Source organism: Nocardioides insulae DSM 17944, assembly GCF_000422825.1.
Lineage (GTDB): Bacteria > Actinomycetota > Actinomycetes > Propionibacteriales > Nocardioidaceae > Nocardioides > Nocardioides insulae.
This window is the reverse complement of sequence record NZ_AUGU01000013.1, coordinates 684,698-740,013: the sequence shown is the minus strand read 5'-3', so window position 1 is coordinate 740,013 and position 55,316 is coordinate 684,698. Positions and strand designations below refer to the sequence as shown.

Annotated in this window: 58 protein-coding genes and 1 riboswitch (2 of these 59 running past the window's edge); of the genes, 36 read left to right on the top strand and 22 right to left on the bottom strand. The window is 71.9% G+C overall.

Going from position 1 to position 55,316, the window contains the following annotated elements; genetic code table 11:
- On the bottom strand, positions 1-327 hold the start of the coding sequence (locus G515_RS0104215) for a cation:proton antiporter (protein ID WP_028659145.1). 1,389 nt of this gene lie to the left of the window's left edge; only the first 327 of its 1,716 coding nucleotides appear in the window; it begins with the start codon at positions 325-327; its stop codon lies off the left edge, out of view.
- Positions 328-407: 80 nt separating this feature from the next.
- On the opposite strand from G515_RS0104215, the gene G515_RS0104210 reads away from it, so the two are divergent.
- Entirely contained in the window at positions 408-866 is a 459-nt protein-coding gene (locus G515_RS0104210) for an SRPBCC family protein (protein WP_211220928.1), read from the top strand.
- A 34-nt stretch (positions 867-900) separates the two neighbouring features.
- Here the strand turns inward: G515_RS0104210 and G515_RS0104205 are convergent, their stop codons facing one another.
- Positions 901-1,539, bottom strand: a complete 639-nt coding sequence (locus tag G515_RS0104205; protein WP_028659143.1) for a LysE family translocator — start codon at positions 1,537-1,539, stop codon at positions 901-903.
- A 135-nt stretch (positions 1,540-1,674) separates the two neighbouring features.
- Here G515_RS0104205 and G515_RS19440 point away from each other — a divergent pair, with 135 nt between their 5' ends.
- Positions 1,675-2,133 carry a methyltransferase family protein gene (locus G515_RS19440; protein WP_036553881.1) on the top strand — a complete coding sequence of 153 codons (459 nt, stop codon included), beginning with the start codon at positions 1,675-1,677 and terminating at the stop codon, positions 2,131-2,133.
- Between the two features lie 68 nt (positions 2,134-2,201).
- Here G515_RS19440 and G515_RS0104195 read toward each other — a convergent pair whose 3' ends face one another.
- From G515_RS0104195 to G515_RS23720, 3 genes are all read right to left on the bottom strand, one after another.
- On the bottom strand, positions 2,202-3,779 hold the full coding sequence (locus G515_RS0104195; protein ID WP_028659142.1) for a cation:proton antiporter family protein: 1,578 nt from the start codon (positions 3,777-3,779) through the stop codon (positions 2,202-2,204).
- 91 nt (positions 3,780-3,870) lie between these two features.
- Entirely contained in the window at positions 3,871-4,287 is a 417-nt protein-coding gene (locus tag G515_RS23725) for an ArsR/SmtB family transcription factor (RefSeq protein ID WP_036553877.1), read from the bottom strand.
- 1 nt (position 4,288) lies between these two features.
- On the bottom strand, positions 4,289-4,936 hold the full coding sequence (locus G515_RS23720) for an SRPBCC family protein (protein ID WP_028659141.1): 648 nt from the start codon (positions 4,934-4,936) through the stop codon (positions 4,289-4,291).
- Positions 4,937-5,156: 220 nt separating this feature from the next.
- Here G515_RS23720 and G515_RS0104180 point away from each other — a divergent pair, with 220 nt between their 5' ends.
- Complete coding sequence (locus G515_RS0104180) at positions 5,157-5,972, top strand: thioesterase family protein (RefSeq protein WP_028659140.1); 816 nt, start codon at positions 5,157-5,159, stop codon at positions 5,970-5,972.
- Positions 5,973-6,063: 91 nt separating this feature from the next.
- Here the strand turns inward: G515_RS0104180 and G515_RS0104175 are convergent, their stop codons facing one another.
- Genes G515_RS0104175 through G515_RS0104165 form a run of 3 tightly spaced genes read right to left on the bottom strand, consistent with a single transcriptional unit; the run spans position 6,064 to position 7,714 of the window.
- A complete protein-coding gene (locus G515_RS0104175; protein WP_028659139.1) occupies positions 6,064-6,390 on the bottom strand; it encodes a DMT family transporter in 327 nt (108 codons plus the stop codon).
- The gene (locus G515_RS0104170) at positions 6,387-6,680 is read right to left on the bottom strand and encodes a DMT family transporter (protein WP_245565193.1); all 294 of its coding nucleotides are present in this window, start codon (positions 6,678-6,680) and stop codon (positions 6,387-6,389) included. Before G515_RS0104170 ends, G515_RS0104175 begins: the two co-directional genes overlap by 4 nt.
- On the bottom strand, positions 6,677-7,714 hold the full coding sequence (locus G515_RS0104165) for a hypothetical protein (protein WP_028659137.1): 1,038 nt from the start codon (positions 7,712-7,714) through the stop codon (positions 6,677-6,679). The genes G515_RS0104170 and G515_RS0104165 overlap by 4 nt, the downstream gene beginning before the upstream one ends.
- 62 nt (positions 7,715-7,776) lie before the next feature.
- Here G515_RS0104165 and G515_RS22980 point away from each other — a divergent pair, with 62 nt between their 5' ends.
- From G515_RS22980 to G515_RS0104145, 4 genes are all read left to right on the top strand, one after another.
- On the top strand, positions 7,777-8,514 hold the full coding sequence (locus G515_RS22980) for a (deoxy)nucleoside triphosphate pyrophosphohydrolase (protein ID WP_084653037.1): 738 nt from the start codon (positions 7,777-7,779) through the stop codon (positions 8,512-8,514).
- 74 nt (positions 8,515-8,588) lie between these two features.
- Entirely contained in the window at positions 8,589-9,515 is a 927-nt protein-coding gene (mshB, locus tag G515_RS0104155) for an N-acetyl-1-D-myo-inositol-2-amino-2-deoxy-alpha-D-glucopyranoside deacetylase (protein WP_028659136.1), read from the top strand.
- Positions 9,516-9,890, top strand: a complete 375-nt coding sequence (locus tag G515_RS22470) for a DUF6113 family protein (protein ID WP_342662831.1) — start codon at positions 9,516-9,518, stop codon at positions 9,888-9,890. It begins immediately after the preceding gene.
- Between the two features lie 60 nt (positions 9,891-9,950).
- Positions 9,951-11,804 carry a VanW family protein gene (locus G515_RS0104145; protein WP_157570983.1) on the top strand — a complete coding sequence of 618 codons (1,854 nt, stop codon included), beginning with the start codon at positions 9,951-9,953 and terminating at the stop codon, positions 11,802-11,804.
- Positions 11,805-11,835: 31 nt separating this feature from the next.
- On the opposite strand, the gene G515_RS0104140 is transcribed toward G515_RS0104145, so the two are convergent.
- Positions 11,836-12,867 (bottom strand): GNAT family N-acetyltransferase, encoded by a 1,032-nt coding sequence (locus tag G515_RS0104140; RefSeq protein ID WP_028659134.1) that lies wholly within the window; start codon positions 12,865-12,867, stop codon positions 11,836-11,838.
- 54 nt (positions 12,868-12,921) lie between these two features.
- Here G515_RS0104140 and fdxA point away from each other — a divergent pair, with 54 nt between their 5' ends.
- Positions 12,922-13,245 carry a ferredoxin gene (gene fdxA, locus G515_RS0104135; RefSeq protein WP_028659133.1) on the top strand — a complete coding sequence of 108 codons (324 nt, stop codon included), beginning with the start codon at positions 12,922-12,924 and terminating at the stop codon, positions 13,243-13,245.
- Positions 13,246-13,253: 8 nt separating this feature from the next.
- Complete coding sequence (gene dapC / locus G515_RS0104130) at positions 13,254-14,360, top strand: succinyldiaminopimelate transaminase (RefSeq protein WP_028659132.1); 1,107 nt, start codon at positions 13,254-13,256, stop codon at positions 14,358-14,360.
- A 160-nt stretch (positions 14,361-14,520) separates the two neighbouring features.
- On the opposite strand, the gene G515_RS0104125 is transcribed toward dapC, so the two are convergent.
- The 4 genes from G515_RS0104125 to G515_RS19420 all read right to left on the bottom strand — a co-directional run bounded on the left by G515_RS0104125 (position 14,521) and on the right by G515_RS19420 (position 18,918).
- Positions 14,521-15,408, bottom strand: coding sequence for a VldE C-terminal domain-containing protein (locus tag G515_RS0104125; RefSeq protein WP_157570982.1), 888 nt, complete (start codon positions 15,406-15,408; stop codon positions 14,521-14,523).
- Positions 15,409-15,460: 52 nt separating this feature from the next.
- Entirely contained in the window at positions 15,461-16,306 is an 846-nt protein-coding gene (locus G515_RS0104120; RefSeq protein ID WP_036553871.1) for a hypothetical protein, read from the bottom strand.
- A gap of 57 nt (positions 16,307-16,363) precedes the next feature.
- Positions 16,364-17,296, bottom strand: a complete 933-nt coding sequence (dapD, locus tag G515_RS0104115) for a 2,3,4,5-tetrahydropyridine-2,6-dicarboxylate N-succinyltransferase (RefSeq protein WP_028659129.1) — start codon at positions 17,294-17,296, stop codon at positions 16,364-16,366.
- Between the two features lie 113 nt (positions 17,297-17,409).
- Positions 17,410-18,918 carry a CYTH and CHAD domain-containing protein gene (locus G515_RS19420; RefSeq protein ID WP_051217835.1) on the bottom strand — a complete coding sequence of 503 codons (1,509 nt, stop codon included), beginning with the start codon at positions 18,916-18,918 and terminating at the stop codon, positions 17,410-17,412.
- 125 nt (positions 18,919-19,043) lie between these two features.
- Between G515_RS19420 and G515_RS0104105 the strand changes: the two genes are divergently transcribed.
- The 6 genes from G515_RS0104105 to G515_RS0104080 all read left to right on the top strand — a co-directional run bounded on the left by G515_RS0104105 (position 19,044) and on the right by G515_RS0104080 (position 26,325).
- Positions 19,044-20,231, top strand: a complete 1,188-nt coding sequence (locus G515_RS0104105) for an ATP-binding protein (protein ID WP_028659128.1) — start codon at positions 19,044-19,046, stop codon at positions 20,229-20,231.
- A 29-nt stretch (positions 20,232-20,260) separates the two neighbouring features.
- The gene (locus G515_RS0104100) at positions 20,261-21,091 is read left to right on the top strand and encodes an oxidoreductase (protein ID WP_028659127.1); all 831 of its coding nucleotides are present in this window, start codon (positions 20,261-20,263) and stop codon (positions 21,089-21,091) included.
- A 251-nt stretch (positions 21,092-21,342) separates the two neighbouring features.
- The gene (ileS, locus tag G515_RS0104095) at positions 21,343-24,660 is read left to right on the top strand and encodes an isoleucine--tRNA ligase (protein WP_028659126.1); all 3,318 of its coding nucleotides are present in this window, start codon (positions 21,343-21,345) and stop codon (positions 24,658-24,660) included.
- Positions 24,661-24,707: 47 nt separating this feature from the next.
- Positions 24,708-25,277 (top strand): helix-turn-helix domain-containing protein, encoded by a 570-nt coding sequence (locus G515_RS0104090; protein WP_028659125.1) that lies wholly within the window; start codon positions 24,708-24,710, stop codon positions 25,275-25,277.
- Positions 25,278-25,282: 5 nt separating this feature from the next.
- Positions 25,283-26,014, top strand: coding sequence for an AzlC family ABC transporter permease (locus tag G515_RS19415; protein WP_169570424.1), 732 nt, complete (start codon positions 25,283-25,285; stop codon positions 26,012-26,014).
- Positions 26,011-26,325 carry an AzlD domain-containing protein gene (locus G515_RS0104080; RefSeq protein ID WP_036553866.1) on the top strand — a complete coding sequence of 105 codons (315 nt, stop codon included), beginning with the start codon at positions 26,011-26,013 and terminating at the stop codon, positions 26,323-26,325. Before G515_RS19415 ends, G515_RS0104080 begins: the two co-directional genes overlap by 4 nt.
- A gap of 63 nt (positions 26,326-26,388) precedes the next feature.
- Here G515_RS0104080 and G515_RS0104075 read toward each other — a convergent pair whose 3' ends face one another.
- Together G515_RS0104075 and G515_RS0104070 are read right to left on the bottom strand one after the other, a co-directional pair.
- On the bottom strand, positions 26,389-27,180 hold the full coding sequence (locus G515_RS0104075) for an ABC transporter permease (RefSeq protein ID WP_028659123.1): 792 nt from the start codon (positions 27,178-27,180) through the stop codon (positions 26,389-26,391).
- On the bottom strand, positions 27,177-28,118 hold the full coding sequence (locus G515_RS0104070; RefSeq protein WP_028659122.1) for a daunorubicin resistance protein DrrA family ABC transporter ATP-binding protein: 942 nt from the start codon (positions 28,116-28,118) through the stop codon (positions 27,177-27,179). The genes G515_RS0104075 and G515_RS0104070 overlap by 4 nt, the downstream gene beginning before the upstream one ends.
- A gap of 92 nt (positions 28,119-28,210) precedes the next feature.
- Here G515_RS0104070 and G515_RS0104065 point away from each other — a divergent pair, with 92 nt between their 5' ends.
- The 7 genes from G515_RS0104065 to G515_RS0104035 all read left to right on the top strand — a co-directional run bounded on the left by G515_RS0104065 (position 28,211) and on the right by G515_RS0104035 (position 33,381).
- Entirely contained in the window at positions 28,211-28,981 is a 771-nt protein-coding gene (locus G515_RS0104065) for a TetR/AcrR family transcriptional regulator (protein ID WP_028659121.1), read from the top strand.
- A 12-nt stretch (positions 28,982-28,993) separates the two neighbouring features.
- The gene (gene dapE, locus G515_RS19410; protein WP_051217833.1) at positions 28,994-30,106 is read left to right on the top strand and encodes a succinyl-diaminopimelate desuccinylase; all 1,113 of its coding nucleotides are present in this window, start codon (positions 28,994-28,996) and stop codon (positions 30,104-30,106) included.
- Positions 30,103-30,828: an LOG family protein gene (locus tag G515_RS0104055; protein ID WP_028659120.1), complete on the top strand. Its 726-nt coding sequence runs from the start codon at positions 30,103-30,105 to the stop codon at positions 30,826-30,828. The genes dapE and G515_RS0104055 overlap by 4 nt, the downstream gene beginning before the upstream one ends.
- Positions 30,829-30,835: 7 nt before the next feature.
- Positions 30,836-31,123 (top strand): DivIVA domain-containing protein, encoded by a 288-nt coding sequence (locus G515_RS19405; RefSeq protein WP_245565192.1) that lies wholly within the window; start codon positions 30,836-30,838, stop codon positions 31,121-31,123.
- A 28-nt stretch (positions 31,124-31,151) separates the two neighbouring features.
- Complete coding sequence (locus G515_RS0104045) at positions 31,152-31,565, top strand: hypothetical protein (RefSeq protein ID WP_245565191.1); 414 nt, start codon at positions 31,152-31,154, stop codon at positions 31,563-31,565.
- A gap of 126 nt (positions 31,566-31,691) precedes the next feature.
- Positions 31,692-31,859: a DUF3117 domain-containing protein gene (locus G515_RS22975; protein ID WP_084653033.1), complete on the top strand. Its 168-nt coding sequence runs from the start codon at positions 31,692-31,694 to the stop codon at positions 31,857-31,859.
- On the top strand, positions 31,846-33,381 hold the full coding sequence (locus tag G515_RS0104035) for a leucyl aminopeptidase family protein (protein WP_028659118.1): 1,536 nt from the start codon (positions 31,846-31,848) through the stop codon (positions 33,379-33,381). Before G515_RS22975 ends, G515_RS0104035 begins: the two co-directional genes overlap by 14 nt.
- Before the next feature lie 11 nt (positions 33,382-33,392).
- Here G515_RS0104035 and G515_RS0104030 read toward each other — a convergent pair whose 3' ends face one another.
- Positions 33,393-34,034 (bottom strand): O-methyltransferase, encoded by a 642-nt coding sequence (locus G515_RS0104030; protein WP_028659117.1) that lies wholly within the window; start codon positions 34,032-34,034, stop codon positions 33,393-33,395.
- A gap of 182 nt (positions 34,035-34,216) precedes the next feature.
- Here G515_RS0104030 and sigE point away from each other — a divergent pair, with 182 nt between their 5' ends.
- The 3 genes from sigE (at position 34,217) to G515_RS0104015 (ending at position 36,804) form a co-directional block, all read left to right on the top strand.
- Positions 34,217-34,813 (top strand): RNA polymerase sigma factor SigE, encoded by a 597-nt coding sequence (sigE, locus tag G515_RS19400; RefSeq protein ID WP_036553863.1) that lies wholly within the window; start codon positions 34,217-34,219, stop codon positions 34,811-34,813.
- The gene (locus G515_RS22465; RefSeq protein ID WP_028659116.1) at positions 34,810-35,280 is read left to right on the top strand and encodes an anti-sigma factor; all 471 of its coding nucleotides are present in this window, start codon (positions 34,810-34,812) and stop codon (positions 35,278-35,280) included. The genes sigE and G515_RS22465 overlap by 4 nt, the downstream gene beginning before the upstream one ends.
- Before the next feature lie 471 nt (positions 35,281-35,751).
- A complete protein-coding gene (locus tag G515_RS0104015; protein WP_028659115.1) occupies positions 35,752-36,804 on the top strand; it encodes a S1C family serine protease in 1,053 nt (350 codons plus the stop codon).
- Positions 36,805-36,964: 160 nt separating this feature from the next.
- Here G515_RS0104015 and G515_RS0104005 read toward each other — a convergent pair whose 3' ends face one another.
- The gene (locus G515_RS0104005) at positions 36,965-37,207 is read right to left on the bottom strand and encodes a helix-turn-helix domain-containing protein (RefSeq protein WP_028659114.1); all 243 of its coding nucleotides are present in this window, start codon (positions 37,205-37,207) and stop codon (positions 36,965-36,967) included.
- Between the two features lie 166 nt (positions 37,208-37,373).
- Here G515_RS0104005 and G515_RS19390 point away from each other — a divergent pair, with 166 nt between their 5' ends.
- Positions 37,374-38,078 (top strand): CpaB family protein, encoded by a 705-nt coding sequence (locus G515_RS19390; protein ID WP_051217831.1) that lies wholly within the window; start codon positions 37,374-37,376, stop codon positions 38,076-38,078.
- A 10-nt stretch (positions 38,079-38,088) separates the two neighbouring features.
- The gene (locus tag G515_RS0103995) at positions 38,089-39,369 is read left to right on the top strand and encodes a CpaE/TadZ family protein (protein ID WP_028659113.1); all 1,281 of its coding nucleotides are present in this window, start codon (positions 38,089-38,091) and stop codon (positions 39,367-39,369) included.
- A gap of 92 nt (positions 39,370-39,461) precedes the next feature.
- On the opposite strand, the gene G515_RS0103990 is transcribed toward G515_RS0103995, so the two are convergent.
- The 3 genes from G515_RS0103990 to G515_RS0103980 all read right to left on the bottom strand — a co-directional run bounded on the left by G515_RS0103990 (position 39,462) and on the right by G515_RS0103980 (position 41,510).
- Complete coding sequence (locus G515_RS0103990) at positions 39,462-39,635, bottom strand: hypothetical protein (protein ID WP_169570422.1); 174 nt, start codon at positions 39,633-39,635, stop codon at positions 39,462-39,464.
- Positions 39,636-39,735: 100 nt separating this feature from the next.
- On the bottom strand, positions 39,736-41,112 hold the full coding sequence (locus tag G515_RS0103985; RefSeq protein WP_245565190.1) for a hypothetical protein: 1,377 nt from the start codon (positions 41,110-41,112) through the stop codon (positions 39,736-39,738).
- 32 nt (positions 41,113-41,144) lie between these two features.
- On the bottom strand, positions 41,145-41,510 hold the full coding sequence (locus tag G515_RS0103980; protein WP_028659110.1) for a hypothetical protein: 366 nt from the start codon (positions 41,508-41,510) through the stop codon (positions 41,145-41,147).
- A 201-nt stretch (positions 41,511-41,711) separates the two neighbouring features.
- Between G515_RS0103980 and G515_RS0103975 the strand changes: the two genes are divergently transcribed.
- The gene (locus G515_RS0103975; protein ID WP_028659109.1) at positions 41,712-43,160 is read left to right on the top strand and encodes a WS/DGAT/MGAT family O-acyltransferase; all 1,449 of its coding nucleotides are present in this window, start codon (positions 41,712-41,714) and stop codon (positions 43,158-43,160) included.
- A gap of 40 nt (positions 43,161-43,200) precedes the next feature.
- Positions 43,201-43,548 (top strand): DUF6912 family protein, encoded by a 348-nt coding sequence (locus tag G515_RS0103970; RefSeq protein ID WP_028659108.1) that lies wholly within the window; start codon positions 43,201-43,203, stop codon positions 43,546-43,548.
- Between the two features lie 46 nt (positions 43,549-43,594).
- On the opposite strand, the gene G515_RS0103965 is transcribed toward G515_RS0103970, so the two are convergent.
- A complete protein-coding gene (locus tag G515_RS0103965; protein ID WP_169570420.1) occupies positions 43,595-44,086 on the bottom strand; it encodes a DUF2505 domain-containing protein in 492 nt (163 codons plus the stop codon).
- Positions 44,087-44,337: 251 nt separating this feature from the next.
- Between G515_RS0103965 and G515_RS0103960 the strand changes: the two genes are divergently transcribed.
- Positions 44,338-49,155 carry an NAD-glutamate dehydrogenase gene (locus G515_RS0103960; protein ID WP_245565189.1) on the top strand — a complete coding sequence of 1,606 codons (4,818 nt, stop codon included), beginning with the start codon at positions 44,338-44,340 and terminating at the stop codon, positions 49,153-49,155.
- A 73-nt stretch (positions 49,156-49,228) separates the two neighbouring features.
- Here G515_RS0103960 and ku read toward each other — a convergent pair whose 3' ends face one another.
- Positions 49,229-50,089, bottom strand: coding sequence for a non-homologous end joining protein Ku (gene ku / locus G515_RS0103955; protein ID WP_028659105.1), 861 nt, complete (start codon positions 50,087-50,089; stop codon positions 49,229-49,231).
- Between the two features lie 79 nt (positions 50,090-50,168).
- Between ku and G515_RS0103950 the strand changes: the two genes are divergently transcribed.
- The 6 genes from G515_RS0103950 to G515_RS0103925 form a co-directional block, all read left to right on the top strand.
- Positions 50,169-51,086, top strand: coding sequence for an ATP-dependent DNA ligase (locus tag G515_RS0103950; RefSeq protein WP_036553857.1), 918 nt, complete (start codon positions 50,169-50,171; stop codon positions 51,084-51,086).
- Positions 51,087-51,149: 63 nt separating this feature from the next.
- Entirely contained in the window at positions 51,150-52,052 is a 903-nt protein-coding gene (gene ligD, locus G515_RS0103945; RefSeq protein WP_028659103.1) for a non-homologous end-joining DNA ligase, read from the top strand.
- A gap of 135 nt (positions 52,053-52,187) precedes the next feature.
- A riboswitch (cyclic di-AMP (ydaO/yuaA leader) is annotated at positions 52,188-52,357 on the top strand.
- Positions 52,358-52,360: 3 nt separating this feature from the next.
- Positions 52,361-52,924, top strand: coding sequence for a C40 family peptidase (locus G515_RS22460; protein WP_051217827.1), 564 nt, complete (start codon positions 52,361-52,363; stop codon positions 52,922-52,924).
- A gap of 37 nt (positions 52,925-52,961) precedes the next feature.
- The gene (locus tag G515_RS0103935; RefSeq protein ID WP_028659102.1) at positions 52,962-53,744 is read left to right on the top strand and encodes an HAD-IIA family hydrolase; all 783 of its coding nucleotides are present in this window, start codon (positions 52,962-52,964) and stop codon (positions 53,742-53,744) included.
- A gap of 165 nt (positions 53,745-53,909) precedes the next feature.
- Positions 53,910-55,157: a TadA family conjugal transfer-associated ATPase gene (locus tag G515_RS0103930; RefSeq protein ID WP_051217826.1), complete on the top strand. Its 1,248-nt coding sequence runs from the start codon at positions 53,910-53,912 to the stop codon at positions 55,155-55,157.
- A gap of 7 nt (positions 55,158-55,164) precedes the next feature.
- Positions 55,165-55,316, top strand: partial view of a type II secretion system F family protein gene (locus G515_RS0103925; protein ID WP_028659100.1) — the 5' portion only. It continues 712 nt past the right edge of the window; only the first 152 of its 864 coding nucleotides appear in the window; its start codon is at positions 55,165-55,167; the stop codon falls past the right edge of the window.

Below are 55,316 nucleotides of genomic sequence, written 5' to 3'. Positions count from 1 at the left end.
CGGGAACACCCAGTGCACGGCCACCCCGATCACCAGCGCGGAGATGATCACCATCGCCACCGAGAGCCAGGCGATCAGGCCGAAGTTACGGCGCAGGTCGATGACCGGGAGTTCGACCGCCGAGGAGTAGAGGAGCGGCGGCAGGACGCCGGCCAGGATGAGCTCGGGGTCGACCTCGATCGTCGGCGCCCCGGGCACCAGGCTGGCCAGGATCCCGAGGGTGACCAGCAGCAGGGGGGCCGCCACGCCGGTACGCCGGGCGAAGACCGCCGCTGCGATCATGATGGCCAGGCCCGCGCCAGCGACCGTGACGAAGTGCGGCTCCATGCGGCCTCACTCTAGGGACCGAGGAGGGGTATGGCGACGCGATCGCGCGGCCGATCCTGGGACGGTGACACACTGTCGGCATGGAAGCCGGTATGGAAGCCGAGCAGCGGGTGGCGCGGGCCAGCAGGGTGATCGAGCGGCCGGCCGCTGACATCTTCGAGCAGATCGCCGACCCGGCGCTGCAGCCGGCCTGGGACGGCAACGACAACCTCTCCCGGGCCGAGCCGGGGCAGCGGGTCCGGGCGGTGGGCGATGTCTTCGTCATGACGACCACCAAGGCGCGGGAACGGCACAACCACGTGGTCGAGTTCGAGGAGGGGCGCCGGATCGCCTGGTGCCCGGCCGAGCCCGGCGGCGAGCCGTTGGGCCATCTGTGGCGCTGGGAGCTGCGCCCGCTGGATGACTCCCGCACCGAGGTGACCCACACCTACGACTGGACCGACCTCCAGGACGAGAGCCGCGTCCCCCGGGCCCGAGCCACGACCGCCGAGCGTCTCCGCGCCTCGCTCGACAGGCTCGCGCTCCACGTGGGTGGCTGAGTGGTTGAGGGTCTGACCCGGCGGGACGACTGAGTCAAGCCAGGACCGCGACCCCCGCCAGGGCGAGGTAGATCCCGCCGACGGCGGTCCCGAGGTGGCGCCCGGGCCCGCCTGCGGACCGCACGCGCGGGGAGAAGCGGCCGGCGAGGACGGCGTACGCACCGTCGACCAGCCCGGCCAGGGTGACGAAGACCAGGCCGAGGACGGCGAACTGGGTCGCCACGCCGCCGTGTGAGGGGACGACGAACTGGGGCAGGAACGCGAGGAAGAAGGTCGCCGTCTTGGGGTTGAGGACGTCGATCAGGATCCCGTCACGGACCAGGCGGAGTGGACGGGCCGGTCCGTGCGCCGCCGGCGTCCCTGAGCGAACCCGACCGGCGGCCGAGAACTCGCGCACCGCCAGCCACACCAGGTACGCCGCCCCGGCCCAGCGGACCGCGGTCAGCGCCGGGTCGGAGGCCGCGAGCACCCCGGCCAGGCCAATGGTCGCCGCGGCCACGTGCAGGGCGGCCCCGGTCTCGAGTCCGAGCGCCGACCACAGGCCGGCCCGCCGTCCCTGGGCGAGGCTGCGGGTGACCACGTAGACGACCGACGGGCCGGGCACGATCAGCACGAGGAGCGAGGCACCGCTGAAGGCGACGAGCACGGCGGTACTCGGGACTCCTGACTCCATCGGCACCCCCTCGGTCGACGCTCGCCGGCTCGGCGGCCCCCGGCTTCTCGGAGCCGCCGGCGCGGGCGCAGATACGACCGCGATCTCCTCTGCCACCGGTGGCGCCGAGGGGCAGCGTGCTGGCACCGTGGGTTCATGCACGTCCCACCTCCGGTCCTGGTGCTCGGCGCCCTCGCCGGACAGCGCGTGCTCGCGGGGGAGCGCAGAGGGGGCGCGGTGATGGCAGGGCTCGCCGCCGCCACCGCAGGCGCTGCGGTGGTCGTGGCGGCCGCCGGGTCACGCGAGTTCTACCGGCACGGGACCACCGTCGACCCGGTGCATCCCGATCGGGCCAGCACGCTGGTGACCTCCGGGCCGTTCCGGTTCACCCGCAACCCGATGTATCTCGGCATGACCGGGCTGCTGGTCGCCCATGCCGTGTGGCGCGGCCGGCCGGTCGCGGTCCTGCCGGCGGCCGCGTTCGTCGTCTACCTCGACCGGTTCCAGATCCCTCCCGAGGAGGAGGCGCTGACCGCCAACTTCGGCGAGGACTACGACGACTACCGCAGCTCGGTCCCGCGCTGGCTCGGGCCGCCCTCCCAGCGGCGCCGCTGAGGTCGGGGAGGCCGCACTCACGGCGCGAGGCCGCACCCGGCCCCGGCCGAGGTGGTCAGCGGAGGTGGTCAGCGGAGCGCGACCCGGGCTGCCTCGTCGGCGAGGGTGTGCCCGGCGCTGCCGTACAGGTTGAAGACCGCGGTGGCGCCGTGCTTCTTCAGTTCCTCGATCTCGTCGTCGCGCTGCGCGATCGCGGCGACGGCACCGGCGAACCCCATCTTGCGGAGGAGCTCGACGACCAGCACGTTCTCACCGTGGAAGGGCATTGCGAGCACGATCAGCTCGACGTCGGGGGCGCGATGCACCCGGTGCCAGAAGTCGATGTCGGTGGCGTCGGCCTCGACCACCCGGAAGCCCCGGTTACGCAGGTCCTCGGCACGCGGGGAGTCGTGCTCCACACCGATCGTCTTCATCCCGTAGGCGTCGCGCAACTGGGTGACCGTGGCCTGGCCGACACGTCCCATCCCCAGCACCAGGGCTCGGGCGTCGCCCAGGTCGATCGGCCGGTCCTCCGGCTTGAGCCTCGCGGGCTCCTGGTCGGGCAGGCGTCGGGTGACCCAGGCGGAGATCTGCGGGGCGAGGTTGTTGACCACGGCTGCGACGAGGAAGCTCAGGGCCAGGCTGACGGCGAGGATGACGAGCCACTCCTCGGACATGAATCCGGCGGAGGCGCCGACCGCGGTCACGATCAGCGCGAACTCGGAGAAGTTGGTGAGCGAGAGCGAGGCCAGCACCGCGGTGCGGTAGCGGAGCCGGAGGACCCACAGCATCGCGGCGTACCCCAGGCCCTGGAGCGGGAGCAGCACGAGCAGGAGCGAGGCGAGCGCGAGGCCCTCGGCCGAGGGGATGCCGTGCAGGCCGATGCCGACGAAGAACGCCACCAACAGCAGTTCCTTGGCGGTGAGCAGCATCCTGGAGAGGTCCGGCGCCCGCGAATGGGAGGCCAGCAGGGTCCCCATCACCAGTGCACCGAGGTCACCCTTGAGACCCACCTCCTCGAAGAGCCAGTAGCCGGGGACCAGCGCCATGGTGAGCCCGAAGAGGGCGGTGAGCTCGATCGAGTGCAGGTGGTCCCACAGTCGGCGGGCGAGCCGGGCGAAGGGCAGCAGCAGGACCAGCCCGAAGGCCCACACGGTGGGCGGATGGCCCTTGGTGAAGCTGAGGAAGATCACCGCGACGATGTCCTGCATGATCAGGATGCCGATCGCGATCCGGCCGTACAGGGTGAGATGGTCGCGGCGGTCGTCGAGCACCCTGACCACGAACACGGTGGAGGAGAAGGAGAGCGCCATCGCGAGCACGGCGAGCTCGGTCAGGTCGGCGTCGGTGAGGACGGCGAAGCCGAGCGGGGCGAGGCCGAGCAGCAGGGCCAGGCCGATCAGCACGCTGTAGCCGAGGTGGGCCAGCGTCGTGAACCAGACGTCGGGGCGAAGCAGCGAGCGCACGTCCAGCTTGAGCCCGATGCCGAAGAGCAGCAGCGTGACACCGAGCTCGGCCATCACCTCGAGCCCCGGCAGTTCCTCGACGTCCGCAGCGTGCAGCGCGAAGCCGGCGACGAGGAATCCCACCAGCGGTGGCAGCCGCACCGCCTTGGCCAGGACGCCGGCCGCACAGGCCGCCACCAGATAGATCGCGGCGGTCGTCATCGGCGTCCCTTCCCCCAGCACCCACGGCCCGGGGCGCTGGGGGAAGGCTAATCGAACGCACGGCCGTGTCCCCGACCCGTCCGGGGAGCGGTCAGGCGCCGGTCGTCGGCCGAGCCTGTCGCGGCCAGGTGTCGGGCGCGGGAGCCGTTCGGTGTGCCGTACGGCGGGCGGCGCGCCGACCGCGGGCGAGCTCGGTGGCGAGCGCGTCCAGCGGCTGCTCGACGCCGGCCAGCGGATCGAGCAGGGCGGCCAGCCAGGCGCCCGCGGCCCGGATGCCGGCCGGGTCCAGGGCGTAGATCCGCCGGGAACCGTCGGTGCGGACCGTCACGAGGCCGGACTCGCGCAACACCCGGAGATGCTGGGACACCGCCGGCTGGGAGATCGGCTGACGGGCCCGCACCTGCTCGACGAGGGAGCCCGCCGAAAGCTCGCCCTGGACGAGCAGGGTGAGGAGGTGGCGGCGTACCGGGTCGCCCAGTGCCGCGAACACCTCGCCGGGGGAGGACACCTCACTCCTCGGTGGGCGGCGTGGTGTAGAAGGCGAGGGTGCGCTCGGCGGCCTCGCGGGCGGCGGTGGTGTCGTCGCCGTCCGCGATCGCGGCCTCACCCCAACCGGTCGCCGCAGCCCGGGTGAAGGCGACGCCGTCGGGGGAGAGCGTCCAGGCCTCGACCTCGGCGGCGTCCAGGGCGGCGCCACTCTCCAGGTGGAGCCCGAGGCCGCGCAGTGCTCCGTCCCATCCCACCCCGACGGCTCCCGGGCCGAACTGCGCCCAGAAGTCGGGGTCGACGACGGCCTCGTGCACGAGTTCGAGCGTGGTGACATCCGGCCCGTCGGGGTGCAGTCGGATCTCGAGCCAGGACACCTGGCCGCCGAACTCCCAGGTGACCGCGAAGGAGTCCGGCTGCACGCACCGCTCCACGACGCCGCCCGCGTTGCCCTCGAACTGATAGCGGCCGCCGACCTCCAGGTCGCCGCTGACCGGCAGGAACCAACGCGGGATCCGCTCGGCCTCGGTGAGGGCGCTCCAGAGGTCGGCCTGGGCGGCCGGGTAGGTACGGCGTGCCACGAGCACGCGGGTGGTCTGGTCCTCGCGGCTTCCGGTGTGGATCTCGCGGGTCACGAGTCCGGCAGCGGCGACGGGGTCGGTGGTGGTCATGACGTCTCCTCTATAAGTAGATACTTATAACCTACGTCGGGCGCGACCCGTTCGCAACGCCACCTCGTCCCGTCGGCGGTCGGGAAATCGATGGCGCGTGACTCGGAGGGGCGGGTCGTGGCCGAGACCACCCGGTCGCACCGGGCGCGGTCGGCGACGCGAGGTGATCGGATTCCGGTCAGGTGGTCCCGGGTCACTGAACGAGCGCTAAGTTGCTGCCATGGCCGAGTACGACGCGCAGATCGCTTCGACCTCCAAGGGTGAGGGTCTCTATGCCGCCGACCTCTCTCCCGGGTGGAGCGTGGGCGGGGGGCTCAACGGGGGGTACCTCCTCGCCGTGATCGGCAATGCGATCCGGCAGGAGGTGCCGGACAAGCCGGACCCGATCTCGATCAGCGCCTACTACCTCGGCCCAGGCACGCCGGGGCCGGCGACCGTCTCGACGAACGTACGCCGTCGCGGCGGCTCGGTCGCGACGGTCGCCGCCGAACTGTGGCAGGGCGACGGCGAGGCGGCGGGGCCGCGGATCACCGCCCTGGCCAGCTACGGCGACCTGGACACCCTCGGGAGCGACGTCCGCACCACTGCCGAGGAGTTCTCCCTCCCGCCGGTGGAGGAGTGCGCCGCGCGGCGACTGGTCACCCCCGACCCCGATCAGCCGTCGATGTCCGACCGGTTCGAGCTGCGCTTCCCTCCCGAGCAGATGGGCTGGCTTCAGGGCGAGCCGACGGGGCGGGGCGAGTTCGCCGGCTGGTTCCGGCTCGCCGACGGCCGAGAGCCCGACGTGATCAGCCTGCTCAGCGTCGTGGACCTGCTGCCCCCGGTGACCTTCGACCTGGGCATGCCGGGCTGGGCGCCGACGATGGAACTGACCGTGCACGTGCGTGCCAAGCCTGCCCCCGGCTGGCTGAAGGTGCGCCACTCGACCCGCAACGTCGCCGGCGGGATGTTCGAGGAGGACGCCGAGGTCTGGGACTCCGCCGGCCGGCTGGTCGCGCAGAGCCGCCAGCTCGCCCGCCAGCCGCGGCCGCAGTAGCCCGCGCCGTACGCCGCGCCGCCCCGACCTCCGGGAAGGGGAGCGAGGCCGATCCGTCCTCGACGGGGAGGCGGGCGCGGGGCCGGCCCACTCAGGCGGCGGCAGCGCCGAACTCGATGAGGAGCACTCCACCGACGATCAGGGCGATGCCAGCAGCCATCACACCGGTCACCGGTTCACCGAACAGGGCCCGGCTCGCCAGGGTGGTCAGGGCGACGCCGGTGGCGGCCCAGACGCCGTACGCCACACCGAGCGGCATCCCCGCATGGAGGGTGAGGGCGAGGAGGGTGAAGGCCGTCAGGTAACCGACCACCACCACGGTGTACCACCGCGGCCGGCGCAGGGCGGCCATCCGCAGACCGAGGGTCGCGCCGACCTCGCTGAGGATGGCTCCGGCCAGGAGCAGGGCCGCGGTCACCGCCGCACCTGTCCCTTCTGGCGTCCGAACTCCACCAGGAGGACGCCGGCCATCACCAGCACGATGCCGGCCAGCATGGTGGCGGTGAGCGACTCTCCGAAGACCAGGGTCGCGCCCACGGCGGTGCAGGCGACCCCGAGGGCGCCCCAGATCCCGTAGGCGACGCCCAGGGGCATGCCCGCACGCAGCACCAGGGCCAGCAGCGCGAACGCACCCACGTAGCCGGCCGCGACCACGAGGTACCAGGACGGGTGGTCGAGGGCCGCCTTGAGGGCGAGCGAGGCGGTCACCTCCGAGACGATCGCGGCGCAGAGCAGGCCCCACAGGACCATCGGCGGCCGGGCGGGACGAGCCCGACGATCCAACGCAGGTGCGGATGCTCGGTCGCGGTCCACAGCAGTCCGTCCTTCCAGTGCAGGTCCTCGGGGCCCGGCGGGGTGGCCCATCGATACGGGCGCAGGGCCTCGATTCTGCCGGTCGCGCTCGTCCACAGCGTGCCGGGGCGCAGACCGTGGGATGTGGTCACGGCAAGACCCTCCGGGGTCACCGCGATGCCCTGCATCCGCAGCGGCCCCGGCAACTCCACGCTGCGCGGGCGGGCGAGTCCGTCGGGGCCGCTCACCGGCAGGCCGGTGGCCGGGTCGAGGGGGAAGCGGGCCACCCGCCGCGACATCGCCCCGCCGCCGTACTCGCCGACCACGAGCTCGGCCGGCCCCACCTCCCGGTCCAGCCCCAGGAAGGAGAACCGCAGCCGGTCCGCGTCCCTCGCGGCGACCCCACGGACGCTTCGGGCGACCGGGAGCAGATAGCGGTGTCCTGCGATCTCCCAGCGCGAGCGCAGCGCGTCGGGCACCCGGACCAGATCGGCCGGTCGTGCGCTCACCAGCCCCCGGGCGGTCGCCGCGACCTGGAGGTACGGCGGCGTCCAGGCCAGCCCGCCCGCATGGATCCGGACGGGGCGGAGCTCGAGCCGGCCGTCCTCGGTGACCGGCTCGACCAGGAGCACGTGCCGGTAGCGCCGGGTGGCCGGGTCGACCACGCTGATCCGCACCCCCTCGCCGGTCTTGGCGTACCACGAGACCAGGAGGAGGTCGTCGATGGAGGTGATGCCCTGCGGCCACCAGCGGCGGTCGGCCTGATCGGCGGCGTCCCAGCGCAGCGCGCGTCGGACGAGCAGGCCGGGCGCCACGCTCCGGTGCAGCCGACGGTGCAGGTCCTGCCGTACTCCCTCGAGCCCCGTGCGGGGGCACGCTCGCTGTAGCGCGGTGACCGGGACTCGATCCTCGGGGTCGAGCACCACCGCGGGACCGGCGTACTCCTCCATGCCGATCAACCTAGCCGCGGGACCGTGACCGTGACGGGTGATCGACCTCGTACCCTCGGCACATGAGGTTGGTGGTGGGCGCGGCGATCCTGCGGGCCGGACGCGTGCTGGCGGCCAGGCGCACCCGGCCGGTCGCGATGGCCGGGCGTTGGGAGTTCCCGGGCGGCAAGGTCGAGCCGGGGGAGGAGGCCGACGCCGCGCTGATCCGGGAGTTGGGGGAGGAGCTGGGGGTCACCGTCCGGGTGACCGAGTGGCTCGGTCCGCGCGTCCGCGTGGACGACGAGCACGTGCTCGCCGTGGCGCTCGCCCGGCTGGTCGACGGAGAGCCGGTCGCCACCGAGCACGACGACCTCCGCTGGCTCGGCGCCGAGGAACTCGACACCGTGCCGTGGGCCGATGCCGACCTGCCGTTCCTCGCGCAGGTCGCGGCCGCTCTCGAACCCCCGATGCTCCGGGCGGTCCTCTTCGACCAGGAGGACGCCGAGGCCGTGCGGCGGCGGCTCGACCGGGAGGGCTGGACCGCGCACCTGGTGCGTGAGCGACTGGCCGGTGAGGACGACGAGGAGGACCACCCCTGGGCGGTGCTCACCGATGCTCCCGCGATCACGGTCGAACTCCTCATCGAGGAGTACGACGGTTGGCTGGACCCCGGCGACGCGCCCACCGACCGCACCGACGATCTGACCGGTGATCGGAGCGTGGACCGGAGTGGTGACGCCGCCGGGGAGCCCGCCCGTTCGGCCCCAGCACCGCTCGACCTGCCCGAGGCGCCGCGGCGGATCAAGCGACCGCACGGGTAAGGCGCAGGCAGGAGCCTCGGCCACCGCCCGGCCCGACCGTCCCGGGGCCGCGGCACCGCCGTACCCTGGAGCCCATGACCGAACGGCCCGCCCAGCGACTGTTGCTCGTCCACGCCCACCCCGATGACGAGACCATCGCCAACGGCGCCACCATGGCGAAATACATCGCCGAAGGCACCGGGGTCACCCTGGTCACCTGCACCGCGGGCGAGATGGGCGAGATCCTGGTGCCCGAGCTGGCCCACCTGGCCGCCGACCAGGAGGACGCGCTCGGGGAGCACCGGCGGGGCGAGATCGCCGCGGCGATGAAGGAGTTGGGCGTCACCGACCACCGCTGGCTCGGCGGCTTCGGCACCTACCGCGACTCCGGCATGCAGTGGCACGCCGACGGCCACGCCATCGCGGCCGACACGATCCACGACAACGCCTTCTGGTACGCCGATCTCACCGAGGCGGCCGACCACCTGGTCACGATCATCCGCGAGGTCCGGCCGCAGGTGCTCGTCACCTACGACCAGTTCGGTCACTACGGCCACCCCGACCACATCCAGGCTCACCGAGTGGCGATGTACGCCGCCCAGCTGGCCGCGGTGCCGTCCTACCGTCGCGAGCTCGGTGAGCCCTGGGACATCGCCAAGATCTACTGGACCGCGATGTCGGAGAGCCGGATGCGCGCAGGCCTGCGCGAGCTGCGGGCGGCCGGCGACGAGACCACCTTCGAGGGGATGGACCCCGAGGGCCGGATCCCGATGGCGAGCCCCGACGCCGATCTCGCCGCCGAGATCGACGCGACGCCGTTCGCCGAGCTCAAGATGGACGCGATGCGGGCCTATCCCACGCAGATCACGGTGGACGGTCCGTTCTTCGCGCTCTCCAACAACCTCGGCAACACCATCTGGGGCGTCGAGCACTACCGCCTGGCCAAGGGTGCGCCCGGACCGCAGGGGGAGCACGGTCTCGAGACCGACCTGTTCGCGGGTCTGGCCCCGGATCGGCCCTGAGTGCCGGCCGGGGCGACGCCATCCGCGCGCACGGTCCCGCGCATGGCCGTGGCCCTCGGGCTGCTGCCGGTCGGCGTGGGGGTCGGGCTCGCGACGGCGGTCCTGCACTCGCTGTGGTGGGGGTTCGCGCTGGGGGCCCTCGTCACGGGGCTGATGCTCCGGGTCGCACCAGCGGGGTGGCCGCGGGTGGCGTTCGGAGCCGGGTGGGTGGGCACGCTGGTGTTCTTCGTCGCACCGCGGCCCGAGGGTGACTTCCTGGTCAGCGGGGACCTGCTCGGCTACGCCTACCTCGCGACCGGACTGCTCGTGATCATCGTGACCATCGGCACCCTGCCCCGCCCGGGAGGCTCACGAGTGCCGGCCGAGCGCTCCTGACGGCGTCCTCGGGTTGGTCAAGAGTACGAGGTTGTCGGTGCCGTCTCTTACCCTCGTGAGGTGAGCAAGTCGACACCCGGCACCCCTCCCGGGTCCAGCCCCGAGCCGAGCGACGCCCCTGTGCGCAAGGAGCGCGCCGGCGGGTGGACCGTGATCGCTGTCGTGGTCGCGCTCGCCGTCCTGGTCGGTGGCGGCTGGGCGGCGGCCTACTACCTCGCCGGTGACGAGCTGCCGCACGGCACCGAGGTGGCAGGTGTCGACATCGGCGACCAGACCTCCGCCCAGGCGGAGAAGACCCTCGAGAGCGAGCTCGGTGATCGGCTGGAGCAGCCGGTGACCATCGTGGTCGGCGAGCGCCGGGTGGTCGTCGATCCCGCCGAGGCGGGCCTGCAGATCGACTACGCCGCGACCGTCGCCCAGGCCGGCGGTGAGCACAGCTGGGATCCGCGCCGGTTGTGGGAGCACTACACCGGAGGCACCGGCGTGGAGGCCGTGGTCAGCGTCGATCAGGGCGCCCTCGACGCGATCGCCGCCAAGGTGGAGAAGCAGGCCGGGACGGCGCCCGTCGACGGTTCGATCACCTTCACCTCCCGCGGGGTGGTGACCACCGAGCCCGAGCTGGGCCGGGGGGTCGAGACCGAGCAACTGCGTGACGCCCTGGTGGGCGGCTACCTCGCCGAGGGCGAGGAGCGCACGGTCGAGGTCGAGCAGCACGAGGTGGCGCCCGACATCGATGCGGCCGACGTGGACGAGGCGCGTCGTACCTTCGCCAACCCTGCGATGACCGCACCGGTCACCCTCGTGTTCGGCAAGTCTCCGGTCACGCTGAGCCCCGCCGACTACTCCGCGGCGCTCGCGATGACAGCCGAGGACGGCGCACTCGTGCCCACCCTGCGATCGGAGCGGCTGCGCAAGCTGGTGGACGACGCGGTCTCCGGCGACGCCTCCCAGGCCGTGGACGCCACGGTCCGACTGGTCGACGGCAAGCCGAAGGTCGTCCCCGCGAAGCCGGGCGTGACCTACAGCCCTGCCGACATCGAGGAGTCCTTCCTCGCCCTGGTGGTCAAGCCGGAGGGCCAGCGCCGGATGAAGGTGCCCAGCACCGTGGCCGAGCCCGACGTCACCACCGCCGAGGCCCGCAAGCTGGGGATCAACCGCCGGGTCTCGACGTTCACCACCCATTACCCCCATGCCGAGTATCGCAACGTCAACATCGGTCGGGCGGCCGAGCTCGTCGACGGCACGGTGCTCCAGCCGGGCGAGACCTTCTCGATGAACGACATCGTCGGCGAGCGCACCCTCGACAACGGTTTCACGGCCGGCTACGTCATCAGCGACGGTGTGCTCAAGCAGGATCTCGGCGGTGGTGTCTCCCAGATGGCGACCACCCTGTTCAACGCGATGTTCTTCGCCGGCCTCGAGGACGTCGAGCACAAGCCGCACTCCTTCTACATCGATCGTTACCCGGTCGGTCGGGAGGCGACGGTGGTGTGGGGCGCCCTCGACCTGCGCTTCAAGAACAACACCGACCACGGCGTCCTGGTGGACACCGAGGTGGTCCCCTCGACCTACTCCCGGGAGGGAGCGGTCACGGTGTCGCTCTACTCAACCAAGACCTGGGACATCGAGTCGGTCACCGGTGAGCGTTACAACTACCGCTCCCCGGCCACCCGCGTGATCTGGGACGATCCGGCCTGCGAGCCGCACACCGGCTGGAGCGGATTCGACATCGATGTCACCCGGGTCTTCCGCAAACCGGGCTCTGACGCGGTGGTGGATCGGGAGGTCTTCCACACCGCCTACACCGCCTCCGACAGTGTGGAGTGTCGCACCACCCCGAAGCCGCCGGCGCAGCCGCAGCAGCCACGTCAGCCCGGTCAGCAGGCCGGTGCCGGGCGGCCGGCCACCGGCTGACCTCGTCGCGCGGGCCGGGGAGGGTGCCGGATCAGGCCGGCCGCCAGTAGGAGCACGAGTGGTGGCGCTGCATCCCGGCCTGCTCGTAGAGCCGGTACGCCGCGAGGTTGTCCGGCTCCACGTGGAGCCACACCGTGCGCGCACCCTGCTCCGCTCCCCACTCCAGCAGCCCTGCCAGGGCCAGCCGGCCGAGTCCGCGACGCCGGTGTTCGGCGGCGACGGCGAGGCCGTGCAGCCCCAGCCAGACACCGTCCAGGGCAGCGCGCGCGATCACCCAGTCGTCGCCGTCGTAGGGAGCCCGGGCGCCCAGGATGAGCACTGCGTGGTCGCCGTCGATCTCCCACCGCTCGCGAGGAGCGACCGGGGTCGCCGAGGAGTCCGCGCCGGCCCGGGAGACCAGCCGCCGTGCCCGGGCGAGGGAGCCCAGCAGGAAGTCGTTGTCGCCGCCCGGGACGCGCTCCCAGCCGGCCGCCTCGAGGGCACTCTCGAGTTCGGTCGGGGTGCCGTCCTCGGACCGCTCGGCCTGCACCAGCGCGGGTCGACCGTGGGCCGCGTAGTGGTCGACCACCCGGAGCAGCGCCTCGGTGAGGGGTAGACCGGGGTCACCGATCGCGAGGCAGGAGTTCGCCCGCTTGAGGGGCCGGCCGACAGGGGCGGGGTCGAGCCGGAGCTGCCACTCACCCAGTCCTTCGACCTGCAGGTGCGGCCACAGCGACGCCGTGTGGAGCTCCGCCTCGCGCACGCCCACCCGCGCCCGAGCGGACGGGCGCGGCGGCACCGGCTTGCCGGAGACGATGTCGGCCAGGGCGATCCGCACGACTTCCGCGTCGTCCGGGGCGATCTCGCAGTGTGATTCACCCCACGCGAGGCACACGCCGAGGACGTCGGTGAAGGCGGGGCCACCGGTGGGGCCGCGCCGCACTCCGCCGCTGGGATCGCGCAGGATCCGGCGTACGACGACGCGCTGGCCGATCACGTGCGGCCCCAGGCGGTGAGCCCCGGTGGGAGTGCCGTGCTCGGTCTCACCAGGTGGAGCGGGACGGGGGTTTGGGCGATCGGTCACCCCGGGATACTAGGCTGGTCCCAACGAGCTCGACTCCTGGAGGAGGACCAAGAGATGACCTATGTCATCGCCCAGCCGTGCGTCGACGTGAAGGATCGTGCCTGCGTCGACGAGTGCCCGGTGGACTGCATCTACGAAGGCAAGCGGATGCTGTACATCCAGCCCGACGAATGTGTCGACTGCGGCGCCTGTGAACCGGTCTGCCCCGTGGAGGCGATCTTCTACGAGGACGACACCCCGGAGGAGTGGAAGGACTACTACGACGCCAACGTGGTGTTCTTCGAGGAGATCGGTTCGCCCGGCGGAGCCGCGAAGATGGGTGAGATCGACGCCGACGCGCCGATGATCGCCGCGCTGCCCCCGCAGAACCAGGACTGACCCCCTCGATGCCAGGACCAGTCTCCAGCCGTCTGCCCGACTTCCCATGGGACAAGTTGACGGCGTACGCCGCCACGGCGCGTCGGCACCCTGACGGGATCGTCGACCTCTCCGTCGGCACCCCCGTCGACGGCACCCCGGAGGTGGCCCAGGTCGCCCTCCGGGAGGCCGCCGACTCACCGGGCTACCCGACCACGGTCGGGATCCCGGGGGTGCGGCAGGCGGCGGTCGACTGGCTGGCCCGGCGGCACGGCGTCACCGGCCTCGGGGCCGACGCGGTGCTCCCGGTGGTTGGTTCGAAGGAGCTGATCGCCTCGCTGCCGACCCATCTGGGCGTCGGTGCCGGCGACCTGATCGTCTACCCCGAACTGGCCTACCCGACCTACGAGGTGGGCGCGGCGCTGGCGGGGGCCCGTGCCCTGGCCACCGACAGCCTCACCGCGGTCGGTCCGGAGGTGCCTCGGATCCTGTGGCTCAACAGCCCGTCCAACCCGACCGGCCGGGTCCTCCCGGTCGAGCACCTGAAGAAGGTCGTCGACTGGGCCCGTGAGCGCGGCACCCTGCTGATCTCCGACGAGTGCTACATCGAGTGTTCCTGGGAGCAGGACCACTCGCCGGTCTCGGTTCTGCACCCGAGCGTGTGCGGCGACTCGCACGAGGGCATCCTGGCGGTGCACTCGCTCTCCAAGCGTTCCAACCTGGCCGGCTACCGGTGTGCCTTCGTCGCGGGTGACCCGGCGGTGATCGGCGAGCTGCTCGCCGTGCGCAAGAACCTCGGCCTGATGCTGCCCGGCCCGCAACAGCACGCGATGGCGGCGGCCCTGGCCGATGACAAGCATGCCGACGAGCAGCACGCGCGGTACGCCGTCCGCCGGGCCAAGCTCCGCGACGCCCTGGTCCACGCCGGGTTCGGCATCGACCACTCCGAGGCTTCGCTCTACCTGTGGTCCACCCGCGGGGAGAACTGCTGGGACACCGTGGCCCGGCTGGCCGAGCTCGGCATCCTGGTCGCCCCCGGCGACTTCTACGGGCCGGCCGGCTCCGACCACGTGCGGGTGGCCTTCACCGCCACCGACGAGCGGATCGACGCCGCCGTCGCCCGGCTGACCGCCTGACCCTCGAGCCGGCGTACCGAGAGCGGGTCGGCCCGAAGCCGGGGGATTCCGCGTCCGGGTGCGGACCTACCCTCGGCTCGGGGGATCAGCCTGGGGCGTGGCTTAGCGCAGCTCCGGTCCGCGAGGATCGGGCCCAGCGGCCGCGCGGTCCCCGGACCGGTCAGTCGGCCACGTCGACGTGCACGTGATCGCGATGCTCGAGGATGGCGCGATCGCCCGGACCATCGGGTGCCTCGTAGTCGCGCCAGCCCTGACCGGAGCGGGACCCGCTGCTCCAGATCCGGTCGTCGAAGATCACCGTCGCCACCTTCAGACGCTCGGTCTGGCTGACCAGGTAGTGCGCCACCGCCCAGCCGTGCCGCTGGTTGGCCGGGGTGACCGGGCGGAAGAACAGGTCGACGGCGCGGCCCTCGTAGTGGGCCGACCCCTCGATGTGGCCGGTCGCCACCCCCTCCGGGGCGAACCCTCCCGCCGGGATGTCGCCGATCACCTCCTGGACGTCGTCCAGCACGGCCTGGGCACGCGGGACCAGGCCGTTGTCGTTCAGTTCGTCGCTGGCCTCGGGGAAGTCGGCGCGGGTGTCGCAGGTGAACGCCTCCGGCGACTGGCCGGTCAGCGCGGAGGCCAGCGCCCGCGCGTCGGACTCCTGGTCGGCATACCGGTCGGGGGAGTCACCGGTCACCGCGGCCGCGGCCTCGGGTACGTCGAGCTCCCGGTAGCCCTGCACCGCACTCAGGCGCGGGTAGAAGTCCCGGGCCCAGGCGAGCGCGCCACCGGGGAGCTCGGCGAGGTCCTCGTCGGTGAGTGCGACGGTGAGGGCGATCGTGGCGGCCCGGGCCGGCAGTCGCTCGCCGACCGAGACAGCTGCCACCAGGCCGGCGCCCGCACCCTCCTCGAGGTCGAGCGTGGTGGTGTGATCCTCCACGGTGGCCTCGCAGGTCCGATCCGCGGTCGGGTCCAGCTGGCGGACGATCAGGAAGCCGCCCACGAGCAGTCCCGCGACCAGGGCGAGCGCCGCGACCACCACAACCACGGGACGCGCGCTCACCTCCACATCCTGCCGGGCGTCTCCAAGGGCGAGGGGTGGATATCGCCTGCTCTCACGCGCTCGGCGCCGGCCCCGCCACGGTGGCGCTCAGCCGGCCGCGGACGGTGTCCTCGGTGCGGACCCACCCCTCGGGGGAGTCCGCCGCCGACCAGGCCCAGCCGTGATAGGCGACCCGGCTGATCCCGAGCCGCTCGGCCCGGGCGATCAAGTAGTGGGCCATCGCCCAGCCGTGATCCGGCGTGCCGACCGCCGCCGTGACGCTGCGGCCGCGGACGACGGGCGTGCCGATCGTCGCCCCGAAGGCGGTCTCCAGATCCCGACGTACCTCGGCCGGGTGGCCCTCCGCCGGCGGGTCGAGCTCGCAGGTCAGCGCCCGCGGCGACTGACCGCTCAGCGCCGAGGCCAGCGCACGTGCGGCGCTCTCGTGCTGGGCGTAGGCCTCGGGATAGGCCGAGCGCTGCACGGCCTGCGCCGCGTCGGTGATCGGCATCGACTCGTAGCCGCCGACCGTCACCAGCCCGTCGTAGAACCGTTCGGTGGCGTGGACCGGGTCCCGCACCTGCGCCGGGGTGCCCCAGCCCTGCGATGGGCGCTGCTGGAAGAGCCCGAGCGAGTCACGGTCGCCGTAGTCGATGTTGTACAGCTTCGACTCCTGCATCGCCGTGGCCAGGGCGATCGTGCCGGCCCGGGCGGGCAGTCCGCGGCGTACCGACAGCGCCACGATGAGGGCGGCGTTCCCGGACTGGTCGAGGTCCAGCCGGGCGGCGAGGTCGCCGACCACGGCGGTGCAGGTCTGTGACCGCGGTACCGTCGGCTGCCCGCCCAGCTGGCGCCAGGCCGCCACCGCCACCGCGGCCACCACCCCGATGAGGACGACGGCAGCCAGGAGTCGCTTCATCGTCGGGGAGGGGCGGTGGCCGGAGGTCAGCTGGTGGTCAGGTGGGTGGGGGCGTGCTCAGTTGGCGTGCAGGGCGGCGTTGAGCGCGACGCCCTCGCTCTTCCAGGCGAGCGCCTCGATCGCGCCGGAGACGGAGTTGCGGCGGAAGAGCACGTTGGATGCGCCGGAGAGCTGCGCGGCCTTGACCACCTGGGGTGCCTCGTCGGTGAGTACCGTGACCCGGGTGCCGGCCGTGACGTAGCAGCCGGCCTCGACCACGCAGTCGTCGCCGAGCGAGATGCCGATCCCGGCGTTGGCTCCGAGCAGGCAGCGCTCGCCGATCGAGATCACCTGCTTGCCACCCCCGGACAGGGTGCCCATGATCGAGGCGCCGCCGCCGACGTCGGAGCCGTCGCCCACCACCACGCCGGCCGAGATCCGGCCCTCGACCATCGAGGCGCCCAGGGTGCCGGCGTTGAAGTTGACGAAGCCCTCGTGCATCACGGTGGTGCCCTCGGCGAGGTGGGCGCCGAGCCGGACCCGGTCGGCATCGGCGATGCGTACGCCGGCCGGGGTCACGTAGTCGACCAGGCGGGGGAACTTGTCGATCCCGAAGACGGTGACGTGCCGGCCCTCGGCCTTCAGTCGGGCTCGGGTCAGCTCGAAGCCGGCCACCGCGCAGGGGCCGGCCGAGGTCCACACGACGTTGGTGAGCAGGCCGAAGACGCCCTCCAGGTTCTGCCCGTGGGGGGCGACCAGACGGTGCGAGAGCAGGTGTAGGCGCAGCCACACGTCCTGGGTGGTGGCCGGGGCGGAGTCCAGATCGGCCTCGACCAGTTCGACGACGGTCCGGACCCGGCGGGCCTCATCGGTGCTCTCGAGGGTGGTCAGCTCGGCCGGGGCGGTGGCCTCGGCGGGCTTCTCGCCGAGCGCGGGCTCGGGGAACCACACGTCCAGGACGGTGTTGTCAGCGGCGTACGTCGTCAGGCCGAAGCCCCATGCGGCAGTCACGCCGACCGAGTCTAGGAGACCTTCCCGCACCGGTCGAAGCGGGCGGCCGTCGAGTCAGCCGCCGACCGGGCTCGGCGTGCCGTCGGCTCGCCGTTCCTCCCGGCCCGGTGGCCCTACCGGTGCCGCAGGGCGTGGGCGGCCTTGTCGGTGCGAGTGGTCAGCGACCGCATCGTGTCCCGGGTCGAGTGGGCGTCGAGAAGGTCTGTTTGGGCCTGCTCCTCGCGGTGGTGCAGCCGCCCGTAGGTGAAGGTGGGCTCGCCGTCGGCCGCGGCCGCGCGGGCCAGGCGGACCAGTTCGGACCTGGTCAGCACCGTGTCCTGCAGATCCCCCAGGTGGGTCGCCGTCTCGTGCGCTCGGCGGGCCAGTCGGCGCACGGGCTTCCCGCCGATCGGTTCGACCGCCTCGGCGACGTACCGAAAACGCTTGACGGCCTTGCGGAGCTCGTGAAGCGCCTCCGGGGCGTCGTCGTGCGCAGCGGCGCTCTCGGCCCTGGCGCGAACCCGCTCGAGCTCCCTGTGGAGCATCTTCGCCGCGACCTTGCCCGCGGGATCGCCGGCGTGCTCGGCCCAGGGGGGTGTCGCCACGAGGGCGTCGAGCCGGTCCCGTAGGGCGAAATAGCGTGCCGATTCCAGGGCGCTGCCGAGCTCGGCGCGGCCACGGCTCCGGTACGCCGTCGCCAGCCGTCGCAGGACCGGTCCGTGTACCAGCCGAGGCGGTTCCTCCCCGACCAGGGCCCGCAGCCGCTGGTGGACGACGGTGGCGTCCCGGACCTCCCCGAGGACCCCCGCGAGCCACCTCAGCTCGGCCCGCACGGGGTCGGTCGCCTCCCGGTCGAGGACCTTCCTGGTGGCTGCCAGCAGGGCGCGGAGGCGGCGAACGGTGACACGCATCTCGTGCACGCCCTCCTCGGTGCCACGTCGAGCCTGGACGTCGAGCCGCGCCAGCGTGTCGACCAGTTCGGCGAGGCCCGCGTGAACCAGGCGGGAGGCGGGCTTCCCGGGCTTCGGGCGAGGCAGGTGCGGGCGGGCCTCCACTCGGTCCCCGAGTGCGCGGGCGAGCACCGGGGTCGTGGTCGCGCGGGGGACGTCGTTGCCCTCCAGGTGGTGGGCCGCTGCGGAGAGGAGGTCGTGGCCGCCCTCGACCTGGGTGATCCGCCACTCCCGCCAGGTCACGCTCCCGCCGTCCGGTGTGTTGCCGGTGACCCGGTCGTCGGCGAACTCCGCGAGGACGGCGGCGTTCTCGGCCAGGAGGAGGGTGGCGGTGCGGTGGACGGTCACGGTGGCCACCGGTATCAACGGGTGTCCGCGGGTCCAGCCCGACACCAGGTCTCTGGCCGGCTTCGGCGGGGTGTGGGTGGAACGCTCGAGCGGCCACCTCGTCTCCAGCCGTCCCCGGGTTGCGGTGACCTCGACGTGCCATCCCTCGTCGTCCCCACCGACCCTGCGCTCCAGCGTCACTCCCGCCCGGGCCAGCACCTTGTCGGCGGTGTCGTAGTGGTCGGCGACCAGTTCGACCTGCGGCTGGAGGCGGGTCTCCCGGACCCCCTCCAGAGCGAGCAGGTCCGGTGTCGGGGCCTGGTGGCCGGGGGCGAACCGCGCCTCCGGTCCGGAGTGGCTGCTCATAGCGACATACCTACCCGATGCCGATGAACACGACGTGACCCGCCGCGCGCACGCGTAGTCCCGACCGCCCTCGGATACCTCCTTATACTTCGGGGAGGTATCAAGAAGTATTTCGAGGAGGTCGGATGCCGCCCATCCCCGATCCCTACACTCCGGGCGAGGTGCCGCGAGTGCTGATCGGTCGCGAGATCGAACTCCAGCGCGTCCGCGACCGGGTGAGCCGGGTGGCGACGTTCGGAGAGATGGGCGGACCGCTGCTGGTCTTCCATGCCCCCCGCGGGGTGGGCAAGACCTCCCTGCTGCGTACGGCGCAACAGCAGGCCGCCGCGGTCGGGTGCGTGTGCGCGTGGGTGGCGTGCACACGCAAACTCCCCTTCCTCCCCGAACTGGCCCATGCCACCGACCGCGCGCTCGTCTCCGCCGGCGTGGTCGCCGAGGAACCCGTCCGGCGCCGCTGGCGGGAGCGGCTCGACCGGGTGAGCATCGAGGTCGGCCCGCCCGGGGTGAGGGTGAAGGGGGAGATCGCGCTCGATCCGGATGCCCCGCCGCCGGCCCCGGACCGGGCACCCATCGGAGCCCTCGAGGACCTGCTGCACGACGCCGCCACCCTGGCACGCGGCGAGCACGGTGCCGGACTGATCCTCTTCCTCGATGAGCTGCACGCGGCCTCGGCCGACGACCTCGGCGTCCTGCTCAACGCCATCCAGAACCTCTCCGGCGAACGCGAGCGGCATCCCGTCGCCGTCGTCGCCGCCGGGCTGCCCGTCACCCCCGAGGCGATCACCCGCGCCGCCACCTTCGGCGAGCGTAGCGACTTCGCCGCCCTCGACCTGCTCAGTGACGAGGATGCCCGCGCCCTGTTGACCGCGCCCGCCGAGACGCTCGAGATCGGTTGGAGCGCCGACGCCCTCGAACTCGTCACCGACGAGTGTCGCGGCCACCCCTATCTGCTCCAGTTGCTCGGCAGCGCCACCTGGCGGGCCGCGTCCCCCGAGGCGGGCGACATCCTGACCGCCGAGCACGTCCGGGCCGGCGTACCGGCGGCCCAGAGCCAACTGGACGCGATGTACCGCGCCCGGTGGGGCGTCGCCTCGCCCGCGGAGCGCGGCTTCATCCGGGCGATGGCCGACCTCGGCGACGACAACGTCGGCCGTGCCGCCATCGCCGCCCGCCTCGGCACCGACTCGCGCGCCCTCAGCGTCCCCCGCGAGAGCCTGATCGAGAAGGGCGTGATCGAGCCGGTCGGCCACGGCCTGGTCCGCTTCACCCTCCCCGGCTTCGCCGAGTTCGTCCGCCACCGCGCGCCCGCCTGAGCGCGACCCGTCGACAAGAAGAGGCACCCATGTCCTCCTGGCTCATCACCGGCTGTTCCACCGGCCTCGGCCGGGCCTTCGCCCTGGCCGCCCTCGAACGCGGCCACCGGGTCGCCGTCACCGCGCGCGATGTCGATCGGGTCCGCGACCTCGTCGAGGCCCATCCCGAGACCGCTCTCGCGCTTCAACTCGATGTCACCGACGACGCCCAGGTCACCGCCGCGGTCGCCGCGGCCGAAGAACGGTTCGGCGGCATCGACGTCCTGGTCAACAACGCGGGGTACGGCCATCGTGCCGCCGTCGAGGAGGGTGAGGACGAGGCGGTGCGCCGGCTCTGGGAGACCCACCTGTTCGGTGCGGTCCGCACCATCCAGGCGGTGCTGCCCGGCATGCGGGCCCGCCGTGTCGGCACGATCGTCAACATCTCCTCGGTCGCGGCGCGATCCTCCCCGGCCGGGTCGGGCTACTACGCGGCGGTCAAGGCGGCCATCGAGGCGCTGACGCTCTCCCTGCGGCAGGAGGTCGAGCCGCTGGGCCTCACCGCCTTCGCCGTGGCGCCCGGCGGCTTCCGCACCGACTTCGCCGGCCGTTCCCTCACCCAGGCCGGCACTCCGATCGACGACTACGCCGACACCGCCGGCCGTCGACGCAAGGAGCACAGCACGGTCCACGGAACCCAGCCCGGCGACCCGGCCAAGGCAGCGGCCGCGGTGATCGACGCCGTCGAGTCGGGCCGGCCGCCGTACCTGCTGGTGCTGGGCAATGACGCCTCCGACCGGATCCGTGCCTCGCTGGCGGCGATCCAGGACGACCTCGACACCTGGGAGACCGTGAGCCGCAGCACGGACTTCGACTCGTGAGCCACGGAGTCGGAGGGCAATCCGGGTTTCTCCTCACCGGGCGTTCGCCGTACCATCGAGAGCACAGGCGTCTGAGCCGTCATCAGCGGCGAGCCCCGGGAAGAACGCGCGAGCAACTAGAACCCGGCGGGTAGGCCCGTCACAGCCGTGAAGGAAGAGGCATCCGAGGTCAGGATGCAAGCAGGGTGGTACCGCGGCAGAGATGTCGTCCCTGGGTCCCGTTCGATCGCCCAGCCCAGGAGACACCGCCCATGGCCTATCCGAAGGTCACCTCGGACCACCGCAACGTCGTTCCCTCCTCGCCGTCGTTCCCGGAGATCGAGGAGCGGATCCTGGCCTACTGGGCGCAGGACGGCACCTTCCAGGCCTCGGTGGACCAGCGGGACCCGGGGGAGAACGGGCGCAACGAGTTCGTCTTCTACGACGGCCCGCCGTTCGCCAACGGCCTGCCGCACTACGGGCACCTGCTCACCGGCTACGTCAAGGACATCGTGCCGCGCTTCCAGACCATGCGCGGCAAGCGGGTGGAGCGGCGCTTCGGCTGGGACACCCACGGTCTGCCGGCCGAGCTCGAGGCGATGCGGCTGAACGGGATCAAGACGACCGACGAGATCGTCGAGATGGGCATCGACAGGTTCAACGACGCCTGTCGCGGCTCGGTGCTGAAGTACACCGGCGAGTGGCGCGACTACGTCACCCGTCAGGCCCGCTGGGTCGACTTCGACAACGACTACAAGACGATGAATCCCGACTTCATGGAGTCGGTGATCTGGGCGTTCAAGGGCCTCTACGACAAGGGCCTGATCTACGAGGACTTCCGCGTCCTGCCCTACTGCTGGAACGACGAGACCCCGCTGTCCAACCACGAGCTGCGGATGGACGACGACGTCTACCAGAACCGGCAGGACCCCGCGGTCACCGTCGGCTACCCGCTCGATGCCACCGGCGAGGACCCGGTGCTCGACGGGGCACACGTCCTGATCTGGACCACCACGCCGTGGACCCTGCCCTCCAACCTGGCCGTGATGGTCGGCTCCGAGATCGACTACGTCGTGGTCGAGGCCGACGTCCCGGGCACCGAGACCACCGCCCGCTACCTGCTCGCGGAGGCTCGCCTGTCGGCGTACTCCCGCGAGCTCGGCGAGGAGCCCGAGATCCTGGGCCGCTACCGCGGCGCCGACCTGGTCGGGCGGACCTACACGCCGCCGTTCTCCTACTTCCTGGGCCACGACAAGGCCTTCCGGGTGGTTGCCGCGGACGACGCCGTCACCACCACGGACGGTACCGGCGTGGTGCACACCGCCGGCGCGTTCGGTGAGGTCGACAAGGAGGTGACCGACCGGGAGGGCATCACCGCCGTGATGCCGGTGGGCAAGGACGGCCGGTTCACCCACCCGGTCGACGAGTACGCCGGCATGCTGGTCTTCGACGCCAACCTGCAGATCATCGATCACCTCAAGGCCGCCACCCGGGGCGAGCAGGAGCGCGGCAGCGTCACGGCCGGGACGATCCTGCTCCGCCGGGAGACCTACGACCACTCCTACCCGCACTGCTGGCGCTGCCGCGAGCCCCTGATCTACAAGGGGGTGAGCAGCTGGTTCGTCGAGGTCACCGCGATCAAGCAGCGGATGATGGAGCTGAACAAGCAGATCCGCTGGGTGCCCGAGCACATCCAGGAGGGGCAGTTCGGCAAGTGGCTGGAGAACGCCCGCGACTGGTCGATCACCCGCAACCGGTTCTGGGGAAGCCCGGTGCCGGTGTGGAAGAGCGACGACCCGGAGTACCCCCGCATCGACGTCTATGGCTCCTTCGAGGAGATCGAGCGTGACTTCGGCCGCCTCCCGCGCAACCGGGACGGCGAGCGCGACCTGCACCGCCCGTGGGTCGACGACCTCACCCGGCCCAACCCGGACGACCCCACCGGCCGCTCCACGATGCGCCGGGTCAGCGACGTGCTCGACGTGTGGTTCGACTCCGGGTCGATGTCGTACGCGCAGAGCCACGTGCCGTTCGAGAACGCCGAGTGGTTCGACCACCACTTCCCGGCCGACTTCATCGTCGAGTACATCGGCCAGACCCGCGGCTGGTTCTATACGCTGCACATCCTTGCCACCGCCCTGTTCGACAAGCCGGCCTTCAGCTCGGTGATCTGCCACGGCATCGTGCTCGGCTCGGACGGCAACAAGATGTCCAAGAGCCTGCGCAACTACCCCGACGTCAACGAGGTCTTCGACCGCGACGGCGCCGACGCGATGCGCTGGTTCCTCATGTCCAGCCCGATCCTGCGCGGCGGCAACCTGGTGGTGACCGAGCAGGGCATCCGCGACTCGGTGCGCCAGGTGATGATCCCGCTGTGGAACAGCTGGTACTTCTTCCAGCTCTACGCCAACGCCGCCGGCGTCGAGGGCAGCTGGCGCACCGACAGCACCGACCCGCTGGACCGCTACCTGCTGGCCAAGACGCGGCAGTTCGTCGAGGAGATCACCACCTCGATGGAGGAGCTGCGGGTCGCTGACGCCTGCGAGCAGACCCGTGGCTTCCTGGACGTGCTGACCAACTGGTACATCCGCCGCAGCCGCGACCGGTTCTGGGAGGGCTCGGCCGACGCGGTCGACACCCTCTACACCGTGCTCGAAGTGCTCTGCCGGGTGACCGCTCCGCTGCTCCCACTCACCGCCGAGGAGATCTGGCGCGGCCTCACCGGCGGTCGCTCGGTCCACCTGGCCGACTGGCCCGCGGCCGAGGACCTGCCGGCCGCCGACGACCTCGCCGTCGGGATGGACCACGTCCGCGACGTCTGCTCGGCCACCAGCGCGCTGCGCAAGGCCCGTCAGCTGCGCAATCGGCTGCCGCTGTCCCGGCTGACGGTCGTCGGTGCCGACCTCGGCGGCTTCGAGTCGATCGTGGCCGACGAGGTCAATGTCAAGCAGGTGCGTGTGCTGACCGCAGACGACCCCGAGGCGGCGTCGTACGGCGTCGGCCAGAAGCTCAGCGTCAACGCCCGTGCCGCGGGGCCGCGGCTCGGCAAGGACGTCCAGCTGGCGATCAAGGGCTCCAAGTCCGGCGACTGGTCGGTCCAGGCCGACGGCTCGGTCGTCTCGGGCGGGCTCGCCCTGGTCGAGGGGGAGTACACCCTCGAGACGGTGGCCGGAGCGGCCTCCGACGACGTGGCGGTCGGAATGCTGCCGGGCGGCACCGGAGGGGGCTTCGTGGTGCTCGACACCGAGGTCACCCCCGAGCTCGCCCGGGAGGGCGTGGCCCGCGACCTCGTGCGCGCGGTCCAGCAGGCCCGCCGGGACGCCGGCCTCGACGTCAGCGACCGGATCCAGCTGACCATCCTCGGAGGTGAGGCGGTCCGTGCCGCCGCCACCGAGCACGAGCAGCTCATCGCCGAGGAGACCCTGGCGACGTCGTACCGGGTGGCCGAGGAGGCCACCGCGGGGGACGCCGAGGAGGTCGGGTCGACCCAGAGCCGTACCGAGAGCCGCACCGAGAGCCGCACCGAGAGCCGCACCGAGAGCACGGTCGGCGCCGGCGACAAGGCGGGGATCCTTCTCAGCAAGGCGTGAGCCGATACGTCCTTGGTGGCGAACGAATCGTTCGGCATAATGGACGCATGACAGCTGACAGGCAGAGCCTGCTCCCGGTGATCGCGCGATCGCTGCGCACTCACCGGGAGCGGGTCGGGCTGAGCCAGGCGGAGCTCGCCCGCCGTGCGGACATCTCGAAGTCGACGCTCTCGCAGCTGGAGGCGGGGGCCGGCAATCCCAGCGTCGAGACGATCTGGGCGCTCTCGGTGGCCCTCGACGTCCCCTTCGCCGACCTGGTCGAGCCGGCGCAGGCGCCGGCCACCGTGATCCGCCGGAACGAGGGGGTCGCCGTCGTCTCCGACGTCGCGTCGTTCCAGGCGACCGTGCTGTCCGCGGCGCCGCCGCAGGTCCGCCGGGACCTCTACCGCATCGTGGCCTCGCCGGGGTCGGTCAGGGAGTCCGACCCCCACATGCCCGGCGTGGTCGAGCACGTCGTGATCGGGGTCGGCCGCGCCCGGGTAGGGCCCGCCGCTGCGCCGGTCGAGCTCGGACCGGGCGACTACATCACCTACTCCGGGGCCGAGCCGCACGTGTTCGAGGCGCTCGAGCCGGAGACCACCGCGGTGCTGATCAGCGAGCACCGGGGCGGGCGGTGAGCACGGTGACGGCGTCGAGCACCTCCCGGCGCGAGGTCGTCGTCGACTCCCTCGGCGTCGGCATCGCCACCGGTGCGTACGGCGTCTCCTTCGGCGCCCTGGCCACGGCCTCGGGGATGGATGTCTGGCAGGCCTGCGCGCTGTCCCTGCTGGTCTTCAGCGGCGCCTCCCAGTTCGCCTTCGCCGGCGTCATCGCCGCCGGCGGTTCGCCGTGGGCGGGTGCTCTCACCTCGACCCTGCTGGCCAGTCGGAACGCCTTCTACGGGCTCGCCCTGGCACCCCGTCTGCACCTGCGCGGCTGGCGCCGGCTCGTCCACGCCCAGGTGGTGATCGACGAGTCCACCGCGATGGCGCTGGGGCAGCCCGACGACGACGGTGAGCGGTTCACCCGGCTCGCCTTCCGGCTCACCGGCTGGTCGATCTTCGTGCTGTGGAACCTGATGACGCTGATCGGTGCCCTGGCCGGGCAGGCGATGGGCGACCCCCGCACCTTCGGCCTGGACGCAGCCGTGGGCGCCGCCTTCCTCGCGCTGCTCTGGCCGCGGCTCACCGCCTGGCCGCAGCGGATCGTCGCCCTGATCGGCGCGGCGGTCGCCACCGGCCTGGTGCCGTTGAGCCCGGCCGGCGTCCCGGTCATCCTCGGCGGGGTCGTGGCCGTGGCGGTCGGGCTGTTCATCCCGCATGCCGCTGACGCCACCGACGCGCCTGCCGAGGCCGGCCAGCGGGAGGCGAGATGAGCGAGCAGGCGGTGCTGTGGGCCGCGATCCTGGTGTCGGGGGTCGCCTCCTACGCCCTGAAGCTGGCCGGCCTCTCCGTGCCCGAGCGGGTGCTGGCCCACCCGCTGGCCACCCGGGTGGCGGCCCTGATCCCGGTGGCCCTGCTCGCGGCGCTGATCGCCGTACAGGTGCTCGGGGAGGGGCGGGCCCTGGTGTTGGACGCCCGGGTGGTCGGACTCGCCGCGGCCGTGGTCATGCTGCTGCTGCGGGCCCCGTTCCTGGTCGTGGTCTTCGGTGCTGCCGCCGTCGCCGCCCTGGTGCGGCTGGTGTAGTCCGGGACGAAGAGCGCCCTCGGAGGGTGTTCGGACGTGCTTTCCGTCCCGGGCTACCCGGGGTCACTTGGAGAGGCGCCGGTAGGCGCGGGCGGACAGGGGAGCGAAGATCGCGATGAGCAGGAGTGGCCAGGCCAGCGCCAGCGGTACGGCGTAGGTGGCGAGCACGCCGTCGGACAGGCCGGTGGGATTGCCGAACAGCTCGCGACAGGCGGCGGCGGTGGCCGAGACCGGGTTCCACTGCGCCAGGAACCCGAGCCAGCCCGGCATCGTCTCGGGCGCCACGAACAGGTTGGACAGGAAGCCGAGCGGCCAGACCAGCACCTGCACCGCCATCAGGGCACCCTCCGCGCGGAAGGTGAGTCCCAGGTAGATGCCGATCCACAGCATCGCCAGCCGGAACCACAGCAGCAGTCCGACCGCGAGCATGGCCGCGCCCCATCCGCCGTCCACGTGCCAGCCCACCAGCAGGCCGCCGACCATCAGGACCGCGAGCTGCACCGCGGAGTTGAGCAGGTCGGCCAGTGCGCGTCCGAGCGGGACGGTCACCCCGCTCATCGGCAGGGAGCGGAACCGGTCGGTGATCCCGCGCTTGGTGTCGGCGGTGATCGCGCCCATCGTCGTCTCGACGCCGAAGAGCATCGAGAGGGCGAACATGCCGGGCAGCAGGTAGTCCAGATAGTCGCCGCCGCCCGGGATCTCGATCGCGCCGCCGAAGAGATAGCCGAAGACCAGCAGCAGCATGATGCTGAAGGCCAGGTTGAAGATCGGGGCCCAGGGCTCCCGCTGCCAGTACTTGAGGTCACGCTGGGTGATCACCCAGGTCTGCCGGGCCGCAGTGCTCAGCGCGCTCATCGTGAGACTCCTGTCGTCGGGGCGGTGAGGTGGAGGAAGACCTCGTCCAGGGTGGGGCGCCGCAGCACCAGGTCGTCGACCCGGATGCCGGCGGCGTCGAGGGAGCGGACCACCGTCATCAGGGTGTGCGTCCCGCCCGCCGGGCCGGCCGCGACCGTGACCTGACGGCGATCCGGATCGGGCTCCCCGTCCAGCAGATCGACCATCCGGGCGAACGCCGTCGCGTCGGGCACCGTCACGATCACCCGGTCCCCACCCAGGCCGTCCTTGAGTTCGCCCGCCGTGCCCTCGGCGATCACCCGACCGGCGCCCAGCACGGTGATCCGGTCGGCGAGCTGATCTGCCTCGTCGAGGTACTGCGTGGTCAGGAGCACCGTGGTGCCCTGCTCCACGACCCGGCGGATGGCCGCCCACACGTCCAGCCGCCCGCGCGGGTCGAGTCCGGTGGTGGGCTCATCCAGGAACAGGAGGCCAGGCCGCCTGATGAGAGCGGCGGCGATGTCCAGGCGACGCTGCATCCCGCCCGAGTACGTCGACACCTTCCGGTCCGCGGCGTCGGCGAGACCGAACCCCTCGAGCAGTTCCGCGGCGCGGTCGCGGGCCGCGGAGTTCGCCAGCCCGTGCAGGCGGCCGAACATCACCAGGTTCTCCCGGCCGTGCAGCATCGGGTCGAGGGCGGTCGCCTGCCCGACCAGGCCGATCTCCGCGCGCACCCGTGCGGCCTGGCGGCGCACGTCGTGGCCGGCGACGAGGACCTCGCCGCGGTCGTGCCGGGTGAGCGTGCTGAAGACGTTGACGGCGGTGCTCTTGCCCGCACCGTTCGGGCCCAGGAGGGCGTGGATGGTGCCCGAGGCGATCTCGAGGTCGAGCCCGTCGAGGGCGGTGGTGTCGGCGTACCGCTTGTGGACGGCACGCGCCAGCAGGGGAGGCGGAGGCATGGGTGGATCTCCTTTGGCGTACGGCGTACGGAGTGAACTGCTCCACGCGAGCATTTATTCCGTACGCCGTACGACGTCGCTAGAGTGGCAACGTGGCACGCGACCCGGACCCCTCCCTCGAACTGCTCTGGCGACATGTCGCCGCGCCGGCCGAGACGCCGACCCGTCGCGGCCCGCGACAGCGGCTGAGCGTGGACGCCGTGGTCGACGCCGGCATCGACCTGGCCGACCGCGACGGGCTGGCGGCGCTGTCGATGCGAGTGCTCGCCAAGGAGCTCGGGCTGGGCGTGATGAGCCTCTACACCTATGTGCCGAGCCGCGGCGACCTGATCGTGCTGATGGTCGACCAGGTGCTCGCCCGCCGGACGCTCCCGGAGTTGCCCGAGGACCTCGCCGACCGACTGGAGATGGTCGCCCGGGTGCAGTACGACGACTGCCTGGCCCACCCCTGGATCCTGGACGTCGTCGGCCTCCGCGCCTGGCTGGGGCCCGCGTCGGCCGAGCGGTACGAGTGGCAGCTCGGGGCCGTCGAGGGGATCGGCCTGGACGACATCGAGATGGACCAGACGATCGCCCTGCTGACCGGGTTCGCCGGCAACGCCGCGGGATCCGCGCACCGTGCTCGATTGGCCGAGCGGGAGATGGGGATGAGTGAGCTCGAGTGGTGGGAGGCCAACTCCGGCGAGCTGGGGCGGGTGATGGCCGGGCGCGATTACCCCATCGCCGGACGGGTCGGCCAGGCGGCAGGTGAGGCCTACCAGGCGGCGAGCGACCCGGCCCGGGAACTGGAGTTCGGACTCGCCCGGATCATCGACGGGGTGCTCGTCCATCTGGGTCGTCAGCCCCGCCGACCTCGTGCCTGATTGACTGTGGCCATGCCGAGGATCGATCTCGCCCAGGACGTCGTGACGCTCACCCGCCAACTCGTCGACATCGAGTCGGTCAGCCTGGGGGAGGAGCCGATCGCCGACGCGGTCGAGGCCGCGCTGCGGGAGCTACCCCATCTGCACGTCACCCGGCGCGGCAACACCGTGGTGGCCCGCACCGAGCTCGGTGCCGCCAACCCCACCGGCGAGCGGGTGATCCTGGCCGGCCACCTCGACACCGTGCCGGTCAACGACAACCTGCCCAGTCGCCTGGAGGGTGATCTGCTCTACGGCCTGGGCACCTGCGACATGAAGGGCAACGACGCGGTCATCCTGCGGCTGGCGCACACCGTCCGCGAGCCGGTGCGCGACCTCACCCTGCTCTTCTACGACGCCGAGGAGATCGCCGCCGAGCACAACGGCCTGCGGCACCTCGCCGAGTCGGACCCGGACCTGCTCGCCGGGGACTTCGCGATCCTCATGGAGCCCTCGAACGCCTCCGTCGAGGCCGGCTGCCAGGGCACCCTCCGGGTCGAGGTCCGCACGCAGGGCGAGCGCGCCCACTCCGCCCGCTCATGGCGCGGGGTCAACGCGATCCACGGCGCCGCCGACATCCTCAACCGGCTCCAGGCCTATCAGCCGCGCCGGCCGGTCATCGACGGGTTGACGTACCACGAGGGCCTCAACGCGGTGTTCATCTCCGGCGGCGTCGCCGGCAACGTCGTCCCCGACGAGTGCGTCGTCACGGTCAACCACCGCTTCGCCCCCGACCGCACCGAGGAGGAGGCCCTCGCCTACGTGCAGGAGTTCTTCGAGGGGTACGACCTGACCGTCACCGACCTCGCGCCCGGGGCGCTTCCCGGTCTCGACCGACCGGCCGCCAGCGCCTTCATCGAGGCCGTCGGCGGCCGGGTCGCGCCCAAGTTCGGCTGGACCGACGTGGCCCGCTTCACCGCCCTCGGCGTGCCCGCGGTCAACTACGGCGCCGGCGACCCGCTGCTGGCGCACAAACAGGAGGAGCACGTGCCCGTCGCGGAGCTGAGGCACTGCGAGGAAGCTCTGCGCACGTGGCTCACCAGCCTTCCCGACACCCGCACCGATCAGACCGAGGAGCCGGCATGACCCGCCGTACCGGACACGGACCCAAGCCCACCCAGGGCCGCCCCGAGGGCAGCACCACCGACCAGCGGCTGCTGGACACCACCGACTCCAGCAGTTGGGTCCACACCGACCCGTGGCGGGTGATGAAGATGCAGGCCGAACTGGTCGAGGGCTTCAACGACCTGGCCGAGATCGGGCCGGCCATCTCGGTCTTCGGCTCCGCGCGCACGCCCGCCGATCACCCGTCGTACCGCCTCGGAGTGGAGGTCGGCGCCGCACTCGCCGAGGCCGGCTTCACCGTGATCACCGGGGGCGGCCCGGGAGCGATGGAGGCTGCCAACCGCGGTGCCACCGAGGCCGGGGGTGAGAGCGTCGGTCTGGGCATCGAGCTGCCCTGGGAGGACCGCGTCAACGACCACGTCACCTTCGGCCTTCACTTCCGCTACTTCTTCGTGCGCAAGATGATGTTCGTGAAGTACTCCCAGGGGTACGTCGTGCTGCCGGGCGGGCTCGGCACCCTCGACGAGCTCTTCGAGGCGATGACCCTGGCGCAGACCCGCAAGATCACCCAGTTCCCGATCGTGCTGATGGGCACCGAGCACTGGCACGGGTTGCTGGAGTGGATGAGCAAGAGCATGCTCGCCGATCGGCGGATCAAGCAGAGCGACCTCGACATGCTCACCCTCACCGATGACGTCGAGGAGATGGTCGAGCTGATGGTCAAGGCCCGGGACTCGCGGTGATCCGCCGATGATGTGGGTCTTCGCCATCGTGATCGTGCTCGCCATGGGCGGGATCGCGCTGGTCGCCGCCGGACGCGGAGCGCCCATGTCCCGTGCGTACGACGACAGCCCCGACACCCTGGTGCCGTCGGCCCGGCCGCTGACCGGCACCGACCTGCGCCGGGTGCGCTTCCCCCTCGCCGTCCGCGGCTACCGGATGGCGGAGGTGGATGCCCTCCTGAGCCGCCTCGCCGAGGAGCTCGACGGGCCTCCGGCCGCCCGCGAGGGCGGCCGGGGTGGTGAGGAAGAGGACTGAGGCGGCAACCTGGGTCACAATGCCGAGCGTGTCTGTCACGGCGATCCTCGTCTACCTCTGCACGGTCCTGGCCGCGGCGGTGGTGGTGCTGACCCGGATGCTGCTCGGTCGGGGCCGAGGCGACCACCGGGTGGGCCCCGCGCTGCTCGGCGTACACACCGTGGCCGGCGCCGTGGCGGTCCTGCTCTGGGTCACCTTCCTGCTCCTCCCCGACGACGTCGGAGCCGGTGACCTGATCGGTGTGCTCGCGCTCGGCTGCTGGTGGGTGGTCGCCGCCGCCGGCCTGCTGATCCTGATGCGCTGGAAGCCCGCCCGAGGCCGCCGCGCCCGCGGGGGACACGAGCATCGGGTGGGCAACCTCTGGCTCTCGCTGGCCGGCCACCTCGGGATGGTGGTGGCCGCGGTCGTGTTCACGCTCGGCTACGTCACCTCGGCGGTGTGAGCGCTCACCGACGGCCGGACGCGGGGTGTGTGTTCTCGCACATCAGCGATGGGGGATAATGGCTTCACCCGTTCGGGTCCGGCGTGTGCCGGGCCCCTCCCAGGACGCTGAAAGATGAGGTTGCGCATGGCGGCGATGAAGCCCCGGACCGGAGATGGTCCTCTGGAGGTCACCAAGGAGGGGCGCGGCATCATCATGCGCGTGCCTCTGGAGGGTGGCGGCCGCCTGGTCGTCGAACTGAAGCCCGACGAGGCCACCGCGCTCGGCGCGGCCCTGAAGGATGTCGTTGGGTGAGCTGCCGGCCCAGGTGACGCCCCCGCGCTTCACCCTGGCCGGCACCGGTCCTGACTCGGTGACCCGCGGCGAGGTGATCGCCGTGCCGGTGCTCCCGGCCGACGAGTCCGACGCCCTGGTCCTCGGGCCCGGGGCCGCTGCGCTCGCCGAGGAGCTGGACCTGCTCGGGGTGCTCGAGGTCGAGGGTGCCACCGGGAAGGCCGGCGAGGTGACGACGTACGTCACGCCGTCGGGCGCGTCCGGTCAGCCCCAGCTGCGCCGGATCCTGCTCGTCGGGGTCGGGGCCCAGCGCCCCGACGACTTCCGCCGGGCGGGAGCGGCGGTCGCCCGCGTCGTGCGCGACACCGAGCAGCTGACCACCACCATCCCCGCGCTCGACCCCGACCGCGCGATCGAGCCGTTCGTCGCCGGGCTGGTGCTCGGGTCGTTCACGTTCGTGTGGCGTGCCGCCGGTGCCGAATCGGTGCCGGTGGCCGAGGTCCGCCTCGCCGAGATCGGCGAGGAGCACCAGGCCGCGTTGGGCCGGGCGGTCGCCATCGCCACCGCGTCCTGGCAGGCACGGCGGTTGGCCACCACCCCCTCCAACATCAAGAATCCGCCCTGGCTGGCCGAGCAGGCCGCCCAGATCGCGGCCGAGCACGGCCTCACCTGCACCGTGTGGGACGAGACCCAGCTCGCCGAGGAGGGCTTCGGTGGCCTGGTCGGGGTCGGACAGGCCTCGGTGACCCCGCCCCGACTGATCCGCCTCGACTACGCCCCCGCGAAGGCCAAGCGGTCCACACCCACGGTGGTGCTGGTCGGCAAGGGGATCACCTTCGACAGCGGTGGGCTCTCGATCAAGCCCGGCGAGGGCATGCGCACCATGAAGCGGGACATGACCGGCGGTGGCGTGGTCATCTCCACCATGGCCGCCCTGGCCCAGGTCGGCTGCCCGGTCAAGGTGGTCGGCCTGATCGCCGCCGCCGAGAACGCCGTGTCCGGCAATGCCCTGCGGCCCGGCGACGTCGTACGTCACTACGACGGACGCACCAGCGAGGTCACCAACACCGATGCCGAGGGGCGGCTGGTGATGGCCGACGCCCTGGCGTACGCCGTCGCGCACCTCCAGCCCGCCGCCCTGGTCGACATCGCCACCCTGACCGGTGCGATGAAGGTCGCGCTCGGCCAGAATCTCGGCGGCTACTTCGCCGACGACGACGCGCTCGCCGGTCACCTGGAGAGCGCCGGTCTGGCCTCGGGTGAGCCGGTGTGGCGGATGCCACTGACCTCGACCTACGCCGACAAGTTGGCCAGCAAGATCGCGGACGCGGACAACGCCGCCGGAGGCCCCGGTGCGATCACGGCCGCGCTCTTCCTCCAGGCATTCACGGGCGAGGTGCCGTGGGCGCATCTCGACATCGCCTCGGTGGGTGACGCCGCGAAGGACGAGTTCGAGTGGACCGAGGGGCCGACCGGGTTCGGGGCACGCCTGCTCCTCACCTGGCTCGGCTCGGAGCAGCCGCTGTCCGGCGTGGGCGGCTGAGCCGCCTCCGGTCAGAGCTTCTTGGCCACCAGCAGGCCGTCGCCCAGCGGGAGCATCACGGGCATCAGGTCGTCGTGGTCGAGCACGGCACGACCCAGGTCGCGGATCGCCACGGTCTGCTCGTCCCGCTGGGCGGGGTCCGCGACCCGGTCGTGCCACAGTGCGTTGTCGAAGGCCACCACGCCGCCGGGACGCAGCAGTCGCAGCGCCTCGTCGAGGTAGGAGGAGTACTCCGCCTTCTCGGCATCACAGAAGACCAGGTCATAGTGCCCGTCGGTGAGGCGGGGGAGGACGTCCAGGGCCGCGCCGGAGATGGTGCGCACCCGCTGGGTTCGGAAACCGGCCTCGGCGAACGACTCCCGCGCCAGACGCTGGTGCTCGGCCTCGATGTCGACCGTGGTGAGGACGCCGTCGGCGTGCATCCCGCGCAGCAGCCAGAGCCCGGACACGCCGGCTCCGGTCCCGACCTCGACCACGGCACGCGCGTCCAGGGCGGCCGCGACGAAGCGCAGGGCCGCTCCCACACCGGAGCCGATCGCGGTCGCACCGACCTCCTCGGCACGGGCCCGCGCGGCGGCGAGGACGTCGTCCTCGGGCACGAAGGTCTCGGCGTAGCTCCACGTGGCGGCGGTCGGGGCCGGGAAGTCGCGCATGGGCTCAACCTATCGTGTGCCGCCCGTGTGCGCGGAGCCACACTCCCCGGACGGGCGAGCCGCACGGGGAACGGATCGGGCGCGAGTGGCGTTGTCACTTTCACAGGCTCCTTTCAGGGAGCTCCATTACGGTCAGGAGACCCTCACCGGTGAGATCCCCGTTGCGAGCAAGGAGCAGAACTGTGACTGACCAGCCGCAGGTCCGCGAGCCTGCTCCTGGTGTGCCCTCCTGGGACGAGGTGGTGGAGCAGCACTCCGCCCGGGTCTATCGCTTGGCCTACCGACTCACCGGCAACCGGCACGACGCCGAGGACCTCACCCAAGAGGTCTTCGTCCGTGTCTTCCGATCCCTGGACGGCTACACCCCCGGCACGTTCGAGGGGTGGCTGCATCGGATCACCACGAACCTGTTCCTGGATCAGGCCCGGCGCAAGCAGCGGATCCGTTTCGACGCACTCTCCGACGAGCGGGCAGACCGCCTCACCAGCAGTACGCCGGCGCCGGATGTGGCCTATGCCGACCAGCGCTTCGACGACGACATCGAGAGCGCCCTGGCCACCCTGCCCCCGGACTTCCGGGCCGCGGTGGTCCTCTGCGACGTCGAAGGGCTCTCCTACGACGAGATCGCCGAGATCCTCGGGGCGAAACTGGGCACCGTGCGGTCCCGGATCCACCGTGGGCGGGCGATGCTGCGCAAGGCGCTGGCGCACCGCGCGCCGGGCGAGGGGCGGCTGCGCTACTCCGGACCACAGGTCCTCGGCTGGGGGACCAACGCATGATCGGCGGGCATCTCGGGTCTCGCGCCAGCGCACTCCTGGACGGGCAGCTCAGTGCGGAGGACGCCGAGCGGGCCTGGCAGCACGTGCACGACTGTCACCAGTGTCGTGACCACGTCGAGCGCGAGGGATGGGTGAAGCGGCGGCTCGCCGGACTCGGTGGCGGTGACGCGACCGCACTCCCCGCCGGGCTCAAGGGAGCGCTGCTCCGTCCCGATCTGCCGCTCGAGGCATGCCTGGAGTTCGACGCCCCGCCGCGCCGTACCGCCGTCGGCCTGGCGGTGCTCGGCGGCGGCGCGGTCGGCGCGGCGATGATGGGAGTGCTGGCACTCGGGGCGGCCCCGGCGTCGGCGCCGACGGTCAATGACGAGTTGCCGCTCGTCACCCGGCACGTGTCCGACACGACCACCACGCCGGCCAGCACGCCCCCGTCCCCGCGGTTCCAGCCGGGCGATCCCGGGCTGCGCTGACCCGACCGGGGCCGCTCCGCAGGCACCGGTCAGCCGGGCCGATCACCCGCCCGGGCGAGGGTAGGGGCGGACGCGTCCCCACCGACGGGACACAATGTGGGTGTGAGTGATCGCGACCCGGAGACGACTCCGCCGACCTGGGACCCCTCGGTGGTCCCGCCCGAGCAGGCGCGCTTCGCCCCTCCGGGTGCGCGGCCGGGTTTCGTGGGTGGCCCACCACCCGGCCACCGCAGTGCGGCCAGCGAGTCCGCCGGTGTCGGGGACCCGGCGGCCACGCAGCCACTGACGCCCGGCGTCTCAGGCTCCGGGCCGCGACCGTCCGGGCCTGGGCTGCCTCCACCGGGTCCGCCGCCCACACCTTCGCGGGGACCGGGCCCGTGGTCGGGGCCCGGGTGGTTCCCCCCGGATCGACCGGGGGATGAGCCCGGCTCGGACAAGCGTGCCCGGGTCAGCGGCTGGGTCTGGCCCGCGGTGGCCGCCCTCGCCCTGGTGCTCGGTGTGGCCGGGGGTTATGTCGGCGCGACCCTGCAGGACGAGTCCTCCCCGGTGGTGACGACCAGTGGCCGCACCGGTGACGTGGGCAACTCCGAACCGGCACCGGTCGATGCCGCCGAGGCGAGCGTGGTGTCGGTGGCCGATGCCCTGCTGCCCTCCACCGTGCAGATCATCGCGGGATCGCAGTCCGATGGTTCTGGAGCGACCGGGTCCGGGTTCGTGCTCAACGACCGGGGTCAGATCATCACCAACAACCATGTCGTCGCGGGCGTCTCGGACGGCGGCCGGATCAGCGTGATCGACCACAAGGGCAACGAGCACGACGCGGTGGTGCTCGGGACCTCTCCGGTCTATGACATCGCGGTGCTCTCGGTGCCCAGCGCGAAGGACCTGGCCCCCGCCGCCCTCGGATCCGCGGATGCGTTGAAGGTAGGTGAACCGGTGGTCGCGATCGGGTCGCCGCTGGGACTCTCCTCGACGGTCACCTCGGGCATCGTCAGCGCACTGCAGCGGCCGGTCACCACCGGCGACACCAGCGACGACCTCTCCTACATCAACGCCATCCAGACCGACGCCGCGATCAATCCGGGCAACTCCGGCGGGCCGCTGACCAACATGCTCGGGCAGGTCGTGGGCGTCAACACCGCCATCGCGACCGCCGGCGGGATGGGCGACTCCGGCAACATCGGAGTGGGGTTCGCGATCCCCGTCGAGCAGGTCAAGGTGACGGCCCAACAGATCATCGACAACGGCGAGGCGCGCTACCCCGTCATCGGCGCCCAGGTCGACACCCGGCCTGCCACCGAGGGCGCTCGTGTGCAGTCGGTCAACAACGGCAGCCCGGCGGCGGACGCCGGCCTCCAGGCGGGTGACGTGGTGGTCGAGGTGGCCGGCCAGCGGGTGACCGACGGGATCGCGCTGATCGTGGCGATCCGCACCCACCAGCCCGGCGAGACGATCCGGCTCACGGTCGAGAGGGAGGGACAGACCGAGAAGGTCGACGTCACCCTCGACGGCCAGGTCGGCTAGGCGCCGCGGCTCATCGGCGTGGTGTCACCCGGCATGGTGGCACTCGGCGTGGTGGCGACCGGCTCGTCGTCCCCGGCGTCAGGTGGTGAGGGACCGGGCGGTCCGGCGGTGATGGGGCCGCCGAGCCACCACATCGTCGACACGAGGGACCTGCCCGAGCTCACTCCTCCCGGGTGGTGTCGGCCTCCACGAACGGGTGATCGGCCACGAACGCCTCGGTGGCGTGGTAGGCCTGCTCGATGTACTCCTCCAGCTTCTCCGCCTCCACCCGCCACTGACCGCGACCCCCGATCTTGATCGCGGGCAGCTCACCGCGGCGAACCAACGCGTAGACCTGGGCCGAAGAGGTGTTGAGGACCTCGGCCACGTCGGCAAGGGTCAAGAAGCGCGGAGTCCCTGGCATGCTCACATGGTCCCACTCCACCGCGATCCTCCGCAGGGACCCCGGAGATTCTGTGGACGGTGCCCTCACCCCGGCCGGCGGGGTGCGGCGGGAGCCTCCTGCCTCAGCCTGTGGATCATGGGTCGCGGAGCACGGCGAGCTGAGTGATGATACGCCGGTGTCACACATGCTCGGGAACCTCACGGGGGCCGATGGCGGCCCCTCCGCCCACACCGAACCGACCGGCTATGCCGGCGCCCCGGTCGCGAAGCGACCCCGCCGTCCCGGCTGGCGCGACCCGCGACTATGGATCGGGGTGGCGATCGTGGCGGTGTCCGTGGTGGTCGGCTCGCGCCTGTTCGCGTCGGTCGACGACACCGTGGGCGTGTGGGCGGTGAGCTCGGACGTCGCCGCCGGCGCCGAGCTGGGCAGCGAGGACCTGGTGGTGCAGCAGGTCCGCTTCGCCGATCCCGGTCAGGTCGATCGGTACTTCTCGGCCCAGGCGCCGGTCCCCGGTGACCTGCGGGTCCGACACTCGGTGAGCGCGGGTGAGCTCCTGCCCAGGAGCGCGGTCACCCAGAGCAGCGACACCGGACTCGTCGAGGTGCCGGTGGCCGCTGAGCCGGAGCAGGTGCCGTCCTCGGTCGGCCCCGGATCGGTGGTCGACGTCTATCTCGCGGACCCGCAGAGCGGGCGTGACCTGCCGCGCGGTGGCGCGGGGCCGGTGCTGAGCGAGGCGGGCGTGGTCGAGGCCCCCGCGATGGCCGACAGCTTCGGCACCTCGGGGCGTCGGCAGGTGGTCCTGGCCGTGCCCGAGCAGGACGCGGAGAGGTACTTCGCCGCCATGGCGACGATGCAGGCCCCGTCCCTGACCATCGTCGCGAGGGCGTGAGGAGCCTGCGATGCCGGTCGTGACCCTGATCCTCGGTGCCGGGGCGGCCTGGGAGTCCCAGGTGCTCGCCGTGCTCGATCGCCATCGTGCAGTGGCCGTTCTCAAGCGGTGTGTCGACGTCGAGGACCTCCTTGCCGCCGCCTCGTCGGGGCAGGCGGACGCAGCAGTGCTGGGCCTCGAGGCTCCCGGGATCGACGCCACGGTCGTCGCCCAACTGCAGCATCATGGCGTGCGGCCGGTGGCGATCGTGCCCGGTGGTCTCGGCGCCGAGGTGATGGCCGCGCGCGCCACACGGGTCGGGCTTCGCACTCTTGTGCCCGAGGACGACCCCGACGGGGTCCTCGAGGCCCTCACCAGTGCCGATGAGCCGGCGACCGTCGCCCCCGACCTGCTCGAAGAGGCCTACGCCGCGCCCGCCGCCTCGGGATCCGCGCAGACCGGGCGGGTGGTGGCGGTCTGGGGCCCGGCCGGTGCCCCGGGGCGCACCCTGGTCGCCACCGCACTCGCGGCCGAGTTGGCGGCCCGCTCAAAGGACACCCTGTTGGTCGATGCCGACCCCTTCGGTGGGGCGGTGGCGCAGTGTCTCGGCATCCTCGACGAGGTCTCCGGCCTCCTCGCCGCCGCCCGGCTCGCGGCGTCGGGGGAGCTCTCGGAGCGCTTCCTCACCATCCCGCGCACCATCGGGCCGCACCTGGGCGTCGTCACCGGCCTCCCGCGAGCCGACCGCTGGACCGAGGTGCGCGCGGGTGCGCTCGAGCAACTGCTGGATCAGGCCCGCCGCCGCGGCAGCACCATCCTCGACACCGGGTTCTGTCTGGAGGACGACCCGGCCGCCGATCTCGCCGGTCGGCCAGGCCGACACCACCTCACCCTCACCGCCCTCGACCACGCCGATGAGATCGTCGTGGTCGGCGCGGCCGACCCGGTCGGGTTGACCCGGTTGGCGCGCGGGCTGGTCGAGTTGGGTGAGCGGATGTCCGGCACACCGGTCCGGGTGGTGGTCAACCGGATGCGGAACTCGCTCGGCTGGTCCGAGACCGCGGTGGCGGAGATGCTCACGGGCGTGGTCGGACCGGTGCCGTTGCACGTCCTCCCCGACGACCGTACGGCGGTCGACCGGGCCCTGGTCTCCGGGCGCACCCTGGTCGAGGCGGCCCCCGAGTCTCCACTGGCCTCTGCGGTGGCGGGTCTCGCGGACGCGGTGATGCCGCTGTCCACCCGGCCGAGGCGGCGCACCGGGCCCGGTCGTGAGCGGCTGCGCAGGGCACTGGCCGGACGCAGCGCCCGCTGACCGGGTCCCCGCAGTCTCCTCCGCACTCGGGAGCGCGGAACGGTCCGCGCGGCTCGCTGTTCCCCGCCCGGGCCGGGCCGAGGACCCCGTCGTCACCGGTCGTGATCGTCCAACTCATCGGCCACCCCGGCGGGGTGACTCACCACGACGGGATGGAGCGCGGGGGAGCCCTCGCCCCGTTCGAGGTGAGCCGACACGAGCAGGGCGATGCGCAGGTACGCGGCCCCGGGCTCGGCCACCTCCTCGCCGGCACGTACCAGCCGCACCAGTGGACCGGCCAGCACGCCCGGCCTCGGCGGCCCTGCGGCGGCACTTCGGCGTACCCACCGGACGTCGTGGCGCTCGTCGGTCCAGTTCAGCGCTGTCCTAGGACGAGAACAGCAGGAACAGACCACCGACGGTGAAGCCGATCATCGCGATCAGCAGGGAGAGCTGACCCGAGAGCTGATGCTTGGCCGGAAGCAGTTTCAGGGCCCGGTCGTGTGAGGAGACCACTCCGAGCACATGCCCGGTCACGACCGCGATCACCTTGAGGGTGGCGAGCAGGGTGGGGTGGTCGGAGAGGACGTAGCGCACCTTCAGATCGGCGGTACCGAGGATGTTCGCGCCGGTCGAGAGGGGATCGCTGGCCTGGATCAGGGTCTGCTGACCGGTCTCGACGAGGAGTGAGAGGTAGTGGGCCACGACGTAGCCCACGATGATCGGCACCATCGAGTGCGCGAACAGGCGCGGCAGGTCACGTCGCCGGGTCCGCTCGTCGATGCCGGTGAGCATGGTGCCGAGCGCGAAGATCGCTCCGACTCCGACGCAGAAGGCCATCAGCGTCACGGTGCCCACCGCGGTGAGCGACCAGTCGTGACGGTTCATCCACTCGCTGCCCTGCACGAACCGCACCCAGTAGGACGACTCGCTGAACGAGTCGAAGGCCGTCGACCCGAACAGCACGCAGACCACCGCCGGAAGGCCGAACCCCGGGTCGACCGTGTCCAGGTTGGCCAAGGGGCTGCGGACGACGAGCCGGCCCTCCCGGCGTCCCCAGACCGACAGCTTGGCCGCCAGCTCGGAGAAGACCTCGAACGGATCGGCGTACCGGTAGAACGTGGAACCGAAGAGCAGACCACCCACCAGCATCACGGCCACATAGACCGCGCACCACAGCCGCACCGAGGAGATCGAGACCCCATCGGGGTTGACCAGTTCCTGCCAGACGAAGAGGAAGAGCCCGATCGCGGCGGGCCAGTACCCCAATCGGGCCGGGTAGGTGAGCATGCCCTGTCCGGGGTCTGCGCCGATGAGTCGGGTGAGCCCGTCGTTGAGGGTGCGCATCGGGCTGATCGCCCGCCACACCGGTCCCACGAGCACCGAGGCGAAGGGGATGCCGACCCACCACCACACGTAGAAGATGCCGATCAGCGGGTTGATCAGCAGGTCCTGGCCGAACAGGGCGGCCACGACGAGGTAGACGAGGACCAGCAGCCCCACCGCTTTGAGCGACCAGCGGAAGACGGCCGAGTCGACGATGGTCGCCAGCCAGGTCCATGCGGGCCGGCCGGAGGCCTCGCCGGCGTACCGGGGGGTGCGCCAGGCGAAGGCCAGGACGACGAACGAGACGGCCATCGCCGCGACCGCGCCGACGATCGCCAGTTCGGGGGGCAGTGGGAGGTCTTTGGCACCACCGACGCCGTGCGCGAGGATCAGGTCACTCGAGGAGGCCGTGGCGGTCATGGGGATGGGTGCGGGCATGGGGGAGTGCTCAGTCGGGCTGAACCGCGTGGTCAGCTCACCTCGAGCTGGACGATGGTCTTGTCCAGCGCGTGGGACTCCACCTCGTAGATCCCGGCCCGGTCGAAGGATCCGGCCTGCACCACGGTGGTGCCGGCGTCGTACTCGAGGGTCTTCTCGGGATCGGCGTGGATGTGCAGCTCGCCCGGCGCGTCCGCCTTCACCTCGAACTCGACGTCTTGACCCAGCGGCACCTCGACCCGCTCGCCGTTGGGGGTGACGGTGTCTCCGGAGAACTCGACCTGGATGGTCACCGGCTCCGACGAGCCGGCCCCGTCCGCGGTGTCGTCGTCACTGCCGCACGCCGTCAGCGCGAACAGGCCGACGAGGAGGGTGAGGACGGCCAGGGTGCGCCGCATGGTTCGCCTTTCTCGCGGAATGCAGGGAGATCAAAGCCCGGACGCACGATCGGCGCGACCGGAGTTCTGCCACCATCGCAGCACAATCTGAGAGCCGTCCAAGAAAGCTGGGCCCACCGCAAGGATCTTCGGTGAGGTGGGTCACCGAGGGCGGCTGTCGGGGCATGATGACCGCGGGAACGACGGAGTAGGGGGGGGCCGATGGGGGAACGACTGACCCCGCGTGACGCGGGCCTGTTGCGGGACGAGAGCGAGACGGCGCCGCGCACCAATGCGACCGTCCAGATCTTCGACCCCGGCGGGAGTGGCGGCGAGCCCGGGCTCGCGTTCGACGCGCTGCTGGATCTGGTGGCCGAACGGTTGGAGTTCCTGCCGCGCTACCGCAAGCGCGTGCAGGTGGTTCCTGGCCGGCTCGCCCACCCGGTCTGGGTCGACGACCCCGGCTTCGACCTCGACTATCACGTACGCCGCTCGGCGGTGCCGCGTCCCGGTGGCGACGACCAGCTCCGGGACCTGGTGGCCCGGATCGTGTCGCGTCCGCTGGACCGGAGCCGGCCGCTGTGGGAGGCCTACCTGGTGGAGGGACTCGCCGGAGGCCGGGTGGCCCTGCTCACCAAGACCCACCAGGTCCTGGTCGACGGGGTCGACACCGTCGACCTCGGTCAGTTGCTGCTGGACAACGCGCCGGACCGACGGCCGCTGGGCGAGGAGGCCTGGGCGCCGCGCGGTACACCGTCCTCGCTGGCGCTGGTGCTCGACGCGGTGCAGGACAACCTCACGAATCCGGGCACCCTGCGGCACACCGTGGAGGGTGCGGGGACCGGGGTCCTGCGGGGGATGCGCCGTTCACGTCGCCGGGTGGCGCGCGTGGCGCGGACCGTCGTCGGCCGGACGCCGTCCCGACCCACGCCGATCGGCGGCCGGCTGTCGCGGCAGCGCCGGGTCACGTTCGTGGAGACCGAGCTCAGTGCCTACCAGCGGGTGCGCGAAGCACACGGTGGCTCGGTCAACGACGTCGTCCTCGCGGTGGTCGCCGGTGGTCTGCGCGGGTGGTTGATGACCCGGGCCGAATCACTGGCCGGGCTCCGCACCATCAGGGCCCTGGTGCCGGTGAGCGTGCTCGACGAGGAACTGGAGGCCACCTCGATGGGCACCCAGATCGCCCCCCACCTCGTCGACCTGCCGATCGGTGAACCCAGCGCAGTCGTCCGTCTCCACCAGGTGTCGTACTCCTTCGAGAAGCACCGGGCCTCCGAGCGGGCCGTCCCGGCGCAACGTCTGGCCGGCTATGCGGGGTTCGCGCCGACGACCTTCCATGCGATGGGGGCGCGGGTGGCCGCGGCTCAGCCGCGCAGCTTCCAGATCAGCGTGGTCAACGTGCCCGGGCCGCAGAGCACCCTGTACGCCGCGGGTGCGCCGATGACCGCCAGCTACCCGGTGCACCCGTTGCTCCCCGGTCACGCGCTGGCCGTCGGAGTGACCTCCTACGACGGGAAGGTCTTCTTCGGGATCACCGCCGACCGCGACCTGGTGCCGGACGACGAGGTGCTGGGTCAATGCCTGCGCGAGGCGCTGGACGAGCTCGACGACACCACGTCGGGACGCCGCCGTCTCCGCCGCGGACGCCGGTCGGGCAAGATCGCCCCATGAACCCAGCCGCTAGCTCGTCTCGCGTCGAACGGTGCCCCGCATGACCACTCGCATCTACCTGCCCGCCACGGTCGCGGACCTGGCCGCCTGGCACGCGGCCGGACGGATCCCGTCCACGGAGGCGGGCTATCTCGCGCCCGATACCTCCGAGGAGGGGGAGTATGCCGCGCTGATGTCCGCGGCCGAGGACTCGCTCGCCCGTCTGGCGGGCGAGCCCGGTCGGCGAGTGGTGGTGGTCGTGGAGGTGGAGAGCGCTGCGGGCGAGGTGCCGCTGCGCGAGGTGGTGGCGGTGCACGCCGACGCGGAGGCGCGCCCCGCGGACGCAGACCCGGACGAGGATCTCGCCTGGTTCGCGACCCAGGAGATCCCCGACCTGATCGATTCCTGAGCCGGTCAGACCGCCCGGCCGAGGTCCACGGCCGACGAATCCGGCCTCAGCGGGCGAGCCAGCGGGTGCCGACCCGCTCCTCCCTGGCGAGGGCCTTGAGCATCAGGTCGCGCACCAGTTGCTCGACCTTGCCGCCGACGAACGGGATGGACACGCTGATGTCCAGGTCCATGCGGTACACGGTGCTGCCGGCGTCCTCGGTGAGGGTGGCCTGCCCGGACATCGACCCGGGCTTGCCCGGGATGGTGACCTCCACGCCGGCCGCGGACTCGCTCGCCCACTGCTCGCGCTGCACGATCTGGATCTCCTCGCCGACCAGCTTCTTGGCGAAGGAGGGGATGCCCTGGGCGGACATGGCCCGGTCGACGATCACCTCGCGGCCGGTGCCGACGCCGGGTTCGCCGCTGACGGTGACGGTGCGGCGGACGACCTTCTGGGCATCGCAGACCGCCTCGCGGTAGGCGGGGTCTCCCAGCATCGCCGCCACCTGGTCGAGGGGGGCGGCGTACCGGATCTCGTGGGCGAGGTGAGTCGTCATGGTGCCCATCATGCCCGTCGGCCAGCGGGACGCGAGCGCGTCTCGGATCCAAGACACTCTTGCGACCGGACCCCCTCGTCCGCGCCCGGACACGACCGCGGATGACCTACGCTCATGGAGTGTCAACGTCGACGCAACACGCAGCCCTGCCCCTGGAAGGTCTCAAGACGGCGCTGGTGAGGGAGGCGGCCGATCTGGCCCGCTCCTCACGCGGGTCCGGAGGGCCCGCGCGCGACGATGCGGAGCCGCTGATGGCGGCCTACTATCGCCATGTCGCGCCGGAGGATCTCGAGGATCGCACCGCCGGCGACCTGTACGGCGCCTTCGCATCGCATCTGCGGTTGGCGCAGACCCGGCCACAGGGCACCGCCTCGGTGCGGGTGGAGACGCCGACCCCGGGAGATCACGGCTGGTCCGCCGGGTCGCACTCGGTGGTGGAGATCGTCGTGGACGACATGCCGTTCCTGGTCGACTCGGTGTCCATGGAGCTCTCCCGCCAGTTGCGCGAGGTGCACCTGGTGATCCACCCCGGCTTCGACGTCGAGCGCGACGTCGCCGGTGCCCTGGTAGCGATGCACGCGGTCGAGGACGGCTCGCGCGAACCCGCCGAGGGGCTGGTGCGCGAATCCTGGATGCACGTCGAGATCGACCGGCTCGCGGAGGCCGACGAGGACGCCCTCGTCGGCGACCTGCTGCGGGTGCTCCGCGACGTCCGCGAGGCGGTCGAGGACTGGGACAAGATGGCCGACCGGCTCGACGGGATCGTCGCCGATCTCCGGTCCGACCCGCCGAGCTCCGTGGACGCCGAGGAACTGCGGCAGAGCACCGACCTGCTGGAGTGGCTCGCCGACGACCACTTCACCTTCCTCGGCTTCCGTGAGTACGACCTGGTCGGTGAGCCCGGCCAGGAGGCGTTGCGGGCGCACGCCGGGAGCGGGCTGGGCATCCTGCGTGCCGACCCCGACCTGAGCGCGAGTGGCCGGCTCCCCGAGCCGGTCCGGGTCAAGGCCCGCGAGCAGAAGCTGCTGGTGCTGGCGAAGGCGAACTCCCGCGCGACCGTGCACCGGCCGGCGTACCTCGACTACGTGGGGGTCAAGCGCTTCGACGAGCGTGGTGAGGTCGTGGGGGAGCGTCGTTTCCTGGGCCTGTTCTCCAGTGCGGCGTACACGGAGTCGCTGCACCGGATCCCGTTGCTCCGGGAGAAGGTCGCCGCGGTGCTGGAGTACAGCCGGTTCGACCCGGCCAGCCATGCCGGCAAGATGCTGATCGACACCCTGGAGTCCTACCCCCGCGACGAGCTGTTCCACACCCCCGTCGACGAGCTCGCGCCGATGGCCGAGGCGGCGATGGAGGCTCGCGAACGGCGCCGGCTGCGGATCCTGGTCCGCAACGACACCTACGGGCGCTACGTCTCCGTGCTGGTCACCCTGCCCCGCGACCGCTACAGCACCCAGGTGCGGGAGCGGTTCTCCCGCATCCTCACCGAGCAACTGCACGCCGAGGACATCGAGTTCACCGTCCGGATCAGCGAGTCCACCACGGCACGGGTGCACTTCGTGGTGCACGTGCCGGACAGCGAATTGCTCGAGGGCCGGCTGCCGGAGGTCGACCTGGTCGACCTGGAGCGACGCTTCCAGGAGGCCTCGCGCAGCTGGCGCGACGACCTCGCCGCAGCCCTCGACGCGGAGTTCGGCGAGCAGGTCGGCGCGCGGTTGGGGCGCCGCTACCTGGACGCCTTCCCGGAGGGCTACAAGGAGGACTACGGCGCCCGCACCGGCGCCTCCGACCTCGGCCGGGTCGCGCGGCTGGAGGAGGGCGGAGGTGGCATCGACCTGCTGCTCCTGCAGACGCCCGACGCCGGCCCCGGCGAGTTCCGGCTCAAGGTGTTCCGCGTCGGTGAGCCGCTGTCCCTCTCCGAGGTGCTCCCGATCCTCGCCTGCACCGGGGTCGAGGTGACCGACGAGCGCCCTTACGAGCTGCTGGTGGGAGATGTGCGCGAGCAGCGGCGCTGCTTCATCTACGACTTCGGCCTGCGCTACGACCAGTCGGACCCGGGGGTGGGGATCGACGTCGAGTCCGACCACGCCCGCACCCTGTTCACCGACACCGTGCGAGCGCTGTGGCAGGGGGCGGCCGAGGTCGACGGCTTCAACGCCCTGGTGATGGGGGCCGGTCTGCCGTGGCGACAGGTCGCCGTGCTCCGGGCCTACGCCAAGTTCATGCGGCAGGGTGGCACGCCCTTCACGCTGTCCACGATCGAGGCTTCGCTGCTCGGCAACGTCGCGCTGACCCGCCTGCTGGTCCAGCTCTTCGAGGCCCGTTTCGATCCCGACCTCGCCGACCTTGCCGGCCCGCGCGAGGCCGCTTCGGCGCAGGAGCGGGAGCGCCGGGTCGAGGACCTCATCGGCCGGATCGCCGAGGCCCTGGACGCCGTGGCCAGTCTCGACCACGACCGGGTGCTGCGGTCCTACCTCACCCACATCCGGGCGACCCTGCGGACCAACTACTACCGCGACCGTCCCTCCATCTCGATCAAGCTCGACCCCACCGCGATCCCGGATCTGCCCGAGCCTCGCCCGGAGTACGAGATCTTCGTCTACTCCCCGCGCGTGGAGGGCGTCCACCTGCGCTTCGGCAAGATCGCCCGTGGCGGACTGCGCTGGTCGGACCGGCGCGACGACTTCCGCACCGAGGTGCTCGGCCTGGTCAAGGCCCAGATGGTGAAGAACACCGTGATCGTGCCTGTGGGGGCCAAGGGCGGGTTCGTGCCCAAGCAACTGCCGCCGGTCGGCGACCGCGAGGCCTGGCTGGCCGAAGGCAGGGCCTGCTACCGGTTGTTCATCAGCTCCCTGCTCGACCTGACCGACAACCGCGTCGACGACGGCGGCGAACGGCGCGTGGTCCCTCCGCCCCGGGTGGTGCGGCACGACGGGGACGACCCCTATCTGGTCGTGGCCGCCGACAAGGGCACCGCGACCTTCTCCGACCTCGCCAACGAGGTGTCGGCGGAGTACGACTTCTGGCTCGGCGACGCGTTCGCGTCGGGCGGCTCGGTCGGCTACGACCACAAGGCGATGGGCATCACCGCCCGGGGCGCCTGGGTCTCCGTGCAACGCCACTTCCGCGAGCGCGGACTCGACTGCCAGCGGGACGACTTCACCGTGGTCGGGGTCGGCGACATGTCCGGAGACGTCTTCGGCAACGGGATGCTGCTCTCCGAGCACATCGGCTTGGTAGCCGCCTTCGACCACCGTGACATCTTCCTCGACCCGACACCGGACCCGGCCGTCTCCTTCGCCGAGCGGTCCCGCCTCTTCGACCTGCCGCGGTCGAGCTGGCAGGACTACGACCGCGGCCTGATCTCGGAGGGCGGCGGGATCTGGTCGCGCACCCTCAAGGCCATCCCGGTCTCGCCGCAGATGCGCACCGCCCTGGGGCTCGAGGAGGACGTCGTCCTGCTGCCGCCCAACGAGCTGATCCGGGCGATCCTGCGCGCTCCCGTCGATCTGCTGTGGAACGGCGGCATCGGCACCTACGTGAAGGCCTCCGAGGAGACCCACGCCTCGGTGGGCGACAAGACCAACGACGCCGTCCGGGTCGACGGCCGCGACGTCCGGGCCACGATCATCGGTGAGGGCGGCAACCTCGGCCTCACCCAGGCCGGGCGCGTCGAGTACGCCGGACTCGGCGCCGACGGCGCCGGCGGCAGGATCAACACCGACTTCATCGACAACTCCGCCGGCGTGGACACCTCCGACCGCGAGGTCAACCTGAAGATCCTGCTCGATCGGGTGGTCGCGGCCGGGGATCTCACCCTCAAGCAGCGCAACGCGCTGCTCGCCACGATGACCGACGAGGTCGCCACGTTGGTGCTGCGCGACAACGAGGAGCAGAACCTCGCCCTCGCCAGCGCCGTGGCCCACGCTCCGTCCCTGCTCCACGTGCACGAGGAGTGGATGCGCCGCCTGGAGGGCCGCGGCGTGCTCAACCGTGAGGTCGAGGGGCTCCCGTCGCGCAAGGAGGTACGCCGCCGGCTGGAGGCCGGAGGGGTGCTGACCGTGCCCGAGCTCGCCGTCCTGATGGCGTGGACCAAGATCGAGCTGGCCCGCGAACTCGAGGCCACCGACCTGCCCGACGACCCCAGCTTCCGCGACGAACTGGTCGACTACTTCCCGGCGGAGATCCGGGAGCGGTTCACCGAGCAGATCGTCGCGCACCCGCTTAGCCGCGACATCGTGGTCACCCAGGTGGTCAACGACCTGGTCGACCGGGCCGGGATGACCTTCTGGCCGCGGCTCACCATGGAGTCCGGCGCCTCGACCGCGCAGCTCACCCGGGCCAACTTCGTCGCCCGGCGGGTGTACGGGTCGGCGCCGTTGCTCGCCGAGGTCCGCGCCCTCGACCACCAGGTCGACGCCTCCGTGCAGACCCGGATCCGGATCGAGATGCGCACCCTGGTCGAGCGGGCCACCCGGTGGCTGGTCACCCAGCAGCACCCGGTGGACGACGACCCGACGTTCGGGGCGTTCGTCGCTCCGGTGCTGCAGACGCTGGCCGCCCTGCCGGACCTGCTCACCGGCCGGGAACTGGAGGCGATGCTCGCCCGCGAGGCGAGGCTGGTGAAGGCCGGCGTCCCCGAGAAGCTGGCGACCCGGGTCGCCACCCTCGACCCGTCCTACGCCCTGCTCGGGATCGTGGACACCGCGCTCCGAGACGGGCTCGAGCCCGACGAGGTGGCGAGGGTGCACTTCGCCCTGGGGGAGCGGCTCGGGCTGCCCGCGATCCTCGACCGGATCGTGGCGCTGCCTCGCACCGACAACTGGACCACGATGGCGCGGGCGGCGATCCGCGACGACCTGTACTCCGTCCACGCCCAGCTCACCGCGCAGGTGCTGGCGCACACCGCGAGCGAGGACTCCGCACCGGCGCGGATCGCCACCTGGGAGGACCAGGAGGCCATGCAGGTGGGCCGGGCCGCCGAGACGCTCCAGCAGATCTGTGCCGACGGCGAGTCCGACCTGGCCCGGCTCTCGGTCGGCGTCCGTGCCGTCCGCGGGTTGCTGGACTGATCTGCCCCGGTCGAACTCGTCGAGGCCGGTGAGCGCGGAGACGCGCCTCGACGAGTTCGGCGGGCGTGGGTGGTCAGCTGGCGCTGGAGCGGCGTGAGCCCTCCTCGCTCTCCTCGTCGCCGTCGGCGTCGGACTCCTCTCCGCGCTTCGACTTGGCGGCCGCCACCGATCGCTGGAGGGCGGCGAGCAGGTCGACCACCTCGCCGGAGCTCTTCGTGGAGGTCTCGGTGCGCTGGACCTCACCGCCCTCGATCTTGGCCTGCACCAGTGCCTGGACGGCGTCGGCGTAGTCGTCCTCGAACTCGGCCGGCTCGAAGTCGCCGGCCAGGGTCTCGACCAGCATCCGGGCCATCGCCACCTCCTGCTCCTTGACCTCACCGATCTCGTCGAGGTCGACGGAGAAGTCCGGGGTGCGGACCTCGTCGGGCCACATCATGGTCTGCAGCACGATCACATCGCCGGTCTCGGTCGGCCGGACCCGGAGTACGGCGACGGTGGTGCGCTGTCGCAGCGCGACCGTGACCACCGCCATCCGGTCCGCCTCGAGCAGGGCCTGGCGGAGCAGGGCGTAGGGCTTGGCCCCGGTCTTCTCCGGCTCGAGGTAGTAGCTCTTCTCGAAGAGCATCGGGTCGATCTGCTCGCTCGGCACGAACTTCTCCACCGCGATCTCCCGCGAGGAGGTCGAGGGCAGGGAGGCGAGGTCGTCCTCGTCGAGGATCACCATCTCGCCGTCCTCGGTCTCGTAGCCCTTCGCGATGTCGGCGTACGGCACCTCCTCGCCGTCGATGGAGCACACCCGCTGGTAGCGGATCCGGCCGCCGTCCTTGTAGTGCACCTGCCGGAAGGCGACATCGTGGGACTCGGTCGCGGAGTACAGCTTCACGGGCACGCTCACCAGGCCGAAGCTGACCGCGCCCTTCCAGATGGCTCGCACGGTTCTGCCTTTCATCGGGGAAGAGACGGACACCAGTATCCGCCGTGTCCCCTGATCGCGCACCCGGCAGGATGGGGGCATGTCCCCGATCCCGCCGATGCTGGCCACGCCGGGCACACGCGTGCCCCCCGGCGAGGAGTGGGCGCACGAGGTCAAGTGGGACGGCGTCCGGCTGGTCGGCGACCTGCGCGGCGACACACTGCGTCTGACCACGCGCAACGCCCGTGACCGCGCCGTGGCCTGGCCTGAACTGGTCGGCGGCGCGCCCGACCGATCCGTCGTGGTCGACGGCGAGGTGATCGCGCTCAACCAGCGGGGGCTCCCCGACTTCCGCACCCTGATGGAGCGGATGCACGTCGCCTCGGCGCGCACCGCCGCCAGGCTGGCCGAGCAGGTGCCCGCGACGTACATGGTCTTCGACCTGCTGCACCTGGACGGGCGGGACCTCACCCCGCTGCCGTGGGAGGAGCGGCGGAGCCTGCTCGAGGGCCTCGACCTGGGCGCCTGGCAGGTGCCGCCGACCTACGACGACGGCGCGATGCTGCTCGACGCGACGCGTGCCCAGGGGCTGGAGGGGATCGTGTCGAAGCGACGGGCGTCGGCGTACCGCCCGGGCGAGCGCTCGACCGCGTGGCTGAAGTTCGCGCACCGCTTCCGCGGCTCCTATGTGGTCGGCGGCTGGCGTCCGCAGGTCGACAGCGCCGAGCGGCTCGGCGCGCTCCTGGTCGGTGAGGTGGGGGCCGCGGGGCTGTCCTACCGGGGAAGGGTGGGCAGCGGCATCGGTGCACGGGAGGGTCGGCTGCTCCGGGAGCTGCTGACCCCGGCCGAGACGAGCCCGTTCACCGACGAGGTGCCGCGCGTGGACACCCTCGGCACGCACTGGTGCCAGCCCCTCCTGGTGGTCGACGTGGAGACCCATGGGCAGGGGTACGACCGGTTGCGGCAGCCGGCGTTCATCACGGTCCGCGATGATCTGAGTCCGGAGGACCTGCGGTGAGCCGGCGTCCGGACAGCACCGGACCAAGTCACCGGGCACATCCACCCCGGTCGGGAGGCAGCAGTGAGTGAGGTGCACGTCGAGGTCGAGGGGCGGACCCTGCGTCTGACCAACCTGGACAAGGTGCTCTACCCGCGCACCGGTACCACGAAGGGGGAGGTGCTCGACTACTACGCACGCGTCAGCCAAGTGCTGCTGCCGCACCTGGCGGGGCGGCCGGTCACCCGGATCCGCTGGCCGCACGGGGTGTCGGACCAGAGCTTCTTCGAGAAGAACGCGCCGGCGGGCACTCCGTCCTGGGTGCACGTCGTGGAGGTGCCGACCACCGGCTCCCGGACGGCGGACAGGCGGTCGGGCACGCTCCGCTTCCCGATCGTCGACGACCTGGCCACCCTGACCTGGCTGGTCAACCTGGCCGCGCTCGAACTGCACGTGCACCAGTGGACCGCCGATGACGACGGGCACCCGCGCGGCGCCGACCGGCTGGTCATCGACCTCGACCCGGGCGAACCCGCTGGGCTGCACGAGTGCTGCCAGGTCGCCGCTCTGGTGAGGGACGAACTGGCCGAGCACGGCCTGGAGGCCCGGCCGGTCACCAGCGGCAGCAAGGGTCTCCACCTGTACGCCGCCCTGCCGGAGCCGGCGTCCCCGGAGTCGACCACCACGCTGGCCAAGGAGATCGCCGAGCGCCTCCAGCGGTCCCACTCCGACCTGGTCACCGCCACCATGACCAAGAGCCGCCGCTCCGGCAAGGTCTTCCTGGACTGGTCGCAGAACGCCGGCTCGAAGACCACCATCGCGCCGTACTCGCTGCGCGGGCGGGAGCGTCCGACGGTGGCCACCCCGGTCACCTGGGCCGAGGTCGCGGCCGGTGCCGAGGACCCGCTCGGACTGGACCAGTTCCGGTTCGACGAGGTGCTCGACCGGGTCGCGGAACACGGCGATCTGTTCGCCGGACAGGTGTGAGGATCGCCACAACGGCGGGGTCGGATCGGCGTTCGATTGCCCTCGGGTCTTGCGGAGCCCACCCCTGGCATGGTTACCGTGCTGGCGCTCCCACAAGTCAACAACACCGGTCGGGCACGCCGAATCCTGTCCCCCCGAGCCGGTCCGCTATCCCCTCAGGGACAGGAGCGGGGGACCCACGTTCCTCGTGACCACGCCGTGCTCGGCGCGGTCACTCGGGGTGAAGTCTGCCGCGCAAGCGGTGGGCCGGGCACCTTCTCGTCCGAACCCGACAGCTCACTTCGCAGGCGTGGGAAGGAATCCGACGCATGCCCTACCTCAGCCTGCGCACCGGCGGCCTCTCGCTGCTCGTGCGACTCCTCTTCGTCGCCGCCCTCGGCCTCGGCACCCTGGCCGCCCTCCCCGCCACCACGGCACACGCGAGCGAGACCACCCGGACCGTCTCCGGCAGCACCGCGCTCCAGTCGGAGCGGAAGATCGGTGCCCGCGAGCGCCGCACCCGCAAGGTCCGCAAGGCGCTGCGGATCGTGAAGAACCAGAAGGGCGACCCCTACCGGTACGGCGCCTCCGGCCCGGGCAGCTTCGACTGCTCCGGCCTGGTCAACTACGCCTACCGCAAGGCCGGCTTCAAGGGGACCCCGCGCACCTCGAGCCAGCAGGCCGGCTGGGCCAAGCGGATCAAGCGCAAGCACCTGCGCCCCGGCGACCTGGTCTTCTTCACCGGCAGCGGCGGCGTCTACCACGTGGGCATCTTCTCCGGCCGCGCCCGGGGCGGGGCCCCGAAGATGATCAACGCGCCGTACTCCGGCACCCGGGTGCGCACCGAGAAGATCTGGGGGAACAACTGGTTCGCGGGCACGGTGCGACGCTGACCTCCGCCGGCTTCGGCCGGCCTGGAAGACTGGCGGCATGACCGCCACAGGGACGATCGAGACCTGGCTCACCGACATGGACGGCGTACTCGTCCACGAGGAGGTGCCGCTGCCCGGCGCCACCGACTTCATCGAGGCGCTGAAGTCCTCGGGGCGCAAGTTCCTGGTGCTCACCAACAACTCGATCTTCACCCCGCGGGACCTGCGCGCCCGGCTGCTCGGGTCGGGCATCGACGTCCCGGAGGAGGCGCTGTGGACCTCCGCGCTGGCCACCGCGCAGTTCCTGCTCGACCAGCGGCCCGGCGGCTCGGCGTACGTCGTCGGTGAGGCGGGGCTGACCACCGCCCTGCACGACGTCGGCTACGTCATGACCGACCGCGACCCCGACTACGTCGTCCTGGGGGAGACCCGCACCTACTCCTTCGAGGCGATCACCCGGGCGATCCGGCTGATCGAGGCCGGCGCGATCTTCCTGGCCACCAATCCCGATCCCAGCGGGCCCTCGCAGCACGGCACCCTCCCGGCGACCGGGTCGGTGGCCGCGCTGATCTCCACCGCCACTGGCCGCAAGCCCTACTACGTCGGCAAGCCCAACCCGCTGATGATGCGTAACGCGCTCAACCGGATCGACGCCCATTCGGAGACCACCGCGATGGTGGGCGACCGGATGGACACCGACATCGTCAGCGGGTTGGAGGCCGGCCTGCGCACCTATCTGGTGCTGACCGGCTCCACCCGCCGGGAGGCCGTCGAGCGCTACCCGTACCGCCCCACCGAGGTGGTCGATTCGGTGAAGGACCTCATCCACCTGGTCGGCTGAGCCCACCCCGGTCCCGACGGTGGTAGGTGCCCTCTCCGCGAGGGGGCCGCCGGGGCGCCGCGTCCCACCGCGGTTATCCACAGCCCGAGACGGACGGGTTCCGGGACCGGGTGACGCGGGTTACATTCTCCGCCACGATGTCCAATCTCGGGAATGGATGCGGCGATGACCCTTACCTCCACCACGCGCCCTGAAGATCTGCTGGCGCAGCTCGATCAGCGGGTGCGCGAGCTCGTGCGCAGGGAGGGCGTCGACCCCCAGCGGGAGACCGGCCTGGTCCGACGGATCGCCGAGCAGGCGGTCCTGGCGCACGACCAGCGCAGCCTCACCGGCGCGGTCGCGCCGGTCGATGACCCCGAGGCGGTGGTCGGCGAGTTGGTGGCGCGGGTCTCCGGCTTCGGGCCGCTGCAGCCGTTCCTCGACGACCCGACCGTGGAGGAGATCTGGGTCAACGATCCGAGCCGGGTCTTCGTCGCGAGGAACGGCCGGCACGAGCTGACCAACCTGGTGCTGACCGCCGAGCAGGTCGACGAGCTGGTCGAGCGGATGCTCAAGTCCAGCGGCCGCCGGGTCGATCGCTCCCAGCCGTTCGTCGACGCCATGCTTCCTGCCGGGCACCGCCTGCACGTCGTCCTGGACGGCATCACCCGAGGCTTCTCGGCGATCAATATCCGCAAGTTCGTCGTCCGGGCCGCCCGCCTGGTCGATCTTGTCGAGCTCGGCTCGATGACGGCCCAGGCGGCGGCCTTCCTGGAGGCCTCGGTGCGCGCCGGGCTCAACATCATGGTGAGCGGTGGCACCCAGTGCGGCAAGACGACCATGCTCAACTGCCTGGCCGCGGCGATCCCGGGCGGTGACCGGGTGATCTCCGCAGAGGAGGTCTTCGAGCTGCGGTTCGCGCACCCCGACTGGGTGCCGATGCAGACCCGCCAGGCGGGCCTGGAGGGCACCGGTGCGATCACCCTGCGTGACCTGGTCAAGGAGAGCCTGCGGATGCGGCCCAGTCGGCTGATCATCGGCGAGGTCCGCGCCGAGGAGGCACTCGACCTGCTCCTGGCCCTCAACGCAGGTCTGCCCGGGATGGGCACGGTTCATGCCAACTCCGCCCGGGAGGCCCTGGTCAAGCTCTGCACACTCCCGCTCCTGGCGGGGGAGAACATCTCGGCCAGGTTCGTCGTCCCCACCGTCGCGACCAGTGTCGACCTGGTGGTGCACCTCGGTCTGGACGAGCGGGGAGTGCGCCGGGTCGAGGAGATCGTGGCCGTGCCGGGGCGGGCCGAGGGGGATGTGATCGAGACCGCCACCCTGTTCGAGCGACGCGGATCCGAGCTACGCCGCGGCAGCGGCATGCCGCCCCGGGTGGAGCGGTTCACCCGGATCGGCCTCGACCCGACCCGCCTGCTGGCCGGCTGAGGGCGACATGGGTGCGCTTCTCGGGCTCGGCGTCGGCGTCGGGCTGCTCCTGATCTGGTCCGCCTTCGCGCTTCCTCGCCACCGGGCGGAGGGCCCTCCCCGGTCGGCCGGCCCGGGCCGCACCGACCGGCTGCTGGCGCGGGCCGGGATGGGCACCAC

Bases quoted from the DNA above. Each gene is read 5' to 3' on its own strand.
- dapC (WP_028659132.1), top strand. From the start codon at position 13,254: ATGCCAGGACCAGTCTCCAGCCGTCTGCCCGACTTCCCATGGGACAAG.
- G515_RS0103960 (WP_245565189.1), top strand. From the start codon at position 44,338: ATGGCGGCCTACTATCGCCATGTCGCGCCGGAGGATCTCGAGGATCGC.
- G515_RS0104090 (WP_028659125.1), top strand. From the start codon at position 24,708: ATGACAGCTGACAGGCAGAGCCTGCTCCCGGTGATCGCGCGATCGCTG.
- G515_RS0104080 (WP_036553866.1), top strand. From the start codon at position 26,011: ATGAGCGAGCAGGCGGTGCTGTGGGCCGCGATCCTGGTGTCGGGGGTC.
- G515_RS19405 (WP_245565192.1), top strand. From the start codon at position 30,836: ATGATGTGGGTCTTCGCCATCGTGATCGTGCTCGCCATGGGCGGGATC.
- G515_RS0104100 (WP_028659127.1), top strand. From the start codon at position 20,261: ATGTCCTCCTGGCTCATCACCGGCTGTTCCACCGGCCTCGGCCGGGCC.
- G515_RS0103975 (WP_028659109.1), top strand. From the start codon at position 41,712: ATGGGGGAACGACTGACCCCGCGTGACGCGGGCCTGTTGCGGGACGAG.
- G515_RS0103980 (WP_028659110.1), bottom strand. From the start codon at position 41,510: ATGCGGCGCACCCTGGCCGTCCTCACCCTCCTCGTCGGCCTGTTCGCG.
- dapE (WP_051217833.1), top strand. From the start codon at position 28,994: ATGCCGAGGATCGATCTCGCCCAGGACGTCGTGACGCTCACCCGCCAA.
- G515_RS0104210 (WP_211220928.1), top strand. From the start codon at position 408: ATGGAAGCCGGTATGGAAGCCGAGCAGCGGGTGGCGCGGGCCAGCAGG.
- fdxA (WP_028659133.1), top strand. From the start codon at position 12,922: ATGACCTATGTCATCGCCCAGCCGTGCGTCGACGTGAAGGATCGTGCC.
- G515_RS0104055 (WP_028659120.1), top strand. From the start codon at position 30,103: ATGACCCGCCGTACCGGACACGGACCCAAGCCCACCCAGGGCCGCCCC.
- G515_RS0104165 (WP_028659137.1), bottom strand. From the start codon at position 7,714: ATGGAGGAGTACGCCGGTCCCGCGGTGGTGCTCGACCCCGAGGATCGA.
- G515_RS23720 (WP_028659141.1), bottom strand. From the start codon at position 4,936: ATGACCACCACCGACCCCGTCGCCGCTGCCGGACTCGTGACCCGCGAG.
- G515_RS0104005 (WP_028659114.1), bottom strand. From the start codon at position 37,207: ATGCCAGGGACTCCGCGCTTCTTGACCCTTGCCGACGTGGCCGAGGTC.
- G515_RS0104120 (WP_036553871.1), bottom strand. From the start codon at position 16,306: ATGAAGCGACTCCTGGCTGCCGTCGTCCTCATCGGGGTGGTGGCCGCG.
- G515_RS0103965 (WP_169570420.1), bottom strand. From the start codon at position 44,086: ATGACGACTCACCTCGCCCACGAGATCCGGTACGCCGCCCCCCTCGAC.
- G515_RS0103985 (WP_245565190.1), bottom strand. From the start codon at position 41,112: ATGCCCGCACCCATCCCCATGACCGCCACGGCCTCCTCGAGTGACCTG.
- G515_RS0104105 (WP_028659128.1), top strand. From the start codon at position 19,044: ATGCCGCCCATCCCCGATCCCTACACTCCGGGCGAGGTGCCGCGAGTG.
- G515_RS19420 (WP_051217835.1), bottom strand. From the start codon at position 18,918: ATGAGCAGCCACTCCGGACCGGAGGCGCGGTTCGCCCCCGGCCACCAG.
- G515_RS0104180 (WP_028659140.1), top strand. From the start codon at position 5,157: ATGGCCGAGTACGACGCGCAGATCGCTTCGACCTCCAAGGGTGAGGGT.
- G515_RS0103970 (WP_028659108.1), top strand. From the start codon at position 43,201: ATGACCACTCGCATCTACCTGCCCGCCACGGTCGCGGACCTGGCCGCC.
- mshB (WP_028659136.1), top strand. From the start codon at position 8,589: ATGACCGAACGGCCCGCCCAGCGACTGTTGCTCGTCCACGCCCACCCC.
- G515_RS22465 (WP_028659116.1), top strand. From the start codon at position 34,810: ATGATCGGCGGGCATCTCGGGTCTCGCGCCAGCGCACTCCTGGACGGG.
- G515_RS22460 (WP_051217827.1), top strand. From the start codon at position 52,361: ATGCCCTACCTCAGCCTGCGCACCGGCGGCCTCTCGCTGCTCGTGCGA.
- G515_RS0104195 (WP_028659142.1), bottom strand. From the start codon at position 3,779: ATGACGACCGCCGCGATCTATCTGGTGGCGGCCTGTGCGGCCGGCGTC.
- G515_RS0104030 (WP_028659117.1), bottom strand. From the start codon at position 34,034: ATGCGCGACTTCCCGGCCCCGACCGCCGCCACGTGGAGCTACGCCGAG.
- G515_RS22980 (WP_084653037.1), top strand. From the start codon at position 7,777: ATGAGGTTGGTGGTGGGCGCGGCGATCCTGCGGGCCGGACGCGTGCTG.
- G515_RS22975 (WP_084653033.1), top strand. From the start codon at position 31,692: ATGGCGGCGATGAAGCCCCGGACCGGAGATGGTCCTCTGGAGGTCACC.
- ileS (WP_028659126.1), top strand. From the start codon at position 21,343: ATGGCCTATCCGAAGGTCACCTCGGACCACCGCAACGTCGTTCCCTCC.
- G515_RS0103950 (WP_036553857.1), top strand. From the start codon at position 50,169: ATGTCCCCGATCCCGCCGATGCTGGCCACGCCGGGCACACGCGTGCCC.
- G515_RS0104205 (WP_028659143.1), bottom strand. From the start codon at position 1,539: ATGGAGTCAGGAGTCCCGAGTACCGCCGTGCTCGTCGCCTTCAGCGGT.
- G515_RS0103930 (WP_051217826.1), top strand. From the start codon at position 53,910: ATGACCCTTACCTCCACCACGCGCCCTGAAGATCTGCTGGCGCAGCTC.
- G515_RS0104035 (WP_028659118.1), top strand. From the start codon at position 31,846: ATGTCGTTGGGTGAGCTGCCGGCCCAGGTGACGCCCCCGCGCTTCACC.
- G515_RS0103935 (WP_028659102.1), top strand. From the start codon at position 52,962: ATGACCGCCACAGGGACGATCGAGACCTGGCTCACCGACATGGACGGC.
- G515_RS19390 (WP_051217831.1), top strand. From the start codon at position 37,374: ATGCTCGGGAACCTCACGGGGGCCGATGGCGGCCCCTCCGCCCACACC.
- G515_RS0103995 (WP_028659113.1), top strand. From the start codon at position 38,089: ATGCCGGTCGTGACCCTGATCCTCGGTGCCGGGGCGGCCTGGGAGTCC.
- G515_RS0104075 (WP_028659123.1), bottom strand. From the start codon at position 27,180: ATGAGCGCGCTGAGCACTGCGGCCCGGCAGACCTGGGTGATCACCCAG.
- G515_RS0104070 (WP_028659122.1), bottom strand. From the start codon at position 28,118: ATGCCTCCGCCTCCCCTGCTGGCGCGTGCCGTCCACAAGCGGTACGCC.
- G515_RS19440 (WP_036553881.1), top strand. From the start codon at position 1,675: ATGCACGTCCCACCTCCGGTCCTGGTGCTCGGCGCCCTCGCCGGACAG.